Annotated in this window: 47 protein-coding genes and 1 pseudogene (1 of these 48 cut by a window edge); 31 read left to right on the top strand and 17 right to left on the bottom strand. The window is 73.7% G+C overall.

Annotated elements, in window-relative coordinates:
- The 9 genes from ACH4K4_RS27300 to ACH4K4_RS27260 form a co-directional block, all read left to right on the top strand.
- A protein-coding gene (locus ACH4K4_RS27300) for a phosphoadenylyl-sulfate reductase (protein ID WP_398170844.1) crosses the window boundary here: on the top strand, window positions 1–56 show its final stretch. It extends 652 nt beyond the left edge of the window; only the last 56 of its 708 coding nucleotides appear in the window; its start codon lies beyond the left edge, outside the window; the stop codon is at window positions 54–56.
- A 40-nt stretch (window positions 57–96) separates the two neighbouring features.
- Entirely contained in the window at window positions 97–630 is a 534-nt protein-coding gene (gene cysC / locus ACH4K4_RS27295; protein ID WP_398170842.1) for an adenylyl-sulfate kinase, read from the top strand.
- Entirely contained in the window at window positions 627–1,583 is a 957-nt protein-coding gene (gene cysD / locus ACH4K4_RS27290) for a sulfate adenylyltransferase subunit CysD (RefSeq protein WP_398170840.1), read from the top strand. Before cysC ends, cysD begins: the two co-directional genes overlap by 4 nt.
- A 2-nt stretch (window positions 1,584–1,585) precedes the next feature.
- Window positions 1,586–2,941, top strand: coding sequence for a sulfate adenylyltransferase subunit 1 (locus tag ACH4K4_RS27285; protein ID WP_398170838.1), 1,356 nt, complete (start codon window positions 1,586–1,588; stop codon window positions 2,939–2,941).
- 1 nt (window position 2,942) lies between these two features.
- The gene (locus ACH4K4_RS27280) at window positions 2,943–3,080 is read left to right on the top strand and encodes a hypothetical protein (protein WP_079108597.1); all 138 of its coding nucleotides are present in this window, start codon (window positions 2,943–2,945) and stop codon (window positions 3,078–3,080) included.
- A 93-nt stretch (window positions 3,081–3,173) separates the two neighbouring features.
- Window positions 3,174–4,277 carry an aliphatic sulfonate ABC transporter substrate-binding protein gene (locus ACH4K4_RS27275; RefSeq protein WP_398170836.1) on the top strand — a complete coding sequence of 368 codons (1,104 nt, stop codon included), beginning with the start codon at window positions 3,174–3,176 and terminating at the stop codon, window positions 4,275–4,277.
- Between the two features lie 32 nt (window positions 4,278–4,309).
- Window positions 4,310–5,152: an ABC transporter ATP-binding protein gene (locus tag ACH4K4_RS27270; RefSeq protein ID WP_398170834.1), complete on the top strand. Its 843-nt coding sequence runs from the start codon at window positions 4,310–4,312 to the stop codon at window positions 5,150–5,152.
- Window positions 5,139–6,080, top strand: coding sequence for an ABC transporter permease (locus ACH4K4_RS27265; RefSeq protein WP_398170832.1), 942 nt, complete (start codon window positions 5,139–5,141; stop codon window positions 6,078–6,080). The genes ACH4K4_RS27270 and ACH4K4_RS27265 overlap by 14 nt, the downstream gene beginning before the upstream one ends.
- Before the next feature lie 3 nt (window positions 6,081–6,083).
- Window positions 6,084–6,851 (top strand): sirohydrochlorin chelatase, encoded by a 768-nt coding sequence (locus ACH4K4_RS27260; RefSeq protein ID WP_398170830.1) that lies wholly within the window; start codon window positions 6,084–6,086, stop codon window positions 6,849–6,851.
- Between the two features lie 12 nt (window positions 6,852–6,863).
- On the opposite strand, the gene ACH4K4_RS27255 is transcribed toward ACH4K4_RS27260, so the two are convergent.
- The 3 genes from ACH4K4_RS27255 to ACH4K4_RS27245 form a co-directional block, all read right to left on the bottom strand.
- A complete protein-coding gene (locus ACH4K4_RS27255) occupies window positions 6,864–7,370 on the bottom strand; it encodes a metallophosphoesterase family protein (protein ID WP_398170828.1) in 507 nt (168 codons plus the stop codon).
- 19 nt (window positions 7,371–7,389) lie between these two features.
- A complete protein-coding gene (locus ACH4K4_RS27250; protein WP_398170826.1) occupies window positions 7,390–9,423 on the bottom strand; it encodes a CocE/NonD family hydrolase in 2,034 nt (677 codons plus the stop codon).
- A gap of 61 nt (window positions 9,424–9,484) precedes the next feature.
- A complete protein-coding gene (locus ACH4K4_RS27245; RefSeq protein WP_398170824.1) occupies window positions 9,485–10,786 on the bottom strand; it encodes an acetyl-CoA carboxylase biotin carboxylase subunit family protein in 1,302 nt (433 codons plus the stop codon).
- Between the two features lie 164 nt (window positions 10,787–10,950).
- On the opposite strand from ACH4K4_RS27245, the gene ACH4K4_RS27240 reads away from it, so the two are divergent.
- Entirely contained in the window at window positions 10,951–11,145 is a 195-nt protein-coding gene (locus ACH4K4_RS27240) for a DUF2795 domain-containing protein (RefSeq protein WP_398170822.1), read from the top strand.
- Between the two features lie 71 nt (window positions 11,146–11,216).
- Here the strand turns inward: ACH4K4_RS27240 and ACH4K4_RS27235 are convergent, their stop codons facing one another.
- Window positions 11,217–12,485 (bottom strand): MFS transporter, encoded by a 1,269-nt coding sequence (locus ACH4K4_RS27235; RefSeq protein WP_398171048.1) that lies wholly within the window; start codon window positions 12,483–12,485, stop codon window positions 11,217–11,219.
- Window positions 12,486–13,097: 612 nt separating this feature from the next.
- Here ACH4K4_RS27235 and ACH4K4_RS27230 point away from each other — a divergent pair.
- The 14 genes from ACH4K4_RS27230 (at window position 13,098) to ACH4K4_RS27165 (ending at window position 28,158) form a co-directional block, all read left to right on the top strand.
- Window positions 13,098–13,631, top strand: a complete 534-nt coding sequence (locus ACH4K4_RS27230; RefSeq protein WP_398171047.1) for a DUF3515 family protein — start codon at window positions 13,098–13,100, stop codon at window positions 13,629–13,631.
- A gap of 231 nt (window positions 13,632–13,862) precedes the next feature.
- Window positions 13,863–14,939, top strand: coding sequence for a glycosyltransferase family 9 protein (locus ACH4K4_RS27225; RefSeq protein WP_398170820.1), 1,077 nt, complete (start codon window positions 13,863–13,865; stop codon window positions 14,937–14,939).
- A 121-nt stretch (window positions 14,940–15,060) separates the two neighbouring features.
- Window positions 15,061–15,918: a polysaccharide pyruvyl transferase family protein gene (locus ACH4K4_RS27220; RefSeq protein WP_398171045.1), complete on the top strand. Its 858-nt coding sequence runs from the start codon at window positions 15,061–15,063 to the stop codon at window positions 15,916–15,918.
- A gap of 222 nt (window positions 15,919–16,140) precedes the next feature.
- Window positions 16,141–17,103, top strand: coding sequence for an NAD-dependent epimerase/dehydratase family protein (locus ACH4K4_RS27215; RefSeq protein WP_398170818.1), 963 nt, complete (start codon window positions 16,141–16,143; stop codon window positions 17,101–17,103).
- Window positions 17,104–17,214: 111 nt separating this feature from the next.
- On the top strand, window positions 17,215–19,002 hold the full coding sequence (locus ACH4K4_RS27210; RefSeq protein WP_398170816.1) for a carbamoyltransferase: 1,788 nt from the start codon (window positions 17,215–17,217) through the stop codon (window positions 19,000–19,002).
- Window positions 18,999–20,054, top strand: a complete 1,056-nt coding sequence (locus ACH4K4_RS27205) for a glycosyltransferase family 2 protein (protein WP_398170814.1) — start codon at window positions 18,999–19,001, stop codon at window positions 20,052–20,054. The genes ACH4K4_RS27210 and ACH4K4_RS27205 overlap by 4 nt, the downstream gene beginning before the upstream one ends.
- A gap of 2 nt (window positions 20,055–20,056) precedes the next feature.
- The gene (locus tag ACH4K4_RS27200; RefSeq protein WP_398170812.1) at window positions 20,057–20,752 is read left to right on the top strand and encodes a D-glycero-alpha-D-manno-heptose-1,7-bisphosphate 7-phosphatase; all 696 of its coding nucleotides are present in this window, start codon (window positions 20,057–20,059) and stop codon (window positions 20,750–20,752) included.
- A complete protein-coding gene (locus ACH4K4_RS27195) occupies window positions 20,749–21,909 on the top strand; it encodes a glycosyltransferase family 9 protein (RefSeq protein WP_398170810.1) in 1,161 nt (386 codons plus the stop codon). The genes ACH4K4_RS27200 and ACH4K4_RS27195 overlap by 4 nt, the downstream gene beginning before the upstream one ends.
- Complete coding sequence (locus tag ACH4K4_RS27190) at window positions 21,906–22,871, top strand: glycosyltransferase (RefSeq protein ID WP_398170808.1); 966 nt, start codon at window positions 21,906–21,908, stop codon at window positions 22,869–22,871. Before ACH4K4_RS27195 ends, ACH4K4_RS27190 begins: the two co-directional genes overlap by 4 nt.
- Complete coding sequence (locus tag ACH4K4_RS27185; protein ID WP_398170806.1) at window positions 22,868–24,106, top strand: glycosyltransferase; 1,239 nt, start codon at window positions 22,868–22,870, stop codon at window positions 24,104–24,106. Before ACH4K4_RS27190 ends, ACH4K4_RS27185 begins: the two co-directional genes overlap by 4 nt.
- 105 nt (window positions 24,107–24,211) lie before the next feature.
- Window positions 24,212–24,826, top strand: a complete 615-nt coding sequence (locus ACH4K4_RS27180; protein WP_398170804.1) for an SIS domain-containing protein — start codon at window positions 24,212–24,214, stop codon at window positions 24,824–24,826.
- Window positions 24,823–26,226, top strand: a complete 1,404-nt coding sequence (gene rfaE2, locus ACH4K4_RS27175; protein ID WP_398170802.1) for a D-glycero-beta-D-manno-heptose 1-phosphate adenylyltransferase — start codon at window positions 24,823–24,825, stop codon at window positions 26,224–26,226. The genes ACH4K4_RS27180 and rfaE2 overlap by 4 nt, the downstream gene beginning before the upstream one ends.
- The gene (locus tag ACH4K4_RS27170; protein WP_398170800.1) at window positions 26,223–27,179 is read left to right on the top strand and encodes a glycosyltransferase family 2 protein; all 957 of its coding nucleotides are present in this window, start codon (window positions 26,223–26,225) and stop codon (window positions 27,177–27,179) included. The genes rfaE2 and ACH4K4_RS27170 overlap by 4 nt, the downstream gene beginning before the upstream one ends.
- 46 nt (window positions 27,180–27,225) lie before the next feature.
- Entirely contained in the window at window positions 27,226–28,158 is a 933-nt protein-coding gene (locus tag ACH4K4_RS27165; protein WP_398170798.1) for a glycosyltransferase family 2 protein, read from the top strand.
- An 89-nt stretch (window positions 28,159–28,247) separates the two neighbouring features.
- Here the strand turns inward: ACH4K4_RS27165 and ACH4K4_RS27160 are convergent, their stop codons facing one another.
- From ACH4K4_RS27160 to ACH4K4_RS27140, 5 genes and pseudogenes are all read right to left on the bottom strand, one after another.
- Complete coding sequence (locus tag ACH4K4_RS27160) at window positions 28,248–29,474, bottom strand: S8 family peptidase (RefSeq protein WP_398170796.1); 1,227 nt, start codon at window positions 29,472–29,474, stop codon at window positions 28,248–28,250.
- Window positions 29,475–29,882: 408 nt separating this feature from the next.
- Window positions 29,883–31,173, bottom strand: a pseudogene (locus ACH4K4_RS27155) (macrolide family glycosyltransferase).
- 15 nt (window positions 31,174–31,188) lie between these two features.
- Entirely contained in the window at window positions 31,189–32,502 is a 1,314-nt protein-coding gene (locus ACH4K4_RS27150) for an ABC transporter substrate-binding protein (RefSeq protein ID WP_398170794.1), read from the bottom strand.
- A complete protein-coding gene (locus tag ACH4K4_RS27145) occupies window positions 32,502–33,353 on the bottom strand; it encodes a carbohydrate ABC transporter permease (RefSeq protein ID WP_398170792.1) in 852 nt (283 codons plus the stop codon). The genes ACH4K4_RS27150 and ACH4K4_RS27145 overlap by 1 nt, the downstream gene beginning before the upstream one ends.
- Window positions 33,350–34,279, bottom strand: a complete 930-nt coding sequence (locus ACH4K4_RS27140) for a carbohydrate ABC transporter permease (protein ID WP_398170790.1) — start codon at window positions 34,277–34,279, stop codon at window positions 33,350–33,352. Before ACH4K4_RS27140 ends, ACH4K4_RS27145 begins: the two co-directional genes overlap by 4 nt.
- 361 nt (window positions 34,280–34,640) lie before the next feature.
- On the opposite strand from ACH4K4_RS27140, the gene ACH4K4_RS27135 reads away from it, so the two are divergent.
- A complete protein-coding gene (locus tag ACH4K4_RS27135; protein ID WP_398170788.1) occupies window positions 34,641–35,531 on the top strand; it encodes an aminoglycoside phosphotransferase family protein in 891 nt (296 codons plus the stop codon).
- A 64-nt stretch (window positions 35,532–35,595) separates the two neighbouring features.
- On the opposite strand, the gene ACH4K4_RS27130 is transcribed toward ACH4K4_RS27135, so the two are convergent.
- The 5 genes from ACH4K4_RS27130 to ACH4K4_RS27110 all read right to left on the bottom strand — a co-directional run bounded on the left by ACH4K4_RS27130 (window position 35,596) and on the right by ACH4K4_RS27110 (window position 41,048).
- On the bottom strand, window positions 35,596–36,330 hold the full coding sequence (locus tag ACH4K4_RS27130) for a 3'-5' exonuclease (RefSeq protein ID WP_398170787.1): 735 nt from the start codon (window positions 36,328–36,330) through the stop codon (window positions 35,596–35,598).
- Between the two features lie 250 nt (window positions 36,331–36,580).
- Window positions 36,581–37,096, bottom strand: coding sequence for a sugar O-acetyltransferase (locus ACH4K4_RS27125; RefSeq protein WP_398170785.1), 516 nt, complete (start codon window positions 37,094–37,096; stop codon window positions 36,581–36,583).
- Between the two features lie 279 nt (window positions 37,097–37,375).
- Complete coding sequence (locus ACH4K4_RS27120) at window positions 37,376–38,641, bottom strand: SAV2148 family HEPN domain-containing protein (RefSeq protein ID WP_398170783.1); 1,266 nt, start codon at window positions 38,639–38,641, stop codon at window positions 37,376–37,378.
- A 102-nt stretch (window positions 38,642–38,743) separates the two neighbouring features.
- A complete protein-coding gene (locus ACH4K4_RS27115) occupies window positions 38,744–39,865 on the bottom strand; it encodes a copper amine oxidase (protein ID WP_398171044.1) in 1,122 nt (373 codons plus the stop codon).
- Window positions 39,866–40,217: 352 nt separating this feature from the next.
- Entirely contained in the window at window positions 40,218–41,048 is an 831-nt protein-coding gene (locus ACH4K4_RS27110) for a Tat pathway signal sequence domain protein (protein WP_398170781.1), read from the bottom strand.
- A gap of 214 nt (window positions 41,049–41,262) precedes the next feature.
- Between ACH4K4_RS27110 and glgX the strand changes: the two genes are divergently transcribed.
- Window positions 41,263–43,455 (top strand): glycogen debranching protein GlgX, encoded by a 2,193-nt coding sequence (gene glgX / locus ACH4K4_RS27105; protein ID WP_398170779.1) that lies wholly within the window; start codon window positions 41,263–41,265, stop codon window positions 43,453–43,455.
- Between the two features lie 342 nt (window positions 43,456–43,797).
- Window positions 43,798–46,230 (top strand): malto-oligosyltrehalose synthase, encoded by a 2,433-nt coding sequence (treY, locus tag ACH4K4_RS27100; protein ID WP_398170777.1) that lies wholly within the window; start codon window positions 43,798–43,800, stop codon window positions 46,228–46,230.
- Between the two features lie 45 nt (window positions 46,231–46,275).
- Here the strand turns inward: treY and ACH4K4_RS27095 are convergent, their stop codons facing one another.
- A complete protein-coding gene (locus ACH4K4_RS27095) occupies window positions 46,276–46,821 on the bottom strand; it encodes an FHA domain-containing protein (protein WP_398170775.1) in 546 nt (181 codons plus the stop codon).
- A 262-nt stretch (window positions 46,822–47,083) separates the two neighbouring features.
- On the opposite strand from ACH4K4_RS27095, the gene ACH4K4_RS27090 reads away from it, so the two are divergent.
- Window positions 47,084–48,013, top strand: coding sequence for a GNAT family N-acetyltransferase (locus tag ACH4K4_RS27090; RefSeq protein WP_398170773.1), 930 nt, complete (start codon window positions 47,084–47,086; stop codon window positions 48,011–48,013).
- Window positions 48,014–48,062: 49 nt separating this feature from the next.
- Window positions 48,063–49,925: a malto-oligosyltrehalose trehalohydrolase gene (treZ, locus tag ACH4K4_RS27085; RefSeq protein WP_398170771.1), complete on the top strand. Its 1,863-nt coding sequence runs from the start codon at window positions 48,063–48,065 to the stop codon at window positions 49,923–49,925.
- Between the two features lie 21 nt (window positions 49,926–49,946).
- Here the strand turns inward: treZ and ACH4K4_RS27080 are convergent, their stop codons facing one another.
- Window positions 49,947–50,480, bottom strand: coding sequence for a type 1 glutamine amidotransferase domain-containing protein (locus ACH4K4_RS27080; RefSeq protein ID WP_398170769.1), 534 nt, complete (start codon window positions 50,478–50,480; stop codon window positions 49,947–49,949).
- Between the two features lie 213 nt (window positions 50,481–50,693).
- Here ACH4K4_RS27080 and ACH4K4_RS27075 point away from each other — a divergent pair, with 213 nt between their 5' ends.
- On the top strand, window positions 50,694–52,232 hold the full coding sequence (locus tag ACH4K4_RS27075; protein ID WP_398170767.1) for a PucR family transcriptional regulator: 1,539 nt from the start codon (window positions 50,694–50,696) through the stop codon (window positions 52,230–52,232).
- 84 nt (window positions 52,233–52,316) lie between these two features.
- Window positions 52,317–53,222, top strand: a complete 906-nt coding sequence (locus ACH4K4_RS27070; protein WP_398170766.1) for a metallophosphoesterase family protein — start codon at window positions 52,317–52,319, stop codon at window positions 53,220–53,222.
- 63 nt (window positions 53,223–53,285) lie between these two features.
- Here ACH4K4_RS27070 and ACH4K4_RS27065 read toward each other — a convergent pair whose 3' ends face one another.
- Complete coding sequence (locus tag ACH4K4_RS27065) at window positions 53,286–56,708, bottom strand: DEAD/DEAH box helicase (protein WP_398170764.1); 3,423 nt, start codon at window positions 56,706–56,708, stop codon at window positions 53,286–53,288.
- Between the last annotated feature and the right edge of the window lie 251 nt (window positions 56,709–56,959).

The following is a 56,959-nucleotide window of genomic DNA, read 5'->3' as shown; positions in this document are numbered from 1 at the left end:
CCAGGGCCGGCCGCTGGGCCGGGAGCAACAAGACCGAGTGCGGACTGCACGGATAGGGCCGCTGACCGCACGATGACGGACACTCAGGAGATACGAATGACGGGCGCCACGGTGTGGCTGACCGGCCTGCCCAGCGCCGGCAAGACCACGATCGCGTACGCGCTGGCGGAGCGGCTGCGGGGCGAGGGCCACCGCGTCGAGGTGCTGGACGGCGACGAGATCCGGGAGTTCCTCTCGGCGGGGCTCGGGTTCAGCCGGGCGGACCGGCACACCAACGTGCAGCGCGTCGGCTTCGTCGCCGAACTCCTGGCGAGCAACGGCGTCAAGGCGCTGGTGCCGGTGATCGCGCCGTACGCGGACTCGCGGGAGGCGGTGCGCAAGCGTCACCAGCGCGAGGGCACGCCGTACCTGGAGGTGCACGTGGCCACGCCCGTCGAGGTGTGCTCCGAGCGGGATGTGAAGGGCCTGTACGCCAAGCAGGCGGCGGGCGAGATATCCGGGCTGACCGGCGTCGACGACCCGTACGAGCAGCCCGAGTCGCCCGATCTGCGCATCGCCTCGCACACCCAGACCGTGCGGGAGTCCGCCGCGGCGCTGCACGCGCTGCTCGCCGAGAGGGGACTGGCATGACGACCGCCGCCACCGTGAACGCCGAGGGGCCCGGCGGCGCCGGGGACGCCGGCAACCCGTACGCGCTGAGCCACCTGGACGCGCTGGAGTCCGAGGCGGTGCACATCTTCCGCGAGGTCGCGGGCGAGTTCGAACGGCCGGTGATCCTCTTCTCCGGCGGCAAGGACTCGATCGTCATGCTGCACCTGGCGCTGAAGGCGTTCGCGCCCGCGCCGGTGCCGTTCGCGCTGCTGCACGTGGACACCGGCCACAACTTCCCCGAGGTGCTGGAGTACCGCGACCGCACGGTGGCCCGGCACGGGCTGCGGCTGCACGTCGCCTCCGTACAGGACTTCATCGACCGCGGCGAACTGCGCGAGCGACCGGACGGCACCCGCAACCCGCTCCAGACCGTGCCGCTGCTGCACGCCATCGAGTCGAACCGCTTCGACGCGGTGTTCGGCGGCGGGCGCCGCGACGAGGAGAAGGCGCGCGCCAAGGAGCGGGTCTTCTCGCTGCGCGACGAGTTCGGCGGCTGGGACCCGCGCCGCCAGCGCCCCGAGCTGTGGCAGCTCTACAACGGCCGCCACTCCCCCGGCGAGCACGTGCGCGTCTTCCCGCTGTCGAACTGGACCGAGCTGGACGTGTGGCAGTACATCGCCCGCGAGAAGATCGAACTGCCCGCCATCTACTACGCGCACGAACGCGAGGTCTTCGCGCGCGCCGGCATGTGGCTGGCGCCCGGCGAGTGGGGCGGCCCCAAGGACGGCGAGCGGGTCGAGACGCGGCGGGTGCGCTACCGCACCGTCGGCGACATGTCCTGCACCGGCGCCGTCGACTCCGACGCGGCCACCATCGAGGCCGTCATCGCGGAGATCGCCGCCTCCCGGCTCACCGAGCGGGGCGCGACGCGGGCCGACGACAAGATGTCCGAGGCCGCCATGGAGGACCGCAAGCGCGAGGGGTATTTCTAACCATGAGCACGATTGTCGACCCGGTCGACGTGGCCGCTACGGCGGCCACCTCACTGCTGCGCTTCGCCACCGCCGGCTCGGTGGACGACGGCAAGTCCACCCTGGTCGGGCGGCTGCTGCACGACTCCAAGTCGGTACTGGCCGACCAGCTCGAAGCGGTCGAGCGGGCGTCGCTGGGCCGCGGCCAGGAGGCGCCGGACCTGGCGCTGCTGACCGACGGGCTGCGGGCCGAGCGGGAGCAGGGCATCACCATCGACGTCGCCTACCGCTACTTCGCCACGCCCCGGCGGCGGTTCGTCCTCGCCGACACCCCGGGGCACGTGCAGTACACCCGCAACATGGTCACCGGCGCCTCCACCGCCGAACTGGCCGTGGTGCTGGTCGACGCCCGCAACGGTGTCGTGGAGCAGACCCGCCGGCACGCCGCCGTCGCCGCGCTGCTGCGCGTCCCGCACGTCGTCCTGGCCGTCAACAAGATGGACCTGGTGGACTACGCGGAGCCGGTCTTCGCGGCGATCGCCGCGGAGTTCACCACCTACGCGGCCTCCCTCGGCGTACCGGAGATCACCGCCATCCCGATCTCGGCGCTGGCCGGCGACAACGTCGTGAGCCCGTCCACGCACATGGACTGGTACGGCGGCCCGACCGTGCTGGAGCACCTGGAGACCGTGCCGGTCGTGGCCGACCCCTCCGCGGACCCGGCCCGCTTCCCCGTGCAGTACGTCATCCGCCCGCAGACCCCCGAACTGCCCGACTACCGCGGCTACGCGGGCCAGGTGGCCTCCGGCGTGCTGCGCGTCGGCGAGGCGGTGACCGTGCTGCCCTCGGGCCGTACGAGCACGATCGAGGCGCTGGACGTGCTGGGCGAGGCGGTGGACGTGGCCTGGGCGCCGCAGTCGGTGACCGTACGCCTCGCCGACGACCTGGACATCTCGCGCGGCGACCTGATCGCCCCGGCCGCCACCCCGCCCGCCACCACGCAGGACGTCGAGGCGACCGTCTGCCACGTCGCGGACCGGCCGCTGAGGACCGGCCAGCGGGTGCTGCTCAAGCACACCACGCGCACGGTCAAGGCGATCGTCAAGGACATCCCTTCCCGGCTGACGCTGGACGACCTCTCCCAGCACCCGGCGCCCGGCGAGCTGGCCGCCAACGACATCGGCCGGGTCGTGCTGCGCACCGCCGAGCCGCTCGCGCTGGACGCCTACGCCGACTCCAGGCGCACCGGATCGTTCCTGCTCGTCGACCCGGCGGACGGCACCACGCTGACCGCGGGGATGGCCGGGTCCGCGTTCGCCGAGGCGGCCGGGGCCGCGGCGGCAGTCGCGGACTCCGACGACGCGGAATGGGACTTCTGACATGACCGGTTCCCTGGCCCCGGACGCCCTCGCGACCTTCGCGGACGCCTTCTCGACGTTCGCGAAGGAGGGCGGCCGGATCGGCAGCGGCGCCCTGGGCAGCGGCCAGGGCGGCGTCGGGCGATGTGCGGGCCGATGACGCGCCGCCGCATGCCCTCCTTCCGAAGTACCACCGCTCTGCCGGGCCCGCCATAGGCGTTCGCCGCCCGGCCCTCCGAGAGGACCCCCTCCCGTGCCAGCCGTACGCCACCGCCTCCTGGCGGCCCTCGCCGTCGTCCCCCTGCTGACCGGCGCGCTGGGTGCCTGCGGGTACGGCTCCCGCGCCAAGCAGGACGGCCAGGGCGCGGTCGCGGTCCGGGGCGCGAAGATCGACGGCCTCGACCGGGTCAAGGTCGGCTACTTCGCCAACACCACGCACGCCACCGCGCTGGTCGGGGACAAGAAGGGCTTCTTCCAGAAGGAGCTGGGCGGCACGAAGTTCGCGCCGTCGGTGTTCAACGCGGGTCCGGCGGAGATCGAGGCGCTGAACTCCGGCGCGATCGACATCGGCTGGATCGGCCCGTCCCCCTCGATCAACGGCTGGACCACCTCCAAGGGCAAGAGCCTGAAGATCATCTCCGGTTCGGCCTCCGGTGGCGTCTCGCTCGTGGCCAACCCGAAGAAGATCAAGAACCTGGACGACCTCAAGGGCAAGACCATCGCCACCCCCCAGCTGGGCAACACCCAGGACGTGGCGCTGCTGAACTACCTGGCCGAGAAGGGCTACCAGGTCGACGCCACCACCGGCAAGGGCGACGTGACCGTCCAGCGCACCGAGAACAAGGTCATGCCGGTCGCCTTCCGGCAGGGCGGCATCGACGCCGCGTGGGTGCCCGAGCCGACCGCCTCCAAGCTGGTCGCCGAGGGCGGCAAGGTGCTGCTGGACGAGAGGAAGCTGTGGAAGGACGGCAAGTTCGTCATCACGAACGTGATCGTCTCGCAGAAGTTCCTCAAGGAGCACCCGAAGGCCGTCGAAGCGGTGCTGCGCGGTTCGGTCAAGACCAACACGTACCTCAAGACCCACCCGGCCGAGGCCAAGCAGGCGCTCAACGACAAGCTGGGCGAGGAGTCCGGCAAGCCGCTGCCGCCGGCCGTGATCGACCCGGCGTTCCGGAACATCGACGTCACCGACGACCCGCTGGCCGCCACCCTCCGGCTGGAGGCCGACCACGCGGTCAAGGCCGGGCTGCTGAAGAAGCCCGACCTCAAGGGCATCTACGACCTCACGCTGCTCAACAAGGTGCTCAAGGCCGAGGGCAAACCGGCGGTCGACGACGCCGGCCTCGGCAGCGAGTAGACCCGCGCACCGCACCCCAGGAGGTGACACCGATGACGACCACCACGCTCGGCAAGCCCGGCAGCCGGACGTCCGCCACGGCGGACGCGGACGGCGCCGACACCGCCTACGCCGCTCGCATCGACCATGTCTCGAAGTCGTTCGGCCGCCCCGGCGCGCGGCAGCACGTGCTGGACGACATCAGCATCGATGTCGCGCCGGGCGAGTTCGTGTGCCTGCTGGGGGCCTCGGGCTGCGGCAAGTCGACGCTGCTCAACCTCGTCGCCGGGCTCGACGGCCCCTCGGCGGGCAGCATCGAGACGCCCGGCGGCCGGCCCGCCCTGATGTTCCAGGAGCACGCGCTGTTCCCGTGGCTCACCGCGGGCCGCAACATCGAACTGGCGCTGCGGCTGCGCGGGGTGCCGCGCGCGGAGCGCCGGGGCGAGGCCGAGCGGCTGCTGGAGCTCGTACGGCTCAAGGGCGCGTACGGCAAGCGGGTGCACGAGCTGTCGGGCGGTATGCGGCAGCGGGTCGCGATGGCCCGCGCACTCGCCCAGGACAGTCAGCTCCTCCTCATGGACGAGCCCTTCGCGGCGCTCGACGCCATCACGCGGGACGTGCTGCACGACGAACTGACCCGCATCTGGCGGGACGCCAACGACAGTGCCTCCGGCAGCGGCGGCCTGTCCGTCCTGTTCGTCACCCACAACGTCCGGGAGGCGGTACGGCTCGCCGAGCGGGTGGTGCTGCTGTCCTCCCGGCCCGGCCGGATCGCCCGCGAGTGGACCGTGGACATCCCGCATCCGCGGCGCATCGAGGACGCGGCGGTCGCCGACCTTTCCGTAGAGATCACCGAACAGCTCCGTGGGGAGATCCGCCGCCATGGCCAGCACTGAGACCGGCACCACCGAAACGGCCGGCGGGACCGGCACCGCCGAGGCGGACGCCGAGAAGCCGGATGGCGCCTCCGGCGACCTCGCCGGGCTGGAAGCCGGCCTGGACGCCCTGGACACCACGGTCTCCGACCGCCAGCCCTGGCTGCGCGCGCTGGTGTCCAAGGCCGTGCCGCCGGTCGTCGCCGTCGCGCTCGTCCTCGGCCTGTGGCAGCTCGCCTACCACTTCGAGCTCAAGGACCACTACCTGCTGCCCAGCCCGGTCGACGTGGCCCGGTCGCTCCAGGACAAGTGGCTCGAAGGCACCCTGCTCGACTACGTGTGGACGAGCGTGTCGCGCGGCGCGCTCGGCTTCCTGGCCTCGGTGGCGATCGGTACGCCGCTCGGCCTGATCGTCGCTCGGGTCAAGCCGGTACGGGCCGCGATCGGCCCGATCCTCAGCGGCCTCCAGTCGCTGCCCTCGGTGGCCTGGGTGCCCGCCGCCATCATCTGGTTCGGGCTGAGCGACGCCACGATCTACGCGGTGGTGCTGCTCGGCGCCGTCCCCTCGATCGCCAACGGCCTCGTCGCCGGCGTCGACCAGATCTCGCCGCTCTACCTGCGCGCGGGCCGTACGATCGGCGCGCGCGGGCTGACCGGCGTCCGGCACGTCCTGCTGCCGGCCGCGCTGCCCGGCTACCTCGCCGGACTCAAGCAGGGCTGGGCGTTCTCCTGGCGCTCCCTGATGGCCGCCGAACTCATCGTCAACGCCGCCGACCTGGGCACCGGCCTCGGCCAGCTCCTCGAACAGGGCCGCGAACTCCAGGACATGCCCTGGGTGCTCTCGGCCATCCTCCTCATCCTCGTCGTCGGCATCGGCATCGAACTGCTGATCTTCGCGCCGATCGAGCGGCGGGTACTGCGCAGCCGCGGCCTGCTGGTGAAGAGCTGACCCATGGACGCACGACCCGCCCGCCCCGCCCTCCTCGTCATCGCCCACGGCAGCCGCGACGCGCGGCACGCGGCGGCCGTCACCGCGCTTCGCGCGCGCGTACGGGCACTGCGGCCCGGCCTGCGCGTGGAGGTCGCCTTCCTCGACTTCAACGCGCCGGGCGTGCCCCGGGCGCTGGAGCGGCTGGCGGCGGACGGCGTACGGGACGTGGTGGCCCTGCCGCTGCTGCTCACCCGGGCCTTCCACGCCAAGGCCGACATCCCGGCGGTGCTGCGGGAGGCCGCCGCGCGGCTGCCCCGCCTCACCGTCCACCGGGCCGGGGTCCTCGGCCCGTCCCCGCTGCTGACCGCCGCGCTGGAACGGCGGCTGCACGAGGCCGGGCTGCGGCCCGGCGACCGGCGCTCGACCGGGGTCGTGCTGGCCTCGGCGGGCTCCTCGGACCCGGAGGCGATCGCAGTGATCGCTGAAATCGCGCGGGAGTGGCGGCGTACCACCGGTTGGTACGCCGTGCGGCCTGCGTTCGCCTCCGCTTCCCTCCCCCGCACGGCGGACGCCGTACGGGCCCTGCGGGCCGAGGGCGCCGAACGGGTGGCCGTGGCCCCCTACGTCATCGCCCCCGGCCGCCTCCCGGACCGCATCGCGCGCGGCGCGGAGGAAGCCGGCGCCGACGTCCTCGCCGACGTCCTGGGCCCGGCGCCGGAGCTGGCCCGGCTACTGGTGCGGCGGTACGAGGAGGCGCGGTGGCGGGGTGTACCGGCGATGGTGGCGTAACCGGGCGCCCCATCAGCCGCGCGGCGGCAGCCGGTGCAGTTGTACGTCGGTGAGGCGGCCCGACACGGCGGTCGCCGTCATGTACGTGCAGTACGGCTGCCGTCGGCGGTCGGTCGGTGAGCCGGGGTTGAGCAGGCGCAGGCGGCCGTCGTCCGTCGTGGTGTCCCAGGGGATGTGGCTGTGGCCGAAGACGAGCACGTCGAGGTCGGGGTACCGCGCGGCGCAGCGGCGTTCGCGGCCCTGCTTGGGGCCGGTCTCGTGGACCACGCCCCAGCGCAGGCCGCCGAGTTCGGCGTACGCCACCTCCGGCAGGCAGGCGCGCAGGTCCGGGCCGTCGTTGTTGCCGTACACGCCGAGGAGCCTGCGGGAGCGTTCCTCCAGGAGGTCCAGGGTGGCGGTGTCCACCCAGTCCCCGGCGTGTAGGACGACGTCGGCCCGCGCCACCTCGTCCAGCAGCTGCGGCGGCAGGGCCTTGGCGCGTTTGGGCAGGTGGGTGTCGGACGTCAGCAGCAGGCGCACGGGCCGACCGTAACCTCTCTCACAGGCAGTCGCGCGGCAGTTTCTCGTTCCAGGTGCGGGAGAAGACGCGGCGGTCGTTCTCGTAGCCGTCCAGGGTGGCGTCGATGAGGAACTCCTTCTCGGTGCAGCGGAGTTTCTGGTGGGTGACCACCTTCACGTCCCAGTCGCCGCGCCGGAAGCGCATGGTCCAGAGCGTCTCCCCGGCGGCGGAGGTGAAGTCGTCGGCGACGGTCGCGTACCGCTCGTAGGCGCGCCGGCCGACCTCCATGCCGGTGTCCTCCAGGCGCACCAGTCCGCGGTCCTTGACGATCTCCAGCTCGGAGTGGTAGCCGACCAGGTCGCGCTTGACCTCCCAGCGTTCCTCCGGCGGGGACAGCTGGGTGGTGGTGAGCGGCCGGGTGCCCTCCGGCTCGCCGAACGGGCGCGGGGGCAGCCGGTCCGGTTCGGTGGTGGGCCGTACCGGCAGGGTCAGGGTGCTGGTTCCCTCGTACACGCTCAGGGTGGCGGGCCGGGGCGGCGGCCAGGCGAGCGGCCAGTAGGAGGTGGACAGCGACAGCCGGATGCGGTGGCCCGGCGGGAACGCCTGGGCGACGCCGTTGAGTTGGACGGTGGCCCGGTAGCGGCGGCCGGGTTCCAGCGGCTGCGGTTCGCCGATCTCCTCGTGGTGGGCCAGGTTGAGCACGCCGTAGGTGACGCGGGTGGCCCGGCCGTCGGGGTCCACGTCGCTGAGGCGGGCGGCGACCATGGCGACCGGTTCGCTGACCGACAGGTCCAGTTCGACGGTGGGCGAGCCGAGGATCTCCACCCGTTCGGTGAGCCGGTCGCTGTCGAAGACCAGCGACCCGCCGTCCTCCTCGCGCTGGTCGTACGGGAGGTCGGGCGGCGCGTTGTAGGAGGCCCACTTGCCGGCGAACTGGCCGACGGACAGCGGTGACCGCACGGTCAGCACGCCGCACCCCCGGTCGCCGCAGTCCTCGCCGTCGGCGCCGATGCGGTGCCGGAAGAGCGGGCGGGCGGCGGAGCGGACGTGTGGCGAGGGCCAGTCCGGCTCGCCGACCCAGCGCCCGGGGCGGGTCTCGTAGGACGTGCACGGCGGCACGCTGTCCTGCATCCACGCGCTGAGCATCGGCCCGTCCATGACGCCGTTGTCGGCGCCCTTGAGCCAGTGGTCCCACCAGCGCACGACTTCCTGGAGGTAGCCGATGGCGGGGCCCGGTTCGCCCAGGTGGGGGAACTTGTGCGACCAGGGGCCGATCAGGCCCTTGCGCGGCACGTCGAGGCCGCCGAGCAGGCGCGTCACGGCGTTGGAGTAGCCGTCGGCCCAGCCGCTGGAGGCGAGGACCGGGCAGCGTACGGAGCTGTAGTCCTCGCAGACCGAGGCGTGCCGCCAGTAGGCGTCGCGACGCTGGTGGCTCAGCCAGTCCAGCGCCCACGGCCTGGTGTTCTCCAGCCGTTCCCGCCACATCTCGCGCCACCGGCCGCCGACCACGGCGGGGTCGGGCGGGCAGGTGGCGTAGGCGAACATGGTGCCCGCCTCGGCGAGGTTGTCGGAGAGCAGCTGGCCGCCCATGTAGTGCATGTCGTCGGCGTACCGGTCGTCGGTGAAGGACGCGATGACGATGGCGCGCAGGCTCTCGGGCTGCCGGGCGGCTACCTGGAGGGCCGCGAAGGCGCCCCAGGAGAGGCCCATCATGCCGGTGTTCCCGTCGCACCAGGGCTGTGCGGCCAGCCAGGCGAGCACGTCCTCGGCGTCGGCCTGCTCCTGTTCCAGGTACTCGTCCTTCAGCACGCCCTCCGACTCGCCGGTGCCGCGCAGGTCGACGCGGACGCAGGCGTAGCCGTGGCCGGCGATGTAGGGGTGGTGGACGGAGTCGCGTACGGCGGTCAGGTCCCCCTTGCGGTACGGGATGTACTCCAGCACCGCGGGCACCGGTTCCTGGTCCGAGGCGGTGGGGCGCCAGACGCGCGCCGACAGGCGGGTGCCGTCGGAGACGGGGATGGTGACGTGGTCCTCCTCCGTAGTCGCGCAGGGCAGGTTGCTGACGAAACGCATGGGGCGGCCTTCTCCTCGCTGTCGTGCGGTCGGCGCGGCCGGGCGGGCCGGGCGCGCCGGTTCAGCTGTTCCCTTCGGCGGGCCCGGCCTTGTCGCAGGCCAGGTTCAGGGCCGCCACGCAGTGGTCGTACTTCTCGCGCAGTTCCTCTTCACTGTCGCCCCCGGTGAAGACATGGGCCAGTTCGAAGCTGTAGCTGTCCTGCTCGTCCATGGCCGACAGGTGCTGGCCCGGCTCGGGTATCACGTGGATCCGCGTGCCCGGTATCTCCTTCTCGATGCGCGCGATGTCCTCCTGGGAGGGCACCGCGCGGGCGACGCCGTCGGTGAACCACCGGTAGTACCACTTGGCGGCCGTTCTGTAACGGCCGGCGCGGTGCGGCATGGCGGGGTCCTCGCCGAGGGCGAGGCGCAGCATGGCGTGGTGGTTGGGGGCGCCGTCGACGTACTGGAAGAGTTCGGCGTGCGACTGGGAGTGCCGGGGATTGACCTCCAGCACGTTGATCTCGTCGGCGTGCGGATCGTAGAAGAACTCGATGCTGAACGTCGCCTCCTGCATCCCGATCTGCCGCATGACGCGGGCGGAGGCGCCGCGCAGCCGGTGCAGCACGGGCTCGGGGAGCGTCGAAGGGTACTGGTGGCGCAGGAAGGACGAGCTGTCCGGGTAGTCGATGGAGTCCAGTACGCCGTAGACGGTGACCTCGCCGCCGTGGACGTAGCCCTCGACCGCGACCTGGATGCCGGACAGCGCCTCCTCCGCCAGGCAGACCTGCCCGCCGACGCCCGCCATCTCCGGGGGGAGGTCGAGGCGGTCGAGGATGTACTCGAAGGGCCCGCCGACGCGGCCGATGCCCTTGCGTATTCTGGCGGCCGCCGCGCGGAACTCGTCCTCGTCCTTGACGCCGAAGGCCAGCTCGGAGGAGTACGCGAGGGCGGGCTTGAGCCACATGGGGAAGCCGACGCCCTCGGGCGGGGCCGGGGTGCTCGCGTGAAGATCGACACGGCCGAAGCGCGGGTGGGTGCTGACGGCCTTCTCCTGCTCCAGGCGGCTCCAGTACTTGTGCTCGCACTTGACCACCGACTCCAGGCTGGTGCTGCGGGTGCCGTAGCGCTCGCTCAGGATCGGTACGAGGGTGCTCACCGGGAAGTCCCAGTAGCCGACGATCGCGTCGATGGTGCCGTCGAAGGAGTCCAGGACGTGCTGGGCCTTCTCCAGGACACAGGGGACGGACACCTCGCCGGACTGGAGTTCTCTGAGGGTGAGCAGCGGGTGGAAGCGGTACCGCTCCGCGTCGGGTACGTCGTGCAGGGCGGGCAGATTGGCCTCTTTCAGGCCGAGCACGAAGATGTTTTTCTCGTCGCTCACCGATCCTCCTGGTCTTGCCGTCCTGGAGGAAGGGGGTACCCGTGTGGCCGTCCGTGAACCGACGGAACGCACGTCCGATTAATCCGATTATGCCCGGGTACTGGAGGGGCGGCCGCCCGGCAGCCCGCCGGACGGCACCCCCACCCCCGTGAACCGGAGGACCCATGAGCGACACCAACCCGATCGAGCTGCAGAAGGCACTCAAGGGCGCGCACTACCCGGCGAGCAAGGACGACCTGGTCTCCTGCGCCCAGGACAACCACGCGGACCGGCGGATGATGGACAAGATCTCCGATATCCCGGGCAAGAACTACGAGAACCCCGCCGAGGTGGAGAAGGCCGTCTTCAAGAACCGCTGAGCGGTGTGCCGGAAGACCGGTGAACGCCTCCGGGGCCGGTGGGACGCGTGTCCCGCCGGCCCCGGAGCGCGTCAGGCCACTGACCGGTAGTCCGCCGCCATCGCGGGGGCGGGAGCCGGAGCGAGCCAGGCGACGCGCCTGCGGGAGCGCAGCAGGCTGCCCGCGCCGATCGCCACCGCGATGATCAGACCGCCGGCCACCAGGGCGCCCCGGGCACCGGCCACCTCCATCAGGAGGCCCAGCAGCGGCGGGGCGACCAGGCCCCACACCGTGCTCGCGCTGCGCCACACGCCCAGCACCCGGCCCCGCATGTTCGCCGGCGGGTCCGTCTGGAGCACCGTCGTACCGGCCGTGTCGGAGACCGACTCGACCACCGACATCGGCAGCACCAGCACGAGCAGGACGATCAGCGAGGGGGACAGCCCCGCGAAGACCTGGAGCAGCGCGCCGGCGGCGGCCAGCGCGCCGACCAGCCTGACCGAGGGGTTGCGCAGCCGGGCGGCGAGGATCGCGCCGACGATGCCGCCCGCGGCCAGTACGGAGGAGACGGTGCCGAACGCGCCGGCGCCCGCCGCCAGCGGCCCGGTGACCAGGACCGCCAGGGTCAGCTGGTAGTTCCGGCCGAAGATCGCGCTGAGCCCGGTGATGGCGGCCAGCGCCACCAGGCGCGGCCGGCGCATGAAGAACGCCAGGCCGTCACGGGCCCGGTCACCGATCTCCTCCTCCGCGGCGCCCACGCTCTCCACCGCCTTCTCGGTGGCCTGCGAGGACTTCGCCGGAGCCCGCAACGCCTCGCCGACCGGCCGCAGGAAGGGAATGACGGCCGCGACGAACAGGAAGGACAGGCCGTTGGCCGCGTAGGCGGCACCGGTGCCCAGGAACCCGACGGCGACACCGGCCAGCCCCGTACCGCCGAGGCGCCCGACGCTGTGCACCAGCGAGCCGACCGCGATGGCGGAGGGCACGTCCTCCCGGCGCACGAGGTCGTTGCCGAGCAGCGCGGTGGCGGGTCCGTCGATCGTGGCGATCAGGCCGGTGACGGCGGCCAGCGCCATCAGCAGCCCGTAGTTGAGCTGGTCGAACGCGACCAGGGCCGCGGTGGTGAAGGCGACCAGGCCCAGGACGGCCTGGCTCAGCGCCGCGGTGAGCTTGCGCGGCCAGCGGTCGACGGCGGCGCCGCCGAACAGGCCCATGATCAGGCCGGGCCCCGCCTGGACGGACAGCGACAGACCGGTGGCCGCCGCGGACCCGGTGAGCTGCAGCACCAGCAGGTTCTGCACGGTGAGCTGCATCCAGGTGCCGGCGTTGGAGACCAGGTTGGCCACCGACCACCAGCGCATGCTGCGGTAGCGCAGCGAGCGCCACGGAGCGTGGTCGCCGCCCTTGCCTGCCGCCTTGCGGCCCAGCAGGTACCGGAAGCCACCGACGCGCCGTCGGAGATTTTTTGTGGTTTCGACTGTTTCGGGGGTTTCCGGTGCGGGCACCGTTTCGGGAGAGTCCGCCTGCGCCGGGACACGGGCAGCGGAACGGGCAGCAGAAGACACAGCGGCAGAGAGACTTCGTGAAGAGCCCAGCAGGCTCGGGGAGCGGCTCGGCGGGCGCGAGGGGCACGACTGCGTGCGCGGCGTCGGCGCCGATTCGGTCGGATTGCCGGCCTCTCCCGGTCCGTGGCGACGGAACCTTTCAGGCCCAGCAGTCCCCACATCTTCACAGACGGCTCCCGGACGGGGGAACACCCACCCGCGAGCCGACCGCGCCACAGTCCCGCCTGAACCCCCTGGATCCCTTGCGGCACAAGGGGAGCAGGGGGCGGGTGGGGTTGCTCACAGAAGCCGCCATTGCAGTGTCGTCGAGGACGATGTGCATCGGTTCCCTCACGGGTGCGTGTACCCGTGCCCCCACCTCCCGCGCCGCTGGCGGTCGCCGCCCGGCGCGACTCGGCCGGGGCGGTAATGTCACCCGGAACGGCAGCAGGCATTGATGGACCCGAGAAGGCGCGACCCGGCATGTTTCCCTCGTCACGAAAAGCGCGTCTGTTCTCCGGAGTGGCTGTCGGTGCCCTTCTTGCTGCGGGTGGAGTAATCGCCCTGGCGGTTGATTCCTCTTCGCCGGCCGTGGAAAGCGCCCCGAACGCACACCACCCCGCGTGCGGTGACCTCGCGAAGCGATATCCGTCCCAGCTGCTCGGTGCGGACCGGTCCGGGGCCGGGGCTCCGGGAGTGGCCGTCTGGGGGGATTCCGCCGTCGTTGTGCGTTGCGGTCTGACGCCGCCCAGGCCGACCACCGACCCGTGCTTCGTCGTGAACGGTGTGGACTGGGTGCTGGAGCAAGGGAAATCCAGGAGCGGCAAGAAGGTGCTCATCACCTACGGCAGAAACCCAGCCGTGGAAGTGACGGTGGCGGACGCGTCGCCCTCTGCCGGAGACAGCCTGGTCGATCTCGGTGATGCGGTGAAAAGGATTCCGCAGAAGTCCAAGTGCGTCTGAGTTCTTTTCCGGGTGCCGGCGGCAGCCGTACGCCGGTGAGCGCCGCCGGGCCCCGTGGCGCCCCCGTGGCGCCCCCGCTGGCGGTCAGCGGTCGCGGGGCGCGGGAGGGGACCGCACATTGGTGGCAGTGGTCCGTGCCGTGCGAGCAGGCCGGGCCGCGCAGACCCGTGCCCGCCCCCGGAAGCGGTCCGGCGCACGAGGGGCGCGCAGGAACGCCAAGGAGGCATCCGTATGACCTCGGCCCGCCCGAGCCCGCGTGACCTGCTGTTTCCCGCCGACCGGCCGCGCATCCTGGTCCTCAGGGCGCTCGGCCTCGGTGATCTGCTGACGGCGGTGCCCGCCCTGCGGGCGCTGCGCACCGCCCATCCGCACCACGAACTGGTGCTGGCGGCGCCCCGCCGCCTCGCGGAGGCCGCCGCGGCGACGGGCGTCGTCGACCGGCTGCTGCCCGCCTCGGCACCGGCCCGTGAGGTGCCGCGGACGATCGGCTGGAGCGGTCCGCCGCCGGACGTCGCCGTGGACCTGCACGGCAACGGGCCCGCCAGCCACCTGCCGTTGCAGGCGCTGCGCCCGTCCAGGCTGTTCGCGTACGCGCATCCCGCCACGCCCGGCGTCCAGGGCCCCGTCTGGCGGGCGGACGAGCACGAGCGGGACCGCTGGTGCCGCCTGCTGACCTGGTACGGAATTCCGGCGGACCCGGCGGACCTGCGCATCGACGCGCCCGCCGGGCCCTCGCCCGCGCCCGGCGCCGTCGTGGTGCACCCGGGTGCGGACGCCGGGGCCCGCCGCTGGCCGCCGGAACGGTTCGCCGCCGTGGCCCACGCCCTGTACCGGGCGGGCCACCGGGTCGTCGTCACCGCGGGGGCCGGGGAGGGGCCGCTCGCGCGGCAGGTGGCCGGGCAGGCCGGGCTGCCCGGGTCGGCGGTTCTCGGCGGCACGGCGGACGTGCCGTTCCGGCAGCTGGCGGCGCTGGTCGCGCACGCCCGCGCGGTGATCGTGGGCGACACCGGCCTCGCGCACCTCGCCAGCGCCCTCGGTACGCCGTCCGTGGTGCTCTTCGGGCCCGTCGCCCCCCGGCTGTGGGGTCCGCCCCGGCTGCCGCGGCACCAGGTGCTGTGGCACCCGGGCCACACCGACCGTGCCCGGCCCGGGGACGCGCACGGCGAGCAGCCGGACAGCCGGCTGCTGCGTGTCACGGCGGCGGAGGTGCTCACCGCCGTCGCGCGGCTGCCCGAACCCGTACGGGCACCGGCCGCCGCGCCGGCCGTGGCACCGGCGGCGGCACCGGCCGTGGCACCGGTGTCGTGAGCGGGCCCGGGGGCCGTGGTCCCGCGTCCGGCGGGAGGAAGGAGCCGTGACCGGCGGTCCGCCGCGGGTCCTGCTCACGGGCTGGTTCAGCTTTCTGCACGGTGAGGTGACGGCCGGCGACATGCTCGCGGCCGAGGCCGTGCAGCACGCGCTGCGGACCGCCGGGATCGCGTACGACACCGCCTGGTCACCGGTGTTCCGGCCGGACGCGCTGCACCTGGACGACGCCGATCCGGCCCGCTACACCGACCTCGTCTTCGCCTGCGGCCCGGTGCACTCCCGTCCTCCGGCGGGCGGCGGGCCGAGCCCGCTGCTCGCGCTGCACGACCGGTTCGCCGGCTGCCGCCGGGTCGCCGTGGGCGTGTCCGTACCCGATCCGGACGATCCGGCCGTGACCCGGTTCGACGAAGTGCTGGCCCGTGACCTGGCCGGGCGGCGGACCGGGGCGCAGGATCTGAGCCTGCGGGCCCCGGAACCGGCCGGCGTCCCCCTCGTGGGCGTCGTGCTGACCGGCGGGCAGCACGAGTACGGCGCCCGCCGCCGGCACACCGAGGTCGGTGACCTCCTGACGGGCTGGCTCGGCACCGTGCGCGCGGCCCGCCTGCCGTTGGACACCCGGCTGGACAGCCGCGACTGGCGGCTGCCCGCGACGCCCGGCGAACTGCACACGGTGCTGGCCCGGCTGGACGTGGTGGTGACCACCCGGTTGCACGGCATGGTCCTGGCGCTGCGCGCGGGCACCCCCGCGCTCGCCGTGGACCCGGTCGAGGGCGGCGCGAAGGTCAGCGCCCAGGCGGCGGCGCTGGACTGGCCGGCCGTACTGGGCTGTGAGCGGGCGCAAGCGGCGGAGCTGGACCGGCTGTTCGCCTGGTGCCTGTCGGCGCGGGGGCGGGAGCGGGCCGCGCGGCACACGGCGCGGCCGGCCGGCGGCGGGCTGCTCGACGGGCTGCTGCGGTGCCTGGACCGGCCGTACGGGTGACTCTGGCGCGGCGGTCGAGCCATCGGCGACGCACCGCAAGGTCCTTGCGCGCAAGGGGGGTTGGCGGCCTGTGGGCGGGCTGCGTGGAGAGTGGACGCGTCGCTGAGCGACTTTTCAGGCTAAACGATGTCATCAGCGGACGCAGCGCCACTTAGAGTGACGTTTCTCCTGAGGCTGGCGAGGCACCCGAATTCCGGCAGATCCCCGAAGCGAGGGAGAGCAATGAACGCCGCCCTTTCCCGGAACTGGAAACACGCCGTGGTGACCGGCGGCGCGGGTTTCGTCGGTTCGCACCTGTGCACCGCCCTGCTGGACCAGGGCACCGCCGTCACCTGCGTCGACGACCTGAGCACCGGAACACACGAGAACGTCGCCCACCTGCGGGGCATGCCGGGCTTCCGGTTCGTCGAGGCCGACGTGACCGAGCCGTTCGAGACCGGGCGCGACGTGGACCTCGTGCTGCACTTCGCCTCCCCCGCCTCCCCCGCCGACTACCTGCGGCTGCCCCTGCACACGCTGGACACCGGGAGCCTGGGGACGCGCAACGCGCTCCTGGTGGCGCGGGCGACCGGGGCGCGCTTCGTCCTGGCGTCCACCTCCGAGGTCTACGGCGATCCGCTGGAGCATCCGCAGTCCGAGACCTACTGGGGCAACGTCAACCCCGTCGGGCCCCGGAGCGTGTACGACGAGGCGAAACGTTTCGGCGAGGCGATGACGACCGCCGAGGCGGGCACCCACGGCACCGACACCGGCATCGTGCGGCTGTTCAACACCTACGGGCCGCGCATGCGGGGCCACGACGGCCGCGCGGTGCCGACGTTCATCCGGCAGGCGCTGGCCGGCGAGCCGCTCACCGTCACCGGGGACGGCCGGCAGACCCGGTCCCTGTGCCACGTGGACGACACCGTCCGGGGCATCCTCGCCGCGGCCGCCTCCGACCTGCGCGGCCCGGTGAACATAGGCAACCCGGCCGAGATCACCATGCTCGGCCTCGCCCACCTGATCATCGAACTGACCGGTTCCCGCTCCGGGGTCCGGTACATCGAGCGGCCCACGGACGACCCCGCGGTCCGCTGCCCCGACATCACGATGGCCCGCGGCAAGCTGCAGTGGGAGCCCGAAGTGGCGCCACGGGACGGCCTGGCGCGCACCGTCGACTGGTTCCGCAAGCGGCGGGCGGCCTGACGCCGCCTCCGGTTCCGGCGGCCGCCGGTGCCTTCGGCGTACGGACCGCCCGCCCTCCGGGGCGGCAGGCCAAGAGCGCCATCCCTCCCGACGAAAGGCCAGCGAAACCCCATGCGCATTCTCGGCATCAACGCGCTCTTCCACGACCCCGCCGCCGCCCTCGTCGTCGACGGGCGGACCGTGGCCGCCGCCGAAGAGGAACGTTTCTCCCGACGTAAACACGGCAAACGCCCGGTGCCCTTCGCCGCCTGGGAGATGCCCGAACAGGCCGCCGCCTGGTGCCTGGCCACGGCCGGCCTGCGCCCCGAGGACCTGGACGCGGTGGCGTACTCCTTCGACCCCGGGCTCGCCCGGCCCGCCGAGCAGATGGGCCTGGACGACCCCTGGGACCACCTGCGCCTGACGTACGCGCGGGAGGCGCCCGGGTTCCTCAAGACGGCGCTGCCGGGCCTCGACCCGCAGCGGGTGCGCCACGTCCCGCACCACATGGCGCACGCGGCGTCCGCCGCGTTCGGCGCCCCGGACGCCGACAACTCCTCGGTCCTGGTGCTCGACGGCCGCGGCGAGGCCACCTCGCACCTGGCCGCGCAGCGCGTACAGGGCAAGCTGGAGCCGCTGTACGGGCAGGAGCTGCCGCACTCGCTCGGACTCGTCTACGAGGAGCTGACCGCGCACCTCGGGTTCCTGCGCTCCTCCGACGAGTTCAAGGTGATGGCGCTGGCCTCGTACGGCACCCCGCGGATGCTGCCCGAGCTGCGCCGCCACGTGTACCCGACGGGCGACGGCGGCTTCCACGCCGCGCACGTGCCGTGGAGCGACCTGTGCGTACCGCGCCACCCGGACGAGCCGTGGAGCCAGGCGCACGCGGACCTCGCGGCCAGCGCCCAGCTGGTGCTGGAGGAGACGCTGCTGGACCTGGCGCGCTGGCTGCACGGCCGGACGCACGACAGCGTGCTGACGCTGGCCGGCGGGGTGGCGCTGAACTGCGTGGCCAACGCGCGGATCGCGCGCGAGGGGCCGTTCGACCGGGTGTGGGTGCAGCCCGCCGCCGGTGACGCGGGCACCGCGCTCGGCGGCGCGCTGCTGCTGAGCGCCGACGGCGGCGAGGAGCCCGCCGCGATGCCCGGCGCCGACCTCGGCCGCGGCTGGTCCGACGCGGAGCTGGAGGCGTGGCTGCGGACCGCCGCCGTGCCCTTCGAGCGGCCCGCCGACATCGCGGCGACCGTCGCGGAGGCGCTGGCCGAGAACGCCATCGTGGCGTGGTTCCAGGGGCGTTCGGAGTACGGGCCGCGGGCGCTCGGCCACCGTTCCCTGATGGCGCACCCCGGTCACTCGGCGAACCTGGAGCGGCTCAACGACGTCAAGGGGCGCGAGCAGTTCCGGCCCGTGGCGCCGATGGTGCTCGCCGACCGGGCGGCCAGGATCTTCGACGGGCAGCTGCCCAGCCCGTACATGCTCTTCGTGCACGACGTGGCCAAGGAGTGGCGGGAGCGCATCCCGGCCGTGGTGCACGTGGACGGCACCGCCCGCATCCAGACCGTCGATCCGGCGGACGAGCCGCTGGTGGCGCGGATGCTGGCCGAGTTCGAGCGGCGCACCGGGCTGCCCGTGGTCGTCAACACCAGCCTGAACACGGCGGGCCGGCCGATGGTCGACGACCCGCGGGACGCGCTGGAGTGCTTCGGTTCCACGCCGGTGGACCTGCTGGCCATCGGCCCGTTCGCGGTGCGCAGGGACGCGTTCTTCGCCGCCGGGTCCCGGTCGGAGCGGCGCCCCGCGGAGGTGCTGTCCTTCCCCACCGGTACCGAGGAGGAGCCCGTGGCGCCGGCCTCCTACGGCCGGCTGGCGGAACGCGCCGGGGCACCGGTGGCGGGCAGCGGCGAGGAGGCGGTCCGATGACCTCGCCGACCGCCGCCGACTACACGGTGGTGATCCCGACCCTCGGGCGCCCGAGCCTGACGGCGTGCCTGCGGGCGCTGGCCGCGGCAGGGGAACCGCAACCGCTGCAGGTCGTGCTGGTGGACGACCGGCCGCTGGACGACTGCACGCCGCTGCCCGCCGAGATCCCCGCGGAGCTGCGCGACCGGACGAAGGTCGTGCCCGGCTGCGCCCGGGGCCCGGCCGCGGCCCGCAACACGGGCTGGCGCGCCGCCGACGCCACGCCGTGGGTGGTCTTCCTCGACGACGACGTGGTGCCGGGACCCGCGTGGGGCCCGGACCTGGCCGCCGATCTCGCCGCCGCCTCGCCGCGTACGGCCGGCATCACCGCGGACATCGCCGTCCCGGTGCCGGCGGAGCGCCGGTCGACGGACTGGGAGCGCAACACCGCCGGGCTGGCGACCGCGAAGTGGATCACCGCGGACATGGCGTACCGGCGGGACGCGCTGGAGTCCGTGGACGGCTTCGACGAACGGTTCACACGCGCCTTCCGGGAGGACGCCGACCTCGCGCTGCGGACCCTGGCGGCGGGCTGGACGCTGGCCGCCGGCACCCGCCGCACCACGCACCCGGTGCGCCCGGCCGGCCGCTGGGTGTCCGTACGGCTCCAGGCGGGCAACGCCGACGACGTGCTGATGACCCGCCGGCACGGCCGGGACTGGTGGCACCGCGCGGACGCGCCGCGCGGCCGGCTGCCGCGGCACCTGGCGGTGACGGCGGCCGCGGGGGCCTCGCTGGCCTGTGCCGCGGCCGGCCGGCGGCGGGCGGCGCTGGTGTTCGCCGGGCTGTGGCTGGGCGGCACGGCGGAGTTCGCGTGGGCGCGGATCGCGCCGGGCCCCCGTACCCGCGACGAGGTGGTCACGATGGCGTTGACCAGCGCGGCCATTCCGCCGGCCGCCGCCGGGCACTGGCTGCGCGGCCTGGTGCGGCACCGCCGGGTGGCGCCGCTGAGCGTCCGGCCGGCGCCCGCGGTGCCGCAGGCCCTGCCGCAGCCGGTGCCGGAGCGGGTGTAGCCGTGGACAGGCGTCAGGACGCCGCCGCCCGGGGGGCCACGGCGGTCGCGGACCCGGCGGCGGACCGCGAGGAGGCCGGGAACCTGTGGCTGTACGTGCCGGGGTGGCGGGCTCCGGTGCGGATGCCGGTGCCCACCGGCCGGCTGTCCGGCGCCGCGGGCCCGCTGGAGGCGGTGCTTTTCGACCGGGACGGGACGCTGGTGGCCGACGTGCCCTACAACGGCGACCCGGCGCGGGTCGAGCCGATGCCGGGAGCGCGCGCCGCCCTGTCCGCGGTACGGGCCCGCGGCCTCGCGGTGGGCGTGGTGAGCAACCAGTCCGGCGTCGCCCGCGGCCTGCTGGACGGCGCGCGGGTCGCGGCCGTACAGCGGGAGATCGAGGCACGTCTCGGGCCGTTCGGCGTCTGGGCGGTGTGCCCGCACGGGCCCGGTGACGGCTGCGCCTGCCGCAAGCCCGCTCCGGGGCTGGTCCTCGCCGCCTGCGCCCACCTCGGCGTCTGTCCCGCGCGTACGGCCGTCGTCGGCGACATCGGCGCGGACCTGGCGGCGGCCCGGGCCGCCGGTGCGCGCGGCGTGCTCGTGCCGACCCCGGTGACGCGCGCCGAGGAGGTCGCGGCGGCACCGGAGTACGCCCGCGATCTGCCGGGCGCCGTACGCCTGTTGCTGGCGGGCCGAGGCACCGGGGAGGACGCCGGATGACCAGGGCACCCCGGACGCTCGTCGTCCGGCTGGACAGCGCGGGCGACGTGCTGCTGGCCGGCCCCGCGGTACGTGCCGTGGCGGCGGGCTCGTCGTACACGGCGCTGCTGTGCGGGCCGCTGGGCGAGCGGGCGGCCCGGTTGCTGCCCGGCGTGGACGAGGTGATCGTGCACGACGCGCCGTGGGTGGGCCTGCGGCCCGCTCCGGTGGACCGGCGCGTCACCGAGGAACTGGTGGACACGCTGTCCGCGGGCCGGTTCGACCGGGCGCTGGTGCTCGTGTCGTACCACCAGAGTCCGCTGCCCGCGGCGCTGCTGCTCAAGCTGGCCGGGATCGGCTGGGTCGCGGCGGACGGCGTGGACTACCCCGGCGCCCTGCTGGACCTGCGGCACCACCGCAAGCCGGAGCGGCACGAGGCCGAGGCGGCGCTCGACCTCGCGCGGGACGCGGGGTTCGCCCTGCCGCCGGGCGACGACGGCGCGCTGGGCGTCCTCCCGCCTCCCGACACCCGGCCGCTGACCGGCGGCGACCCGTACGTGGTGCTGCATCCGGGCGCCGCGGTACCCGCCCGCGCCTGGAGCGCCGCGCGGGCGGCGCGGGCGGCGGCGGCGCTGAGCGCGTCGGGCTACCGCGTCGTCGTCACCGGCGGGCCCGGCGAACGGGAGCTGACCGCCGCCGTCGCGGACGGCCACGCGCTGGACCTCGGCGGGCGCACCGACGCGCACCAGCTCGCCGGGGTGCTGGCCGGCGCGCGGGCGGTGGTCGTCGGCAACACCGGCCCGGCGCATCTCGCCGCCGCCGTGGGAACGCCGGTGGTCTGCCTGTTCGCGCCGGTGGTGCCCGCGCGGCTGTGGGCGCCGTACGGGGTGCCGCACGTGCTGCTCGGCGACCAGGAGGCGCCGTGCGCGGGCAGCCGCGCCCGGCGGTGCCCGGTGCCGGGACACCCCTGTCTCGACGCGGTCGCCGACACCGCGGTCCTCGCGGCCGTGACGCGGCTGACCGGCCCGGCGCGCGCCCCGGTGCCGCCGGCCCCCGGGCGCGCGGACGACCGCCCGGCACCCGTACGCGGCGCGGACCCGGCCGCCCGCGAGACCTCCCGCCCGGCGGCCGGAGCCGCCCGGACGGCCACCGACACCGAACGAGGTGCGACCGTATGAACATCCTGCTCTGGCATGTCCACGGATCGTGGGCGACCGCGTTCGTCCAGGGTCCGCACACCTATCTGGTGCCGGTCACCCCGGACCGCGGCCCCGACGGACTGGGCCGGGCGCGGACCTTCCCCTGGCCCGAATCGGTCGTGGAGAGGACTCCGGCACAGCTGCGCGACGCCGAGGTCGATCTCGTCCTGCTGCAACGGCCGCACGAGCTCGAACTCGCGGAACGCTGGCTGGGCGGGCGCCGCCCCGGCCGGGACATCCCCGCCGTCTACCTGGAGCACAACGCGCCGGACGGCGACGTGCCCCGCACCCGGCACCCGTACGCCGACCGCGACGACCTGGTCCTGGTGCACGTCACCCACTTCAACCGGCTGTTCTGGGACAACGGCGGCACCCGTACGGAAGTGATCGAACACGGCATCGTCGACCCCGGCCACCAGTACACCGGCCGGCTCGCGCGCGCCGCCGTCGTCGTCAACGAACCGATCCGCCGCGGCCGTACGGTCGGCACCGACCTGCTCCCCGAGCTGTCCGCGGCGGCACCGCTGGACGTCTTCGGCATGCGCACCGACGGGCTCGCCGAACACCTCGGCCTGCCCGCCGACCGCTGCCGCACGGCCGACCTCCCGCAGGGCGAACTGCACGGGGCGATGGCGCAGCGCCGGGTCTACCTGCACCCGGTGCGCTGGACCTCGCTCGGCCTGTCGCTCCTGGAGGCGATGCACCTCGGCATGCCGGTGGTGGCCCTGGCCACCACCGAGGCCGCCGAGGCGGTGCCGCCCGGCGCGGGCACGCTGTCCAACCGGCCCGAGATCCTGGCCCGAGCAGCCCGGACGTACCTGGAGGACCCCGACGCGGCGGCTGAGGACGGCGCGCGGGCCCGCCAGGCGGCCCTGGAGCGCTACGGGCTCAAGCGCTTCCTGCACGACTGGGAACGCCTGATAACGGAGGTGCAAGCATGACCTTTCCCGGCAACATCCCGCGCCTGTCCATCGCGCTCGTGTCCGAACACGCCAGTCCGCTGGCGGTCCTCGGCGGCGTCGACGCCGGCGGCCAGAACGTCCATGTCGCGCGGCTGGCCGGTGCGCTGGCCGACCGGGGGCACCGGGTGACCGTCTACACCCGGCGGGACTCCGCCGACCTGCCGGAGGAGGTCGTGCTGCGGCCCGGGGTGCTGGTGCGGCACGTCCCCGCAGGACCGCCGCGGCACGTGCCCAAGGACGCCCTGCTGCCGTACATGCCGGCCTTCGGCAACTGCCTCGCCGCGCAGTGGCGGGTACGGGCGCCGGACCTGGTCCACTCCCACTTCTGGATGTCCGGCCTCGCCGCGCTCCAGGCGTGCCGCGAGCTGGGGCTGCCGCTGGCCCACACGTACCACGCGCTGGGCACCGTCAAGCGGCGCCACCAAGGGGACGCCGACACCAGCCCGCGCTCCCGCGTCGGCAGCGAGATCGAGGTGGGCGAGGGCTGCGACCGGGTGGTCGCCACCTGCCGGGACGAGGTCGCCGAACTGACCCGGATGGGCATCGGCGACAGCAAGGTCAGCGTGGTGCCGTGCGGCGTCGACACCGACCGCTTCACCCCCGAAGGGCCCGCCGCCGACCACGGTACGCACCATCCGCTGCTCCTCCAGCTCGGCCGGCTCGTGCCCCGCAAGGGCGCGGAGGTCTCCGTCGCCGCGCTGGCCCGGCTGCCCGAGGCCCGGCTCGTCATCGCCGGCGGGCCGCCCGCCGGCGAACTCGACCGGGACCCCGAGGTGCGGCGGCTGCGCGAGGTGGCCCGCAACGCCGGGGTCGCGGACCGGGTGACCTTCACCGGCGGCGTGCCCTGCGAGGACGTGCCGGCGCTGCTGCGCGCCGCCGACGTGGTGCTGTGCCCCGCGGACTACGAGCCGTTCGGCATCGTGCCGCTGGAGGCCATGGCCTGCGGTACGCCGGTGGTGGCCACCGCCGTCGGCGGGCAGCTGGACACCGTGGCCGAACCGGACTGCGGGCGGCTGGTGCCGCCCCGCGACCCGGCCGCGCTCGCCCACGCCGTCGGCGAACTGCTCCTGGACCACGAGCGGCGGGCCGCCTGCGGCGCCGCGGGACGCCGGCGCGTGCTGGCCCGCTACGGCTGGGACCAGGTCGCGGCCGGCACCGAAGCCGTCTACCGGGGCGTCCTGAGCCCCCGGCCCGCCGTCACGGAAGTGGCCTGAGCCCCGGACCGCGCCGACGCCGGTCCCCCTGCCGTCTTGAGCCCTGCCCGCCGCAGACGTCCGAAGGAGGTGCGGGCCCCGGCAAGCCCCGGGAGCCCGACGCCCATGACTCATCCCCTTGACGCCGCACACCGCCACTGCCAGTCGCTCCAGGACGCGGTCGACCACCTGCGCCGCCACCACCTGCGCCGGATAGCCGGGTGGGGCGCCCACCTCGGCGCCGTGCTGCCCGTCGGTGGCCGGCTGCTCGCCGCCGGCAACGGCGGCAGCGCCGCGCAGGCCCAGCACCTGACGGCCGAGCTCGTCGGCCGCTACCAGCACGACCGCCCCGCCTACTCCGCCATCTCGCTGCACGCCGAGACCTCCAGCGTGACCGCCATCGGCAACGACTACGGCTTCGAGCAGATCTACGCCCGGCAGGTCGCCGCCCACGGCCGCCCGGGCGACGTGCTGCTGCTGATGTCCACCTCGGGCCGCAGCGGCAACCTGCTGGCCGCCGCCGAGACCGGGCAGGCCGCCGGGCTGCGTGTGTGGGCGCTGACCGGGCCCCGGCCCAATCCGCTGGCCGACGCCGCCGAGGAGGCGGTCTGCGTGGAATCCCCCAGCAACGCGACGGTCCAGGAGGCGCACCTGATCGCGGTGCACATCCTGTGCGAGCACTTCGACGCGGTCGGCTCCCCGGCACCCGCCGCGCCGGCCGCCGTCGGGAGGCCCGTATGAGCACCCGTCAGCCCCTCGTGGTCGTGGGCGACGTCCTGCTGGACCGCGACATCGACGGCGAGGCCTCGCGGCTGGCCCCGGACGCGCCCGCACCGGTCGTGGACGTGGCCGAGGACCGCAGCCGGCCGGGCGGCGCCGGGCTGGCCGCCGCGCTGGCCGCGCGGTGCGGGCGCGAGGTCGTCCTGGTGACCGCGCTCGGTCAGGACCCGGCGAGCGAGGCGGTACGGCGCGCGCTGCGCGGCGTGGTGCGCCTCGTGGAGATCCCGCTGGACGGCCGGCTCCCGGAGAAGACACGGGTGATGGCGTCCGGCCGGCCGCTGGTACGGATCGACCGCGGTGGCGGCCGGCCGGGCGAGCCAGGGCCCGGGGTACACGAGGCGCTCGCCGGGGCCCGCTCCGTACTCGTGGCCGATTACGGGCGCGGCACCGCCACGGCGGTCCGCGGCCTGCTCGCCGGCGTGGCGCGCCGCGTCCCGCTGCTGTGGGACCCGCATCCGAAGGGCGACGCCCCCGTGCCGGGCGCGCGGCTGGTCACCCCCAACGCCGCCGAAGCCCGCGCCCTGGCCGCGGGCGAGGACCGGTCCTTGCACGCCTGTGCCGTGCGGGGCGCCCAACTGGCCGCGGAGTGGCGGGCCGCGGCCGTCGCGGTGACGCTCGGCGCGCGCGGCGCGCTGCTGGCCAGGGCGGGCAGTGACTCGCCGATGCTGGTGCCGGCGCCGTACCGGGCCGAAGGCGACCCCTGCGGTGCGGGCGACTGCTTCGCCGCCACGGCGGCGGCGGCGCTGGCCGACGGCGGGCTGCCCGAGGAGGCCGTGCAGCGGGCCGTCGCGGAGGCGGCCGCCTTCGTCGCGGCCGGCGGCGCGGGCAACCACGCCCTGTGGCGTAGCGCGGCGCCCGCCGGCGAACCGGCGGCGGAACGGCCCGCCGACCCGTTCGAACTGGCCCGTTCCGTGCGGGCCAGGGGCGGCACGGTCGTCGCCACCGGCGGCTGCTTCGACCTGCTGCACGCCGGTCACGTCGGCCTGTTGGAAAGCGCCCGGCGGATCGGCGACTGCCTCATCGTCTGCGTCAACTCCGACGCGTCCGTCACCCGCCTCAAGGGCCCCGGCCGGCCGCTGACCCGGGCGGCGGACCGCACCCGCGTACTGGCCGGCCTGGGCAGCGTGGACGCCGTCGCGGTGTTCGACGAGGACTCCCCCGTCGAACTGCTGCGCAGGCTGCGCCCCGACGTGTGGGTCAAGGGCGGCGACTACTCGGTGGACGCGCTGCCGGAGGCCGCCACGCTGCTGGAGTGGGGCGGCCAGGCGCTCGTCCTGCCGTACCTCGACGGCCGGTCGACGACCGCGCTGGCCCGGCGGGCGGCCCGCGCCGCCGCGGCACGGACGGAGCCGCGCCCGTGACGGCGTGGGCGGGCGGGCCGCCCGGTACCGCCACCGCGCCCGCGCCCGCGAGCGGTGCCGCGGCGGACGACGGCCGGGCACCGGACCTCCCGCGCGTGGGCGTCGTCATGATCACCCGCAACCGGCGCGAACGGCTGCTGGGGACGCTGGACCGGGTGACCCGGCTCGCCGAGAAGCCGCCCGTCGTGGTCGTCGACAACGGCTCGACGGACGGCACCGCGGACGCCGTGCGCGCACGCTACCCCTCGGTACGGGTGCTCACCCCCGGCCACAACCTCGGCGCGGTGGGCCGCACCTACGGCGCCGCAGCCCTCGGCACGCCGCTCGTCGCGTTCAGCGACGACGACTCCTGGTGGGAGCCCGGCGCCCTGACGCGGGCCGCCGGCCTGTTCGCCGCGCACCCGCGGCTGGGGCTGGCCGCCGCCGCGACCCTGGTCGGACCGGCCGCCGACCCCGACCCGCTCAACGACGTCCTGGCCGCCTCCCCGCTGGGCCGCGACCCCGACCTGCCGGGCCCTTCGGTGCTCGGCTTCCTGGGCTGCGCCGCCGTGGCCCGCCGCGACGCCTTCCTGGAGGTCGGCGGCTACCACCCCGTCCTGCACTTCGGAGCCGAGGAAACACTGCTGGCCATGGACCTGGAAGCCGGGGGCTGGGGGGTCGCCTACTGCCCCGCGCTCGTCGCCCGGCACCAGCCCGACGGCGAGGACGGCGCGCCGCGGCCGGGCCGCGCGGCGCGCGTACGGCGCAACGTCCTGCTCACCGCGTGGCTGCGGCGGCCGCTGCGGCACGCGCTCACGCACACCGCACGGCTGGCGCTCGACAGCCGTACGGACCCGGAAGCCCGGCTGGCGCTGGCCGAGGCGGTGCGCCGGCTGCCGGCCGCGCTCGCCCGCCGCCGCCCGCTGCCCGAACGGGTGGAACGCCGCGTACGGCAACTGGAGTCGGCGACGTGACCGGGGGCCCGCGCCGACCGTACCCACCGACCCGAGGAAGCCTCCCGTGACCGATCCGCGCACCACCGTCATCGTCATCACCCACAACCGCAGCGACGACCTGCTGCACACCCTGGACCGGCTCGCCGAACTGCCCGAGAAGCCGCCCGTCATCGTGGTGGACAACGGCTCCCGCGACGGCAGCGCGCCCGCCGTCCGCCGCCACCCCCTCGCGCCCCGGCTCATCCCGCTGGCGCACAACCTCGGCGCGGTCGGCCGCAACCTGGCCGCTCGGGTGGCGACGACGCCGTACCTGGCGTTCTGCGACGACGATTCCTGGTGGGAGCCCGGCGCCCTGTCCGGGGCCGCCGACCTGCTGGACACGCACGCCCGGCTCGGCGCGGTGACGGCGCGCATCATGGTCCACCCGCACCCGGACGCCCCCGGAGCGGGCGCCGCCTCCGGCGAACCGACCGAGGACCCGATCGTCCAGGAACTGCGGCACTCCCCGCTGCCCGCGCCCTCCTGGCTGCCGGGGCCCGCGCTGGGTTCCTTCCTGGCGGCCGCGACCGTGCTGCGCGCCGACGCCTTCCGGGCGGCGGGCGGCTTCTCGCCCCGGCTGGTCCTGGGCGGCGAGGAGGAACTGCTCGCCGCCGACCTCGCGGCCGCCGGCTGGTGGCTGGCGTACGCCGACCGGCTCACCGTCCACCACCGGGCGTCCCCGCACCGCGACGCGACGCTGCGCCGGCGCCAGGGCATCCGCAACACCCTGTGGTTCACCTGGCTGCGCAGGCCGCTGGCCGCCGCCGTGCGCCGGACGGGCACGCTCGCCTCGACGGTGCCCCGCGACGCGGTGTCCGTACGGGCGTTCGCGGAGGCCGTCGGCGGTCTGCCGTGGGTGGTACGCGAACGGCGCCCGCTGCCGCGCGAGATCGAGAGCCGGCTGCGCCTGCTGGAGGCACCGCAGCGGGAGTCGACGGCGCGGCGGTACTGCGGCTGAGGCGGGTGCGGAAACGGCACGACGCCGGCCGTCGCGCCCCGTGGGGGCGAGCGCGACGGCCGGCGGCCTGAGCCGAACGGGCGGTGAGGTTACTTCTCGCCGACCTTCAGCAGCTTGTTGGGCGTGCCCTCGCTCGGGTTCTTGATCTTGTCGGGCGTGGCACCGTCGGTCAGCGCCTTGGCGACCGCGTCCGGCTTGGCGTCCTTATGGGCACCCAGGTAGACCGCGGCGGCGCCCGCGACGTGCGGGGTGGCCATGGACGTACCGGAGATGGTCTTGGTGCCCTGGTCGCTGTCGTTCCAGGCCGAGGTGATGTCGGAGCCGGGCGCGTAGAGGTCCACCGCGCTGCCGAAGTTGGAGAAGTCGGACTGCTCGTCGGTGTTGGTGCTGGAGGCGACCGTGATGGCCTCCTTCACCCGCGCCGGGGAGCCCTGGCCCGCGTCGGTGGACTCGTTGCCCGCCGCCACGGCGAAGGTGACGCCGGAGGCGACCGCCTTCTGGACCGCCGCGTCCAGCGCCTCGTCGGCGCCGCCGCCGAGCGACATGTTCGCCACCGACGGGCCCTTGTGGTTCTTGGTGACCCAGTCGATGCCGGCGACGACCTGCTCGGTGGAGCCCGAACCCTGGTCGTCCAGCACGCGGACGGCCACGACCTTGGCCTTCTTGGCGACGCCGTGCGCCTTGCCGGCGATGGTGCCCGCGACGTGGGTGCCGTGGCCGTTGCCGTCGGTGGCGTCGTTGTCGCCGTCGATCGCGTCGAAGCCGGAGGTGGCGCGGCCCTCGAAGTCCTGGTGCGAGGTGCGTACGCCGGTGTCGATGACGTAGGCGGTGACGCCCTCGCCCGCGCCGTCGGGGTAAGCGTACTTCTTGTCGCCCTGGGTGTCGGCCTGGTCGATGCGGTCCAGGCCCCACGACGGCGGGTTGTCCTGGGTGGCGTCGATGTGGAACTTCTTGTTCTGCACGACCTTGTCGACGGCCGGGTCGGCGGCCAGGCGGCGGGCCTCCTCGGCGCTGAGCCCGGTGGCGGAGAAGCCGTTGAGCGCGGCGGAGTAGGTCCGCTTGACCTCGCCGCCGTACTTGCCGGCCAGGTCCTTGTTCTGCTCGGCCTGTACGGCGGCGCCGCGGACCGAGTTCTTCAGCATGACGATGTAGCTGCCGTTCACGGCGCCCTTGGCCTCGGCACCGTAGATCTTGCCCTCGGCGGGCGAGGCGCCCGCCGTGACCGCGGTGACCGTGGCGATACCCGTGGCGGCGACCACGGCGGCTATGCCCGTGACGAGCCGCTTCTTGCTGGAACGCTTGTGAGCGTGAGCCATTGCGAGGGTTCTCCTCGTTCGGGGTGTGGGGGGAAAGCGTTGCGCAACAGCCCGGCCGAACAGGAAGATCTCCACCGGGCTGGCTCGAAACCTTGTCGGATTGACGGGGTCAATTCAAGGCCAGCCGGGCGGTGTGAGATAGACAACAACCTTGCGTAATTGCAAAGGGCCGCAGAAGGGGTCAAACACCCACCGGAGTTGCCGGAGGGCACCCCAACTCCGTTCACACGCAGGCAACATGCCGCAGGTGAGGGCCGGTGGACGGCTCGGAGTTACCCACGGTACGAAGAAGGGCGGCGCGAATGCGGGCCGCCAATCCCCGCGTACGCATCGCAATTTGACCGACACGCCGAGCAACAAGTGCGCCGTGCCGCCCTTATTCGGAATGCGGAATGCGCCGATATTCCCCTACGAATCGGCCGGCGCGTTTCCCGGCAGTTCCGCCTCGACGAGGTCGGCCGCGCGCTTGGCGCCGCCCTCCCCCGTCACCTCCAGCCGGAGCCGCTCCGAAGCCTCCTTGACCCGGGGATCGCCGACGAGACCGAGCACGGCCTCCCGCAGGACGTCCGCCGTGGCCTCCTCCTTCGGAACGTGCCGGGCAACGCCGAGCCCCTGGAGCATGCCGGCGTTCGCGAACTGGTCGGTGGCCTGCGGTACGCACACCATCGGCACCCCGCTCGCCAGCCCCTCCTGGCTGCCGCCCATCCCCGCGTGGGTGACGAAGGCGTCCGCCTGCCGCAGCACGGCGAGCTGCGGCACCCAGCGGTGCACCTCGAAGTTCTCCGGGACGGCGCCGAGTTCGGACAGCTCGACGTACTTGCCGATCTGCAGCACCACGTGCCAGCCCGCCAGGCCGCCGAACGCCTCGATGCACGCGCGGTAGAAGCCTGGCTCCTTGGTGAAGGCGGAGCCGAGCGAGACCAGCAGCACCTTCGCGTCCGCGGCGAGCCCGTCCGGGCGCCGCCAGTCGCCCTGGTGGCCGCGGTCGCCCTGGCACGAGCCGACGAAGGTGACCCGGGCGGAATCCACGCGGTCGGCGTGCGGCTGCATGACGCGCGGGATCAGGGCGAGGGCGCGCGCGGGCTCGGCCGCCAGCCGGTCGGGGTCCGTCACGTCGGACATGCCGTGCTCGTCGAGCCAGGCGCGGAACCGCTCGTAGTACGCCCGGCCGCGCTCGGAGCCGCGCAGCTCGGCGCGCAGCGGCTCGGCCACCTCCGCCTCGTAGCCCTGCCAGGCGACCAGGTGCGGGGTGAGCTGGATCGCGGGCACGCCCCAGCGGTGGGCGAGGACCGGCGCCGGGTAGGAGGCGCTGTCGTGGAGGACGAGGTCCGGCTCGTCGCCCTCGTAGGCCGCGCGGAGCTGCGGCAGCGCCTGTATGGCGTCGTCGAGGAACGGTTCGAGGTGGTCGATCAGTTCGGTGCCCCAGGCCTCCGGGTCCTCGTCCGTCGGCAGCGTCGAGTTCCAGAGCCGGGGCTCGGCGCCGGTGACGGCGACGAGGCCGGCGAAGGCCGGCGGGATGGCGTAGGTGACGCGGTGGCCCCGGGCGACGAGTTCGCGGATGACCTCCAGGCTCGGGTTGACGTGCCCGTGGGCCGCGATGCCGAACATCGCGATGTGGGCGGGCCGCTGGGCGCGGGCAGGCGTGGAAGGGCTCATGTCCGGAACCATAAACGAGACGATACGTCTCGTGCAATATAATAAGGCGGGCGGAACCTCAGCGCTGGTACCTGGCCAGCACCAGGTTCCCGTCGCGGACCAGGCGGCGGCGCAACTCGTCCACGTCGATCGCCCCGCTGTAGTACTCCTGGAAACCGGGCGTCGCGATCTTGTCCTTCCACTCCGGATACCCGCGCACGGACTGCGCGGGCGCGGCCCGCAGCGTGCCCGCGAGCGCCGTGCCCGTCGCCCAGCCGTGGCGGTCCTCGTGCAGCTCCGGCGCCTTCAACGCCTCCTGTCCCGTCGGCAGCATCCAGTCCCCCAGGGCGAGCCGCACCATGTTGGGCGGCCGCAGCAGGAAGTCGACGAACGCCATCGCATCCTCCTTGCGGGCGCAGTCCTCGGCGATCGACAGGGTCTGCGGGCTGACGCCCTGATCCGCCCCGCCGGGGCCCCTCGGCGCGGGCAGCACCGTCCACTCGAAGTCCTTCGGGGCCTGCTGCGCGATCTGCTGCCGGTAGGAGAACCCGAGCGGCAGGATCGCGTACCGGCCCGCGAAGAAGCCGGGGAGGGTGTCGGCGCCGCCCATGCCCAGGGTCGTACGGGCCGCGCTGCGGGCGACGTTGACCTGGTCGTGAATGGCGCGCGGCACCACCTGGTCGGCGGCGTCGAAGCGTACCTCCGTCTTGCCGTCCGGGCGGCGCCGGAAGATCCGGCCGCCGGTGGACAGGGCGAGGTTGAGCGTGGCGGAGACCGGCTCCTTCAACGGCCAGGCGACGCCGTACCCGCCGCCGCCCGTCAGCTCCTTCGCCACCTCCCCGAACTCCTCCCACGTCCACGGCTCCCGGGGCGTCGGCACCCGCACCCCGGAGCGCCGCAGCTTCACCCCGTCCGCGATCAGCACGCGCGGCTCCTGGAGGAACGGGACGCCGTACACCCGGCCGCCGAAGGTCCCCGACTCCCAGCTGCGCCGCGGGATGTCGTCCTTCAAGCGGCGCGGGAGCAGGCCGGTCAGGTCGGCTAGATAGCCGCCGTACGCGAAGTCCGCGAGGTCGTCGGAGGCGTCGTGGATGACGTCCGGCGCCTCGCCGCCCTCGAAGGAGGTGAGCAGCTGGTCGTGGACGGTGGGCCAGGCGCCCTGGACGTACTGGACGGGGATGTCCGGACGCGTGCGGTTCCACTCGGCGACGAGTTGCTTGTTGGCGTCCACCGACTCCTTCTGCCAGGCCAGCGACTGGAACCGGAGCACGGAACGACCGCCGCCCCGCCGCCCGCCGCCACCGGAACAGCCGGGGAGCAGAGCCGCCGCCGGCAGGGCCGCGGCGGCGGCGAGCAGGGCACGGCGACCGGGGCCGCTCCCGGCGCCACGCATCAGTTCTTCACCGCCCCGGCCAGCATGCCGCTGGTGATACGGCGCTGGATGACGGCGAAGACCACCAGGCTGGGCAGCGTGGCGAGCAGGGCCGCCGCGGCGAGCGGGCCGAGGTCGGCGACGCCCTCGGCCCCGAGGAAGTGGGTCAGTACGACGGGCATCGTCTGCTTCTCCGGCGACTTGAGCAGGACGAGCGCGAAGAAGAACTCGTTCCATGCGGTGATGAAGGCGAACAGGCCCGTGGCGACGATGCCGGGCGCGAGGAGGGGGCCGGTGACCGAGACCAGGATGCGCAGCCGGCCCGCGCCGTCGACGGCGGCGGCCTCCTCCAGCTCCGGCGGTACGGCCCGTACGTAACCGGTCAGCATCCACAGCGCGAACGGCAGCGACCACACCACGTACACCAGGACCAGGCCGGTCCTGGAGTCGACGAGGTGGAGGTTCTTCAGGACCAGGAAGAGCGGGATGATCACCAGGACCAGCGGGAACGCCTGGCTGACCACGACCCAGCCGGTCGCCGCCCGCGCGAAGCGGGTGCGCTGCCGCGCCAGGACGTACGCCATGGGGGTCGCCAGGACGATCGCGACCAGCGCCGCGGCCGCGGCGGCCAGCAGGCTGTTGGCCGCGGCCTGGAGCAGCGGCTGCTCGTCGAAGGCCGTGCGGAAGTTGTCCAGCGTCGGCGCCCTGGGGATCCACGTGGGGTGCACGCTGCCCAGTTCGCGCGGCGGCTTGAACGCGGTGGAGACCAGCCAGAGGAAGGGGAAGGCGAGGAAGACGAGGTAGCAGAGCAGGGCCAGGTACTGCCCGGCACGGCCGGCGGCACGGCGGGTCCGGTACGGGTCGCTCTTCACCGCTCCTCCTCCCCGCGCAGCCGCCGGGAGAGGTAGACGGCCAGCAGGATCGAGACGACCGCGACCATCGCCAGCCCCATCGCGGCGGCGTACCCGAACTGCCCGTACCGGAACGCCTCCTCGTACGCGAACAGCATGGGCAGCCGGGTGCGGCCGCCAGGACCGCCGTCGGTCAGCACGTAGACCAGTGCGAAGGAGTTGAAGTTCCAGATGAAGTTGAGCGCGGAGACGGCCAGCGCGATCGGCTTGACGGCGGGCCAGGTGACCGTGCGAAACCGGCGCCAGGCCCCCGCGCCGTCCATCGCGGCGGCCTCGTGCAGTTCGCGCGGCACGTTCTGGAGCCCGGCGAGGAGCGCCACCGTGGTCTGCGGCATGCCCGCCCAGACGCCGACGACGATCACGGCGAGCAGGGCGGTGGCCGTGCCGCTCAGCCAGTCCACGCCACCGGCCGGCCCGGCCAGGCCGAGGCTGCGCAGCGTCTCGTTCAGTACGCCCGCGTCCGGGTGGTAGACCAGCCGCCACATGATGCCCACGACGACTTCCGGCATCGCCCACGGGATGATCGCCAGCGCGCGGGCCAGCCAGCGCATCCGCAGGTTCTGGCCGAGCAGCAGCGCCAGCCCGAGGGCGAGGAAGAACTGCGGGACCGTGACGCCCACCGCCCACACCAGCCCGATCCGGAACGACTCCCAGAAGAGGGTGTCCCGGAGCAGGTCGGAAAAGTTCAGCAGCCCGACCCACTGGGTGGCCTGCGTACGCCCCGACTGCGCGTCGGTGAAGGCCAGCGCGATGCCGTAGAGCAGCGGCCCGACGCTCAGCACCAGGATCGGGATCAGCGCCGGCAGGACGAGGAACCAGGTACCGCCGCCGGGCCCGGGCGCCGGGCGGCGCGGTGCCGCGCGCCCGGCCGCGGTCGGTGGCGTCACCGCCGTGGCCCCCCGGCGAACCGGACACGGCCCGGCTCCGGCCCGCACCGGTCCCCCGTGCGTCCTCTCGTACGTCCCGTTCCGCGACCGCCTCGCCCCAACACGTCTCCCCCGCATCCGTTCACCCGGACGGCACCGGCCGACCGCGACCATTTCCACCCACAACGGCTCCGACCACGACGAACGGGCCGCGCGCCCGGGTGGAGCGGGTCGGGCGGCCGCCGTCATCGTCGTGACGGCGGTCGGCGCAGTCAAGCACCGGAACCGTTTCCTCCCGGGCGCCCCGGCCGGGATCCGTCCGCCGGGCGGCGCCGGGGACCTGCGAGACTGGTCCCGATCACGCACCGCAGGAGGCGCCCCCATGACCGCACCGAGCACCATTCCGTTCACGGAGGCGCGCGCCCGCGAGGTCCTGGCAGCGGCCGGCCGGCCCGACGCCGCCGCGGACGCCCGGCTGCTGTCGCTCGGCGAGAACGCGGTGTTCGCGACGGGCGACGGCGGACCGGTCGTACGGGTCGGGCGCAGCGCCGAACTGCTGGAGCGCGCCGAGCGGGAACTGGGCGTCGCCGTCTGGCTGGCGGAGCAGGGCGTGCCGGCGGTACGCGCGGCGGAGCCGGCGGCCCGCCTGGTGAACGGTCACCCCGTCACCTTCTGGGAGCGGCTGCCCGACCCCGTACGGCCCGCCGAACCGTCCGACCTGGCCGCCCTGCTGCGCCTGGTGCACGCACTGCCCGAACCGCCGTTCCCCCTCCCCCGGCGGGAGCTGCTGGGCGGTGTGGAGCGCTGGCTGCGGCTGGCCGGCGACGCGGTCTCGGCGCGGGACGCCGAGTATCTGCGGGGCCGCCGCGACGCCTTCGCCGCGGCCGCCTCCGCCCTGGAACCGCACCTGCCGCGCGGCCCCGTCCACGGTGACGCGCTGACCCGTAACGTCCATGTGGGCCCCGGGGGCCCGGTGCTCGTCGACCTCGAAACCTTCTCCTCCGATCTGCGGGAACACGACCTCGTCGTGATGGCCCTGAGCCGCGACCGCTACGGCCTGTCCGCCGCGGCCTACGACACGTTCGTGCGGGTCTACGGCTGGGACGTACGCGACTGGGAGGGCTGCGCCGTGCTGCGCGGCTCCCGGGAAACGGCGAGCTGCGCCTGGGTCTCCCAGCACGCCCCCGGCAACCCCGCCGCCCTCAAGGAGTTCCGCCGCCGCATCGCCTCCCTGCGCGAGGGCGACACGACCGTACGGTGGTACCCCTTCTGACGCTCCGGCGGCCCGGCGCCCGCGCCCCCGCACCCGGCGCCGCGCGACGGCGGCACCCGGCCCGTCAGCCCTCGGCGAACTCGCGCGACTGCTGATGGGGGATGAGCGGCCAGGCCGCCTCGACTATCGCCGCGGGGTCACCGGAGCGGCGCAAATACTGCTGGAAAGAAGCGGCCTGGTCGGCCGCCGCCTTCTCCTGGAGGGCGTGCAGCGCCGCCGGCGCCGTCCCGGCCACCGAGGGATACCGCTCGCCGATCCGCCGCGCGACGCCGGCCGCTGCGACCGCGTCCGCCCCCGCTTCGTGTGCGGCCTCCAGCACGACCCCGTAGTGCCGGCAGAGCGCCTGGAGGGTCCGCTTGCCCTTGCGGTAGCGGTCCACGTGCTTGTCCAGCACCAGCGGGTCGACGACCGGCGCCGGCTGCCGGCCGAGCCGGTCGGCGAGCGGCCGCAGGCCGTGGCGGCGGCATTCGCGGTCCAGCAGGGAGAGGTCGTACCGCGCGTTCATCACCACGAGCGGGATGCCCTCGCGCAGCGCCGTGGCGAGCGCTTCGGTGATGGCGTCGATCCCGGCCGCCGCGGGCTCGCCGTGCGCCCGGACGTGATCCGTCGTCACCCCGTGTATGGCCGCCGCCTCCGCGGGAACCGGCACGCCGGGATCGAGCAGCCAGGTCTCCCGCGCGGTCTCCCGGCCGTCCGCCGCAAGCCTTATCAGCGCGGCCGTGACGACGCGGTCGTGCTCGACGTCCGTGCCGGTGGTCTCCAAGTCGAAGCTGACCAGCAGCTCTTGATGCCAGCCCATGGTGGCCTCCTTCGGTGGTGCTTCCCCCGTGTTCCCCTACTCTCCCACGCGACACTGACAACGCCCCGGGACCGGTACGTTCCCAGCGCCCGGCCCGGCCCGCCGACCGCCGCCCGGCCCCGTGGCCACGACACGGCGGATTCGCCCCGGGCCCGCCTTCCTTGACGCCCATCCGCCGCTCGGCGAGCGTGGCGGAGCGGACGACAGGGGTGAGGCCCGTACGCCCCGCCCGAACGGCGGCCACCGCGGTTCAGCGCAGTTTGCGCACCACCCGGGCCGGGTTGCCGACGGCCAGGACGCCGGGGGGCAGGTCCTTGGTGACCACGGAGCCCGCGCCGACGACCGTGTCCGCGCCGACGCTCGCCCCCGGGCAGACGACGACTCCGCCGCCGAGCCACACGTTGTCGCCGATCGTGACGGGTTCGGCCTTCTCCCAGCCGGCCCGGCGCCGTTCCGGGTCGAGTTCGTGGGTCGGGGTCAGGAGCTGCACGTTCGGGCCGATCTGTACGTCCGTGCCGATGGTGATGGGCCCGGCGTCCAGGAAGACCGCGTTGAAGTTGACGAACGTACGGGCGCCGATGCGGATGTGGTAGCCGAAGTCGCAGTTGAGGGGCGGGCGGATGCGGACGTCCTCGCCACGCGTGCCCCGCCGTCCCGTTCCGCGCCGGCCGCTGCCCGCACCAGTGCCGCGTCCGATTCGGCGGCGAAGCCCAGTTCGGCGAGGAGCAGGGCCGTGCCGGGGTCGCCGTCCCGGCTGCGGCACCATTCCAGCCAGCGCGAGTGGTGCCGCTCGGCGTCGTCCAGCCGGCCCGCCCGGCGGGCGCCGATGCCCAGCCCGGTATCGGCGAACATCTCGCCGCGCCGGTGCGACTGCTCGGCGGCCAGCCGCAGCCCCCGCTCGTGGTGGGCCCGCGCCGCCTCCAGGTCGCCGGTGAGCAGCGCGATGCGGCCGAGTCCCGAGTGTTTGTACGAGGCCTGGATCCACAGGCCCAGTTCCTCGGCGCCGCGCAGCCCGTCCCGGTGCGGCCGGCCGGGCCTCCGCTCCCTACGACACCGGCCGCGAGTCCGCCCACACGCTCTCGAACTCCTCCCGGTACGTCGAGAAGAGGCCGTTGTCGTCGTCCCCGCCCGGCTCCTGGCGCAGGATCTCGCGGCCGCCGCCGCGCAGGACCAGGACCGGCGACTCCATGCCGCGGCTGCGCCGCAGGTAGGACTGGACGACGGCGAGGCCGTCCGGGCCGTCGCCGTCCACCAGGTAGGCCGTGAAGCGGGGGGTCTCGTCGAAGACCTGGATCTCGAAGGCACCGGGGTCGCGCAGCCGCGCCCGCACCCGCCGCATGTGCAGGATGTTCATCTCGATGGAGCGGCTCATCTCGCCCTTCTTGAGGCCGAGTTCCCGTTCGCGGCGGCGGACCGCGCTGCTGGCGGGGTTGAGGAAGAGCAGCCGGATGCGGCAGCCGGACTCCGCGAGCCTGACCATGCGGCGGCCCGAGTAGTTCTGCACGAGGAGGTTGAGGCCGATGCCGACGGCGTCCAGGCGGCGGGCACCGCCGAAGAGGTCCTCGGCGGGCAGCTGCCGCTGGAGGCGCACCCGGTCGGCGTGGACGCCCACGACGTCCGCGTACCGGTCGCCGACCAGGTCCTCGACGGCGTCGATGGGCAGCCGTCCCGCCGTACGGGTGCCGATGCCGGAGCCGAGTATCTCCAGCAGCCGGGCGGAGGCCCGCTCGGCCTGGGCCAGGACGGTCCCGGACAGGGCGCGGTTGCGGGAGACGATGTTGCGGGCCACCTCCAGTTCGTCGAGGGCCAGCTCCACCTCCCTCCGGTCGTCGAAGTACGGCTCGAAGCAGGGCCAGTGCTGCACCATCAGCTCGCGCAGCTGCGGCAGGGTCAGGAAGCTGAGGATGTTGTCGTCCGCGGGGTCGAGCAGGTAGCCCTTGCGGCGGCTGACCTCGCGGACCGCGACCGCCCGCTGCACCCACTCCTGCCCGGTGGGCCCGGCGGCCGCGATGACCCACTCGTCGCCGTGCACCGGCTCGTAGATGGGGCTCAGCACCGCCGCCACGACGGCCCGCAGCCGCTGTTCGACGAGATTCAGCCAGATGTACGCGCGCCCGGCCCGCCGGGCGCGCGTACGCACCTCGCTCCAGGCTTCGCTGCCCCAGTCCAGCTCCGCGCCGATCTCCATCGGCCGGGCCAGGGACACCGCCCCGGGCGGGGCGTCGACGGAGCCGCCCTCGTGTCCCTCGTGACCGTCCTGGCCGTCATGGCCGTCGTCACCAGGGGGCAACTCCAGCCCGCCCGAGCTCACCCGCACACCGCCTTCCGAACCCCCGTGCCAACGATCAAGGCAGACTACTGCGGGTCCGGGAGGCGGTGCAGCAGGATGGATCGAGTCCTCTACCAACTCCCCTTATTCGACGTGACCGTTGTGCCCGGAAAGCGCGGGCGGAGTGAGCGGATTCATAGCGGTGACGTCGCGCGGGGAGAGCTGGAAGCCCTGCCAGTGGACCGGCATGGGCTCCTGGTCCTCGTCCCTGGCGATGTGGTGGAAGCCGATGTTGACCCAGGCGACGGGGTGACGGAGCGGCTGCCCGTTGACCCACTTCTCCACGCTCCGCCCGGCCCCGGCCCCGCAGTCCGCCAGGTTGTGGCTGGCGAACTGCTCGCACTTGTTGTACTCGGTGAAGTACACGTCGTGCTTGGTGTAGGCGCGTCCGGTGTACTTGCTGGTATGACCGGGAACGATCTCGTACGACCGGGGATGACCGTCCTTGTTCTTGCCGACGTTGCTGACCACCCGCCACCACCGCATCGGCCCGGCGTCGCCCGCCAGCTCCTTGGTCACCGGCGTACGGACCGTCTTGGTCTTGGGCGTCTGCCCGCCGCTCTGCGGAGTGATCGTCGAGTCGAACTGCTCGACCCGGTTGGCCGACGACCCGTCCAGGCCGAAGTTCAGGCGCCAGAAGACGTTGTGGCTGTGGCTGGTGGCGTAGTCCTTGGCGCCCTTGCCGATCGGCCAGCCGCGGCCGTCACCCGCGTCGTAGTCGCTGGGCGAGAGGGTGCCGGTGGCGCCGACCTGCATGTTCATCGTGCCGTCGCCGGAGAAGCGCCACTCGACGACGTACTCGTACCAGCCGGTCTTGTTGACCGTGTAGACCAGCAGGTCCTTGCCCTGGGCCTGGTAGGTCGTGCCGGCCTCCCCCGGGTAGTACCCCAGGCGGTAGGCGTGGCCGCGGGCGCGCGTGGTGACGCACAGCCCGTTGACGTTCGGGTGGCCCGGGTCCCAGGCGCCCGGCACCTTGACCGATTTGATGGTGCCACCGGGACACTCGCCCGGGTCGAGCGTCTGGAGGCCCTGGGCGAAGCCCTGCCCCGTCAGGTCGTCGTACTCCATGCCGCCGTCGTCGTACGGGACGTGGATCTGCGCGAGACTGGCACTGGTCAGCACCCGGATCGGCCGGGGCTCGCCCTTCGGCTGGTAGGAGACGTTGTCCAGGACCAGCCCGGCGTTCGCCTCGTAGTGCCAGCACATGCGCCAAGTGGTGCCGCCTTCGAGGGTCTGCGTGATGCTGTACGGGGTACTGCATCCTGCGGCGGTGGGAGCGGGCGCCGCGGGGGCCGCCGGCGCGGCCTGTGCGGCGGAGGGCCCGGTCGTCAGTGCCGCCGTACCGAGCAGCAGCGGCGCGGCGACCAGTGCGGCGCGCCGGAGGCGGGCACGGTGGGTAGGGACAGGGACACGGGTACGGGCACGGTCGTGATCGACGCGGGCACGGCGGAAGGGTCTTGCGTGCATGGGAACGCTCCTGTACGGCAGTGATACGGAAGCTGCGGAGTACGTGACGGTGGCGTGCTCGCACGCCACCGCGGGTCCGGCCTCGGCCGGCTCAGTCCAGCCGGCCGACCGTGCGGGCGCTCAGGTCGACCACATAGCGCCGGGTGTCGATCCACTGGCCGTTCCTCACCTTGGTGAAGAGCCGGACGCAGCGGTGCTGCCCGCAGTCGCGCAGCCCCTCCGGTGCCGGCCCTTCCGCGGCTCCCCGGTAGACGAAGCCGGACACGGCCAGCTGTTCCGGACCGGTCAGCTTCTTGCCGGTGGCGTGTTCGTAGTCCTTCCTGAGGCCCTCGCCCTCGGGCGCGGCGATCAGCAGGCCGGCCGCCGTCTCGCTCTCGGTGCGGTTGGGCGGCGGCTGCACGCCGTGCTGGGTGTTCGTCTTCTCCACCTTTCCGGTGGTCAGGTTGACGGTCTTGGTCACGTACGCGTCGGCCCGGTAGTCGTAGAAGGACACGTCGGCCCGGCGCGGCGGATCGGCGCTGCCGGTCTCGTCGGGGCCCAGCTCGGCCAGGTCGGTGGTCAGCCGCTCCGGGCCGGCCCCGCCCTTGACGTTCTCGGTCGCGCCGCGGAAGGTACGGGGCGCCGCCAGCTCCTGAGCCCGCCGGAACTCGTCGTCCGTAAGCGGGTCGCGGCCGACTCCCTCGCTTCCCTCGGCGGGCACCCGTTCGACGGACCCGGGCCGCGCCTGCTGCCCCTGGCCCGCCGGTGGCTGCTGCCCCTCGGACGCGGCGGCCCGGCTCCCCCCGCCGGCCGCTCCCGCGTCCCCCGGCAGGGCCACCGCGGCCAGGACGGCGGTACCCGCCAGCGCCACGGCCGCGCCCGCCACCACCTTGCCCAGGTGGCGGTGCATCATCTCGCGCACTGTTCCCCCCTGCTGCCTCATGGTGCTCAGCACATATCGGTCGTCCTGTACGACGATCCGACTTCGCCGCGGGTTGCCCGCCTTTCAGCCCAGATCACGCGAAAAACCAGCCGAACAGGGCAGGTTGAGACACAGGAACGACACACCGCACGCAGCCAACGAACACAGCGACGCACGACCGACGTGAGGCATCCAGGCGCCGCGGCGCCCATCGAGGAAGTGGAAGAGTCGACGCATGCAGGTCTGGCCGGGACAGATGTATCCCCTGGGTGCCACGTACGACGGTGCGGGCACCAACTTCGCGGTGTACTCCGAGACGGCGGAACGCACAGAGCTGTCACTGCTGCACGACGACGGCTCGGAAACCGCCGTCGAACTGCGGGAGACCGACGCGTTCGTACGGCACGCCTACCTCCCCGGGATCATGCCGGGGCAACGGTACGGCTTCCGGGTGCACGGCCCCTACAAACCGGAGCGCGGTGACCGCCACAACTCCGCCAAGCTGCTGCTGGACCCCTACGCGAAGGCGGTCAGCGGCAGCATCGACTGGGACGAGGCGGTGTACGGCTACCACTTCGGCAGGCCGGACAGCCGCAACGACCTCGACTCGGCGCCGCACACGATGGCGTCGGTCGTCGTCAACCCGTACTTCGACTGGGGCGACGACCGCCCGCCGCGCACCGACTACCACGAGACGGTGCTCTACGAGGCGCACGTCAAGGGCCTCACGATGCTCCACCCCGACCTGCCGGACGACCTCCGCGGCAGCTACGCGGCGCTCGCGCACCCCGCGGTCATCGAGCACCTGACCGAGCTGGGGGTCACGGCACTGGAGCTGATGCCGGTCCACCAGTTCGTGAACGACCACCGGCTGGTGGACGCGGGACTGGCGAACTACTGGGGCTATAACACGATCGGCTTCTTCGCCCCGCACAACGCGTACGCCTCCTGGGGAGACCGCGGGCAGCAGGTGCTGGAGTTCAAGTCGGCGGTGCGGGCTCTGCACGAGGCGGGCATCGAGGTCATCCTCGACGTCGTCTACAACCACACCGCGGAGGGCAACCACCTCGGCCCCACGCTCTCCTTCCGCGGCCTGGACAACGCCTCCTACTACCGGCTGGCCGACGACCCGCGCTACTACATGGACACCACGGGCACCGGGAACTCCCTGCTGATGCGCAGCCCGCACGTCCTCCAGCTCATCATGGACTCGCTGCGTTACTGGGTGACGGAGATGCGGGTGGACGGGTTCCGCTTCGACCTGGCGGCGACGCTGGCCCGGCAGTTCCACGAGGTGGACCGGCTGTCCTCGTTCTTCGACCTCGTACAGCAGGACCCGGTGGTCAGCCAGGTGAAGCTGATCGCCGAGCCGTGGGACGTGGGCGAGGGCGGCTACCAGGTGGGGAACTTCCCGCCGCTGTGGACCGAGTGGAACGGAAAGTTCCGGGACACCGTACGGGACCTGTGGCGCGGCGAACCGCGCACACTGGCCGAATTCGGCTCCCGGCTGACCGGCTCCTCCGACCTCTACCAGGGCGACGGCCGGCGCCCGCTCGCCTCGGTCAACTTCGTCACCTGCCACGACGGTTTCACCCTGCGCGACCTGGTCAGCTACAACAACAAGCACAACGACGCCAACGGCGAGAACAACCAGGACGGCGAGAGTTTCAACCGGTCCTGGAACTGCGGCGCCGAAGGCCCCACGGACGACCCCGCCGTACGGGAGCTGCGCGCCCGCCAGATGCGCAACTTCATCGCCACGCTGATGCTGTCGCAGGGCGTGCCGATGCTCAGCCACGGTGACGAGTTCGGGCGCACCCAGCGCGGCAACAACAACGCTTACTGCCAGGACAACGAGCTGGCCTGGGTGCGCTGGCCGGGCACGGCCGAACCGGACGAGAGAGAGGGATCCGACCCGGCCCGGACCGCCGAGGAGGAGGCCACGGCCACGGCGGCCGTCCGAGAGGAGGACCGGGAGCTGCTCGCCTTCGTCCGGCAGATGGTGTGGCTGCGGCGCGACCACCCGGTCTTCCGGCGGCGGCGCTTCTTCCACGGCCGGCCCATGGAGGGCACCCACGACGAGCTGTCCGACATCGCCTGGTTCACCGCGGAGGGCGAGGAGATGCGGCAGCGGGACTGGCAGGCGGCACACGCAAAGTCGCTGACCGTCTTCCTCAACGGCAGCGCGATCTCCGAACCGGGCCCGCGCGGCGAACGGATCACCGACGACTCGTTCCTGCTGATGTTCAACGCGCACGCGGACGAGCGGGAGTTCACCGTGCCCGTCGACCACGGCCGCCAGTGGCAGGCGGTCGTGGACACCGCCGCCCCGGAGGCCGTCGCCGACGGCGGCGGCACCAAGGCCCAGGCCGGCGACGTCCTGACCCTGCCGGGGCGGAGCATGCTGGTGCTCCAGCGGCCGGCTTAGGGCGCTTCTGATGGATCTCCGTGGAGGACGGAGCGGCGTTCGGTGCGTGCGCTCGGCGTGCGGTGTGGAGGGTCATGTGGCGGAGCCACCTGTCCCTTCGCGCCGTGCGGCGAGGGTGCGTGCCGGGCGTCGCGATGCCGCGGAGATCCGTCAGAAGCGCCCTAGCGGCGGCTTGGGCGGTGGCGAGCCGCGGGGGCCGTGCGCGTACGGCCTCCGCGGCTCGCACGGCCGGGCCGGGTACGCCACGGGCGGGACGGCGGGGTCCGCCATTGCGGTGACCCGGGCCGAAGGCGTTCCGGGTCGGGTGAAACAACGGGCCGTCCGGCGGGTACGTGTGTTCCCATGACGGCCGATTCCAGTGCGCCCCCCACCGCCACGTACCGGCTCCAGCTCCAGCCGGACCTGCCCTTCGCGGCGGCCGAGAAGGCCGTGCCGTACCTTGCCGCGCTGGGCGTCTCGCACCTCCACCTCTCCCCCGTCCTCGAAGCGGCCCCCGGTTCCACGCACGGCTACGACGTGGTGGACCACTCGGCGGTACGGGCCGAACTGGGCGGCGAGGAGGGCCTGCGGGCGCTGGCCGCCACGGCGGCGGCGCACGGGCTGCGGCTGGTGGCGGACCTCGTGCCCAACCACATGGCCGTGCCCGCGCCCGAGTCGCTGAACGCGCCGCTGTGGGCGGTGCTGCGGGACGGCCCGGCGTCGCCGTACGCCCGCTGGTTCGACATCGACTGGGACGGCGGGCACGGCGGCCGGGTGCTGCTGCCGGTGCTGGGCGGGCGTCTCGGCGACGAGCTGCGCGACATCCGGGCCGACGGTGACGTCCTGCGCTACCACGACCACGTCTTCCCCATCAGGCCGGGCACCGAGCGGCTGCCGCTGCCCCGCCTGCTGGACGCGCAGTGGTACCGCCTCGCCTGGTGGCGGCTGGCCCGCAGCGAGATCAACTACCGGCGGTTCTTCACCATCTCGGAGCTGATCGGCGTGCGCGTGGAGGACCCGGAGGTGTTCGACGCGACGCACCGGACCGTCCTGCGGCTGCTGCGCGAAGGCGTCGTCGACGGGCTGCGGATCGACCACCCGGACGGCCTGGCCGCCCCCGGCGACTACCTCGCCCGGCTGCACGCCGCCACCGGCGGGCGCTGGACCGTGGTGGAGAAGATCCTGACCGGCCGCGAGCGCCTGCCGCGCGGCTGGAAGTGCGCGGGCACCACCGGCTACGACGCGCTGCGCCACCTCGACGGCCTGTTCGTCTGCCCGCTCGGCTCCGGCCGCCTCTTCACCGTCTACCGCGACTTCGTCGCCCCGCTGGCGGACACCGGCGGCGACTGGGAGGAAACGGTACGCCGCGCCGCCTACGAGGTCGTCACCCACGACCTCGCCGCCGAGGTCGAGCGGCTGGCGCGCACCGCGGGACGGATCAGCGACCAGGCGTCGCACCAGGGCGACCACGCCCCCTGGGCGCTGCGCACCGCCGTCCGCGAACTGCTGGTCAGGCTGCCCGTCTACCGGCCGTACGCCACCGACGGCGCCGGAGCCCGGGACCCGCAGCGCGGCGAGCTGGACGCGGCGATGCTGGCCGAGGCCGCCGCACGGGCGCGTACGGTCTTCCGCGCGCCGGAGGAGGCGCTGGCGGTCGACCTGGTGCGCGACCTGGCGCTCGGCCTGCTCGGGGACGGCCCGGACTGCGTGGACTTCTGCGCGCGCTTCGCCCAGACCTCCTCCGCGCTGCGCGCCAAGTCCGTGGAGGACACCGCCTTCTACCGCTACGTGCCCCTGCTGTCGGCCTGCGAGGTGGGCTCCGACCCGGGCGCGCCCACCGTGGGCGTGGACACCTTCCACGCGTACTGCGCCCGTATCCAGCGGGACTGGCCGCTGACCTCGACGGTGCTCTCCACCCACGACACCAAGCGCAGCGCCGACGTCCGGGCGCGGATCGCCGTACTGACCGAGTGCCCGGACCGGTGGCGGGAGCTGCTGCGCCGGGTCTCCGCCGGCCCGGCCGGCGGCGAGGGGCCGCAGCCGCCGGACCAGCAGCTCGCCTGGGTGGCCTGGCAGACCGCCTTCGGCCTCGGCAAGCCGTCGGCGGAACGGCTGATCCCGTCGGTGCTCAAGGCCGTACGGGAGGCGGGGCTGCACACCTCCTGGACGGAGCAGGACGCCGGGTACGAGGAGGCGGTCGGCGACTTCCTGCGCGCCGGGCCGTGCGGGCCCGCCGCTTCGTCGCTCACCGAACTGGCCGCCGGACTGGCGCCGTACATCCGCGCCAACGTGCTGAGCGCGTCGCTGCTCCACCTGACGATGCCCGGCGTGCCCGACCTGTACCAGGGCACCGAGACGGAGTACACCGCCCTGGTCGACCCCGACAACCGCCGTCCGCCCCGGCTGCGCGCCGCGCTGCTGACCGAACTGGACGACGGGACGGGGCCGCAGGACCTGTCGGGGGAGAAGATGTTCCTGACGGCCACGGCCCTGCGGCTGCGGCGGGCCCACCCGCGGTGGTTCGGCGCCCAGGGGACCTACACCCCGCTGCACGCCGACGGCGCGGGCGCCGGGCACTGCCTGGCCTTCGCGCGCGCCGGCCGGGCGGTGACGGTGGCCACCCGGCTCTCGCTGCGCCTGTCCGAGGACGGCGGCTGGCGCGACACGGAACTGTCCCTCCCGGGCCCCGGCCGGTGGCGTGACCTGCTCACCGGCCGTGAAGTGCCGGGGCCTGTGGTGTGTCTGCGCGAGCTGCTGAAGCGGTATCCGGTGGCGCTGCTGGTCGCGGAGGACTGAGGGCGCAGGGGCGCGGGGGCCCGTACGGGATCGGCAGCCCGGCGGTCAGCGCTCGGTGAGCACGTAGTCGACGCGGCCGAAAGCGACGTGATCGCCGGGGCGCACCAGCACTTCGCCCACGACCCGGCGCCCGTTCACGCACGTGCCGTTCGTGGATCCGAGGTCGCGCAGCAGCCAGCCGCCGTCGGCGCTGCGCAGTTCGGCGTGGGAGCGCGAGACGGTGTCGTGGTTCAGGCGCAGGCCGGCGCCGGGCGCGCGCCCTATGAGGAGAGGGAACGGTCCCGGCGCGGGGAGCAGGAGCTTCGGCAGCCGCTCCCTGCGCCACGCCCTGCGGACCATGATGTTGAACTGCGACACCTTGCCCACCGCGCTCAGTACGGCGCCCTCGACGCGGCCCCTGGAGGCCAGGTCGGCGGTGGCGGCGGCCAGTTCGGCGTGCTGACGGGCCGTGAGCACCAGCTCCAGCCGCCGCAGGAAGGTGTCCTGGGACAGCCGGCCTTGCGCCGCGCCTTCGCGCAGCAGTTCCAAGGCGCGTTCCCGGTCGGCTTCCGACGGACGCGCCGGTCGGGCCGGGAACTCCAGCGATGTCATGCCGGTGATTGTCCGGTGCCCGCGAGCCGGTGTCCAGCGGAGGCGGCCACGGCGCGGCCCCTGCGGAGACCGGCGGGCGCGCCGGAAAACCGTGGCGCGGAGCACGCCGTCCGGCTACTGTTCCGGCAGTCCCTGGAAGAGGAGAGGAGGCGACGAGCCGTGTCGACGTACCCGTTCCCGCGCTCCCGCCCCGTCCGCCGGGCTGTCCTGGGCTGACATTCCAGCCGCCGGGAGCGCAGCCACTGCCTTCCGAGAGGACCCCATGACCGACCTGGTCATCCGCGCGCTCAGTGAGAGCGTCGCGCATCTCTTCCACACACTGGACGACCCCACCGCGGGACTCGTCGGCCACCTCCCCTTCGGCCGCCGCTACGCGACCGTCGCGCAGGGCGGCCAGTACCGGCCCGAATGGACGTGGGTGGCGCTGCGCGACGGTGTCGTGGTGGCCCGCGCAGCCTGGTGGGCCGGGCCCGGCGACGCCCGGCCGATCGCCCTGGACTGGTTCGACTTCGCCCCGGGCGAGTCGGACGCCGCGGCCGGGCTGCTGCGCGCCGCTCCCCTGCACGCCGAGTACGTCCTGCAACTGCCGCCCGGCTGGCGCGGCCAGAAGGCGGTACGGGACGCCGCGCACGCCCGGATGGACGCGGCCGTCGCCGCCGGACTGGCGCCGCTCGTCGAGCGGTACCGCTACACATGGACGCCCGAGTCCGGCCTCCCGGAGCAGCCGGGACGGCTGGTGTTCGGGCCGGAGCCCGACGACGGTGTGATCCTGGACATTCTGCGGCGCGTCGAGTCCGGCTCGCTGGACGCCCACGCCCGGCAGGCGATCGCCGAGGGCGGCGTCGAACAGGCCGCGACGCGGGAAGAGCTGGACTTCTTCAACTGGTGCCCGTCGCCGCGCGACTGGTGGCGAATCGCCCGCACCGCGGAACCGGAGCGGGGAGGCGAGATCGTCGGGCTGCACGTCCCGGCGCGCAACCTGCAGTCGCCCGTCATCGGCTTCGTCGGCATCGTGCCCGAACACCGCGGGCGGGGGTACGGCTACGACCTGCTCGCCGACTGCACCCGGCAGCTGGCCGCCGAAGGGGCCGACCGGATCGTCGCCGAAACGGACCAGCCGAACGCCCCCATGGCGGCGGCTTTCGCCAAGGCGGGCTACCCGATGACGCAGGAGCGTGCATTCTTCGTCTGAGAGCGGGCGGGGCCTTCCCCGTCCGCCTGGCGGACTAGGGAGGACAGCCGTGCTGTTCGAGGTGTGGGCACCGAACGCCGGACGGGTCGCGCTGCATTTCGTGACGCCCCGCGACCGGGACGCCGCAGGGACGGGAGGCGAGGATCTCGCCCTCACGACGGGGCACGCCGCGGCCACGGGGTACGTCCGCACGGGGCGGGTCCCCGCCGAGCACGTCCCCATGGAACGCGATCCCGCCCGTAAGGGCTGGTGGCGGGCCGAGGCGCCGGCCCGCGACGGTGACCGCTACGGCTTCCGTCTCGACGACGGCCCGCTCCTGCCCGATCCGCGCTCGGCGCGTCAGCCCGAAGGGCCGGACGGGCCGAGCGCGGTCGTCGAGCACGCCCGGTTCGCCTGGCGGCACGACTGGCCCGGCCGCCCCCTGCCGGGCGCGGTCCTGTACGAGCTGCACACGGGTACGTTCACCGGCGCCGGTACCTTCGACGCCGCCGTCGAGCGGCTGCCGCACCTCGCCGGCCTGGGCGTCACCCACCTCGCCCTGATGCCCGTGTGCCCGTTCCCCGGGACGCACGGCTGGGGGTACGAGGGCGTGGCGCCCTGGGCCGTACACGAGCCGTACGGCGGTCCCGAGGGGCTCAAGCGCCTCGTCGACGCCGCTCACGGGCACGGCTTGGGCGTCGTCCTCGACGTCGTGCACAACCACCTGGGGCCGTCCGGCAACCACCTGCCCGCCTTCGGGCCGTACTTCACCGAAACCCATCACACGCCGTGGGGAGCGGCGGTCAACCTTGACGCGCCCGGGTCGGACGAGGTCCGTGCGTACTTCATCGAGAGCGCGCTCGCCTGGCTGCGCGACTACCGGATCGACGGGCTGCGCCTCGACGCCGTGCACGCTCTGATCGACACCCGGGCGCGCCATTTCCTGGCCGACTTGTCCGGTGCCGTCGACGCACTCGCCACACACCTGCGCCGCCCGCTGTTCCTCATCGCCGAATCCGACCGCAACGACCCGCGCACCCTCGCCCCGCGCGCGGGCGGCGGCCATGGCTTGCACGCCCAGTGGAACGACGACTTCCACCACAGTCTGCACACCGCGCTGACCGGCGAGTCACAGGGCTACTACGCCGACTTCGCCCGCGCGCCGCTCGCCGCCCTCGCCAAGACGCTGACCGGCGGCTTCTTCCACGACGGTACGTATTCCAGCTTCCGCGGCCGCAGGCACGGCAGCCCCCTGGACCGGCGTGCCACCGCCGCCCACCGTCTGCTGGCCTACGCCCAGACGCACGACCAGATCGGCAACCGGGCGCTCGGCGACCGGGCGGCCGCCGGCCTCTCCCCCGGCCTGGTCGCCTGCGGCGCGGCGCTGTCGCTGTGCTCGCCGTATACGCCGATGCTGTTCATGGGCGAGGAGTGGGGAGCCCGTACGCCCTGGCAGTTCTTCACCGACCACACGGATCCGGAGCTGGCCGAGGCGGTACGCACCGGTCGCCGCCGCGAGTTCGCCGAGCACGGCTGGCGGGCGGCGGACATCCCCGACCCGCAGGACCCGGCGACCCGCGAGCGCTCCTGCCTGGACTGGTCCGAGCCCGCGCGTGCGCCGCACGCCGGGCTGCTGGCCTGGTACCGGAAGCTGCTCGCGGTGCGCGCCGCCCACCCGCCGCTCACCGACCCGGACCTCACGCTCACCCAGGTCGCGTACGACGAGGAGGCCCGCTGGCTGTGCCTGCGGCGCGGGCCGGTGCGGGTGGTGGTGCACCTGGCCGGGGAGGGCACGGCCGAGGTGCCCGGCGCCGGCGGGCGGGTACGGGTGCTCGCGGCGTGGCCGGACGCCCCGGACACCGTCACGGCCGGCCCGGGCGGCGTCCTGAGACTGCCGCCCGAGTCGGCCGTGGTGCTGTCGGAAGAGGTGTGACCCGCGTCCCCGTACGGGGGATCAGCGCTTGAACTCCGCGACGAAGGTCTCGCAGAACGCCTTCAGGTCGTCCGGCTTGCGGCTGGTGATCAGCTTGTTGGGGCCGCCGGTGCAGACCTTGACCTGCTCGTCCACCCAGGTACCGCCGGCGTTCTCGACGTCCGTGCGCAGGCTCGGCCAGGACGTGAGCGTGCGGTCGCGTACGACGTCGGCCTCGATCAGCGTCCACGGCGCGTGGCAGATCGCCGCCACCGGCTTGCCGGCGTCGAAGAAGCCGCGGGCGAACGCCACGGCCTTCTCGTTCAGCCGCAGCGCGTCCGGGTTGGCGACGCCGCCGGGCAGCACCAGCCCGTCGAAGTCGCCGACCTGCGCCTGGTCCACGGTCTGGTCGACGGGGAAGGTGTCCGCCTTGTCCAGGTGGTTGAACGCCTGGACGCGGCCGGACTCGGTGGAGACCAGCTTCGGGGTGCCGCCCGCGTCGATCACCGCCTGCCACGGTTCGGTCAGCTCGACCTGCTCGATGCCTTCGGGTGCTACGAGAAACGCCACCTGCATGCCGTTCATCCTTTGCGTTCGTCTTGCGTACGAAGGGATGTTCCCCTTGTGGTCTTCTTTTCGACTCCCCGATCGGAAGCGGGCAAAAACACGCCAAAAGGGATGTGATGTGTCCTCTCTCAGCGGGTACCGGAGTCCGCCCTCGCCCAAACGGAGGAGCCGCCCCCTTAGCCCGATCGTCCACTCGGCCCTCACCTGATGGACACTGTGTCCATGCCCCTCCGTATCGCCGACCTCCTCGCCCGACCCGAGCTGAACCTGTCGGTGACCTACGACGTCCCCGCCGGGCTGCTGGACCGCCCCGTCGAGGCCGCGACCGTCTCCGACCTGCTGCACCCGGGAAAGTGGCTGCAGGGCGGCGAACTGCTGATGACGATCGGCCTGGTGCTGCCGATGGAACCCGCGGCCTGCCGGGCGTACGTCCGCGACGTCACCGAAGGCGGGGCGGCCTGCCTCGCACTCGGGCTGGGCACCGGCCTCCCGTACCAGCAGGCCCCCGCGCCGCTGGTCGACGCCGCGCGCGAAGCGGACCTGCCGCTGCTCACCGTCCCCGACGAAGTGCCGTTCATCGCCGTCACCAAGGCCGTGTTCGACGCGCGCGCCGACGAGCAGCGCGCGGTGCTGCACCGGGCTTTCGCGACACAGCGGCGGCTGACCGCGGCGGCGACGGACAGCGGGCTGCAGCCGATGCTGGAGGAGTGGACCGCCGCCACCGGCGTCGGCGCCGCGGTGCTGGACCCGCTCGGGCGGCTGCTCGCCACGGGCGGCGGCCCCCGCACATCACCGCTGGCCGAAGCGAGCGACCTCGTCGACCGGGTCGCCGCGCGCGGGCTGCGCGGCAGCGCGTCCAGCACGGCCGCCGGCCACCAGGTGGAGGTGCAGCCGCTCGGCGCCCGGCGGCTGCGCGGCCTGCTGCTGCTCACCGGCGCCCCGGACGCGGCAGCGCGCGCCGTGGTCCCCGGCCTCGTCTCGCTGCTCTCTCTGGAACTGGAACGCCGCCACCTGATGGACGAACCGGAACGGCGCCGCAGATCCGCGCTGCTCGCGGAGCTGCTGGCCGACGAGGAAGGCCCGGCGGGGCGGGCCCAGGACATCCTGGCCTCCGCGGGCCTGCACGACGACCGGGTACGCGGCGTCGCGGTCGAACCCCCCGCCGGACACGCCCACACCGGCCCCCACGACATCGCCGCCGACCTGGCCCTGGCCGTGCCCGGCGGCCTGGTGCGCGTAGCGGAGAGCGGCCGCGTCGAGGCCGTGGTCGGCGCCGGCCTGGACGTCCGGGACGTGCTCGGCCGCTTCGCGCCGCACTGCCCCGCGGGCATCGGCCCGCTCACCCCGCCGGAGACGGTACGCGTCTCCCTGCGGCAGGCGACGGGGCTGCTCGGCGTCAGCCGGGCGAGCGGAGTGCCGGAGGAAGCCCGGCAGAGCGCGGCCAGCCGGCTGCTGCTGGGCCTCGGCGACCGCCACGCGCTGCACGGCTACGCCGATTCCGTACTCGGCCCGCTCGATCTCGACGCCCACGGCGAGGAGTTGCTGACCACGCTCGCGGCCTGGCTGGAAACCGGCGGCGCGTGGGACGCCACCAGCCGCCGGCTCGGCGTCCACCGGCACACCGTACGCAACCGGCTCGACAAGGCGATGGACCTGACGGGCCGCCGGCTCGACGACCCCGACGACCGGTTCGACCTCTGGCTGGCCACCCGCATCCGGCTCGGCGGCGACACTCCGCCGGGCGGCACCGGCCGGGCCTGAGAGCACGTGCCCCGACCTCCCGAGGTGTCCAACGCCTCACCCCCTGCGTGTCCTTGCGCGCGCCTCCTGTCCTACCGTCGGTGCATGCAGACCCCATGCTCCGAAGGAGACCGCGCCGCCGGGTCCGGCCGGGCCGCGACCGCGCCCGGACGGCTGATGGCCATCAGCGACCTGCACATCCGCTATCAGGAGAACCGCGGCATCGTCGAGCGGCTGCGTCCCGGGGCGGACGCGGACTGGCTGCTGGTGGCCGGGGACGTCGGCGAGTACGTCGCGGACATCCGCTGGGCGCTGACCGAACTCAGCCGCCGGTTCGCCAAGGTGATCTGGGTGCCCGGCAACCACGAACTGTGGACACCGGCCAACGACCCCGTCCAGCTGCGCGGTGTCCGGCGCTACGAGCACCTGGTGGAGATCTGCCGCGAACTGGGCGTCCTGACACCCGAGGACCCCTACCCGGTCTGGGACGGCGAGGGCGGACCGGCCGTGATCGCCCCGGTCTTCGCCCTGTACGACTACACCTTCCGCCCGCCCGGCACCCACACCAAGGAGGCTGCGCTGGCGGTCGCCGAGGAGGCCGGGGTGGTCTGCACGGACGAGTTCTTCCTCCACCCGGACCCGTACCCGACCAGGGAAGCCTGGTGCCGGGCCCGCGTCGAGGCCACCGAGGCCAGGCTCGCCGAGATCCCCGAGGACCTGCCCACGGTGCTGGTCAACCACTGGCCGATCGTCCGCGAGCCCACCGAGCCGCTCTGGCACCCGGAGTTCGCCCTGTGGTGCGGCACCGAGGCCACCGCCGACTGGCCCCGCCGCTTCCGCGCCGCCTCCGTCGTCTACGGCCACCTCCACATCCCGCGCACCATCGAGGTCGACGGCATCCCCCACCAGGAAGTCTCCCTGGGCTACCCCCGCGAATGGCGCCGCCGCAAGACGCCCCCGGGACAGCTGGTACAGATCCTGCCGGCGGTGGCGCGGGAGCCGGCGTTCTGAGAAGGGCGCGCCGCGCGGCCGCCGGCCCGGCTCCGGACCGGCGGCCCGGGCCTGGCATGGCGCTCACCGGGCGTAGCGCCGCAGTTGGCGCGCGAGAACCGAGAAGTGGCGCTGCCCGTGCCATGATTCGTGGTTGCCGATCACGATCAGACGCCGCTTGGCCCGGCTGACGGCGACGTTGAGGAGGTTGGGCTTGGCCGCGGCCCAGCGTCGGGATCCGGCCGCGTCGGGCCGGGTGCCCAGGATGATGATCACCACATCCGCCTCCTTGCCCTGGGCCGTGTGCACCGTCCCGACGCGGTGGTACGGCACCAAGCCACGGAGTGTTTCCGCAGCGCGTGCCGCGACATCCCGGAACGGGCTGATGACGTAGAGCTCGTCCTTCGACAGCCCTTCGCCGAACAAGCGGTTCACCGCGTCGACGAGCGCACGCCCTTCTGCGGGGACCCATTTCCCGATCGACTCCTGGGCACACACGTCCCACCAGAAGCTGTGGGGCAGGGGGCCGAATCCGCCCCTGTCACCCACGCCATGCACCATCAGTCCGTCGTAGGCGATCTCGTTGCTGATGGTGAACATCGGGTCGTCGCACCGGCGGTGAACGCGCAAGGGCGACCCGACCCACACCTGGTCGGAGCCGTCCGGCAGGTTCGCGGGCAGCGTCGTGCCCCAGCGAGCCGACCGATCCGCCACCTGCTGGGCCGACGTCCACGAAGGCACCCACTCCTGCGCCACCCGGTGGTGTTCACGCAGACGCTGCTGCGCCGTCCACGGCAGTACGACCACGGGCTCCAGTTGCAGCGGATCACCGACGAGCACCGCACGGCGGCTGCGCCAGAGCGCGCCCACCGGCATCTGCGGAGCGGCTTGGCCCGCCTCGTCCACGAAGAGCCAGCCGAGTTGCTCTCTGCCGAGGCCGGTGAACAGCCGGTCGTACGAGGCGAAGGTGGTAGAGACGACGGGCACGGTGAGGAACAGATTCTGCCAGGCGGCGCGTACGGCTGCCGGCTCCAGGTCCTTCGGCGCGTCGCCGCCGACGACTTCCATGGCTGCTTGAAGGTTCTTGAGCATGACGTCCCCCGCCGCGCTCAAAAACGCCCCGTGCAGACGCAAAGCTTCCAGGAAGAGCCGGGTCCGTGCGGCCGCGAACTCGTCGTCGGCCCAGGGCGCGGACCGCTCCCGGCGCTCGACGGCCTCCCGGTCGGCATCCGGCTCGTAATCTGCGAGGTCGGGAACGTGCGCTCCCCATCGCTCACGCGCCACCCGCACGGTCTGCTCAAGCGTGTCCACCACGGCCTGCCGGGCGTGGGACGCATCGATCAGGCGCTGTGCCGCGTCCGCATCGCGGTGTGCCGCCGCGAGCCGGGCGCGCGCCGCACCGACGTCTTCGACGGCCTGTTCCACGAGATCGGTGAGGCGTTCGTACTCGTCCTGCCACATGCGGTTGGTGCGACCGCCGGTGAACAGGCTTTGGAGCAGTCCGGGCTGGGCCGCCTGGTGGTCGTAGCGGCATTCGCGGCGTTCACGCTCGACTTCGACCAGTCTCTCGACATCGTCCGCTGCGGCGGCGACCCGATGGCGCACGGCGGGCAGCGACCCGGCAGCCGGTGCAGCGCGCCGGGCCGCATCGTCTCGCCCCCTTCGGGCCTCGCCCAGGCTCCACAGCGCCTGCGCCGCACGCTGGCGCTCGTCGCGTATCCGCTCCACGTCCCTCCGCGCAGCCTTGAAGCGGCGTACGGCCTCCGCCCAGTCGACCGGCGCGGCGAGCTGCTCGCTCCTGCCGCTGAGTACGTGCCACAACCCCCGGTCGGTGCGGGTGCGTCTGGTTCCTCCTCGCGCGGTCTTTTCCCGCACGTTTCCCCACCAGAAGCTCTCGGTGAACTCACTCCGGTTCTTGCGGTTGCCCAGCCGGGCCGCCACGGCTCCCCACGCGTCGGCCCCGCCCAGCATCAGAGATGCCTGCTCTGACAAGTAGTCGGCCTCGTCCCGCCATTGCGAAGCGATGGCGCCAAGGGAGGGGATCTCGTCGGTGATGTTCTGCACCGCTCCGTTGTTCGCCGACGCCACCACCATTTCGTAGCCCGCCAGCTGCGGCTTGAGCTCCCGGACGGTCCGGGAATACTGCGCGCTGCGCCAGCTGTGGCTCTTGCCGAACGCTTCCCGCGGGCTCCGCAGTTCGGCCAGGGCACAGGCTCTCTGGGTGATCAGGGCAGCGATGACGTCCCGCAGCATGGTCGTCTTGCCCGTTCCCGGCGGGCCGTTCACGGAGAAGACACCAGGGGCGTCACCGAGTTGGGCCAGCAGCGTGTTCACCGCGAACTGCTGGCTGAGCACCAATGACCGGTCAGTGGCCGAAGGCCACCTGCCCAGCGGAGTGCGTTCCGGAGAGACGTTCTTGAGGATCTCCGCCGGATGTTCGCGCACGTCCTGGCGGAGCCGGGTATCGATGCGGTCGGCCTCGCTCAGGTACACCTCAAGGGCGCGCCCCGCACCCCCCTTCGCCAGCTCGCCCGCCACGCGTTCCAGGTCGTCCGCGATGAAACTGTTGAGGAAGTCCTGCCTTGCGGTCTCGTCGTCCCGGTTTTCCGGTACCTGGACGCTCTTCACCCGGGCGGCGTCAGGTACCAGGTCAACCGTCACCCCGAACCGCTGGGCAAGCCACGCGGTGAGAGCGGCGATGTCACCGAAGGACAGGGGCCGGGATCCGAGGTTCTCCGGTGGCCGTTCTGCGGGGCTCGGCTCCTCCTCGGTGTGCGTGCCGCCCGTACCGCCGTTGCGGGCAGCGTCGATCGCGCCTTGGGCCAGCGTCTCGGTGGCTTTGCCGGCAGCGGACTGCGCCGCCTTGCCGACGGCGCCCTGAACGGCCTCCCCCACCGCACCGCGCACGAGCTCGCCCAACCCGGAGGCCACCCCGCCGGTCACCGCGTCGGCGACCAGTTCCCCGGCGACCGAGAGGAGCCCCCCTGGCCCTGGCCGGCCGCCCTGCACGCGGAGGTTTCCGTCACCCAGGTCCAGGACCCGCTGCTCGCAGGCCGCGGCCTCGTCGGAGAAGCCTTCCAGCCAGCGGGCGTCGGACGGCCCCGGCACCCGGGTGCGTCCGACGGCCCAGGCACAGGCCGAGAAGAGAACCGAGTCCTTCAGGAGCAGACCGTCCTGGTTGACCGTGAAGGACATGAGCGCGCTGTCGCCGCCGGCCCTCCCGTCGAAGTCCGCTTCCGCCGTATCGGGAAATACCTCGCCGAGCACATCCCGTACCCGTTCGACGGCGAACACTCCGCAGTAGACGGTGTGCTGCCAGGTGTGCTTCGGCCGCAGCCGCGGCAGGCCGGTGCCGTTCTCCCACGGCAGCGATCTGTCCCGGTGCACGGAGAACACCTGCTCTGCCGGATTCACGGCCGGGACCTTCTGCGGGCTGAACAGTTCCACCGCTCGCCAGAACCGCACCACGTCCGCCCTGCGCCGCCGCTCATCGGCCACCGCCCCCATCAGGACCACCTTCCGCCGCCCGCACCACGCCGAGTCGATCAGCCTAATCACGGTCGATCGGTTCCGGCCACCAGAACGTTTGGTTTCCGCACACGGCCGTCAGCAGTTGGTAGAGGGCTTGAGACGACCGTGGGGGGGGGGCCCCCCCCGCGGGGGCCCCCCCCCCCCGGGCCCCCCGGGGGGGGGGGGCCCCCACCCCCCCCCAGGCGCCCGCCCACGAAACAATAAAAACCGCACACCCCCCCCCACAC

The sequence above is a fragment of the Streptomyces sp. NPDC017529 genome, from assembly GCF_044329785.1.
Taxonomy (GTDB): domain Bacteria; phylum Actinomycetota; class Actinomycetes; order Streptomycetales; family Streptomycetaceae; genus Streptomyces.
Note: the sequence above shows the minus strand (reverse complement) of the source record. Positions and strands in the feature narration are given on the sequence as shown.

What these genes read in the sequence shown, in the direction of transcription:
- cysC (WP_398170842.1), top strand. Translation starts at nt 97, where the DNA reads ATGACGGGCGCCACGGTGTGGCTGACCGGCCTGCCCAGCGCCGGCAAG.
- cysD (WP_398170840.1), top strand. Translation starts at nt 627, where the DNA reads ATGACGACCGCCGCCACCGTGAACGCCGAGGGGCCCGGCGGCGCCGGG.
- ACH4K4_RS27285 (WP_398170838.1), top strand. Translation starts at nt 1,586, where the DNA reads ATGAGCACGATTGTCGACCCGGTCGACGTGGCCGCTACGGCGGCCACC.
- ACH4K4_RS27280 (WP_079108597.1), top strand. Translation starts at nt 2,943, where the DNA reads ATGACCGGTTCCCTGGCCCCGGACGCCCTCGCGACCTTCGCGGACGCC.
- ACH4K4_RS27270 (WP_398170834.1), top strand. Translation starts at nt 4,310, where the DNA reads ATGACGACCACCACGCTCGGCAAGCCCGGCAGCCGGACGTCCGCCACG.
- ACH4K4_RS27265 (WP_398170832.1), top strand. Translation starts at nt 5,139, where the DNA reads ATGGCCAGCACTGAGACCGGCACCACCGAAACGGCCGGCGGGACCGGC.
- ACH4K4_RS27260 (WP_398170830.1), top strand. Translation starts at nt 6,084, where the DNA reads ATGGACGCACGACCCGCCCGCCCCGCCCTCCTCGTCATCGCCCACGGC.
- ACH4K4_RS27250 (WP_398170826.1), bottom strand. Translation starts at nt 9,423, where the DNA reads ATGCGTTTCGTCAGCAACCTGCCCTGCGCGACTACGGAGGAGGACCAC.
- ACH4K4_RS27240 (WP_398170822.1), top strand. Translation starts at nt 10,951, where the DNA reads ATGAGCGACACCAACCCGATCGAGCTGCAGAAGGCACTCAAGGGCGCG.
- ACH4K4_RS27235 (WP_398171048.1), bottom strand. Translation starts at nt 12,485, where the DNA reads ATGCGCTGGTGGTCGGTGGCCAACCTGGTCTCCAACGCCGGCACCTGG.
- ACH4K4_RS27230 (WP_398171047.1), top strand. Translation starts at nt 13,098, where the DNA reads ATGTCACCCGGAACGGCAGCAGGCATTGATGGACCCGAGAAGGCGCGA.
- ACH4K4_RS27225 (WP_398170820.1), top strand. Translation starts at nt 13,863, where the DNA reads ATGACCTCGGCCCGCCCGAGCCCGCGTGACCTGCTGTTTCCCGCCGAC.
- ACH4K4_RS27220 (WP_398171045.1), top strand. Translation starts at nt 15,061, where the DNA reads ATGCTCGCGGCCGAGGCCGTGCAGCACGCGCTGCGGACCGCCGGGATC.
- ACH4K4_RS27215 (WP_398170818.1), top strand. Translation starts at nt 16,141, where the DNA reads ATGAACGCCGCCCTTTCCCGGAACTGGAAACACGCCGTGGTGACCGGC.
- ACH4K4_RS27210 (WP_398170816.1), top strand. Translation starts at nt 17,215, where the DNA reads ATGCGCATTCTCGGCATCAACGCGCTCTTCCACGACCCCGCCGCCGCC.
- ACH4K4_RS27205 (WP_398170814.1), top strand. Translation starts at nt 18,999, where the DNA reads ATGACCTCGCCGACCGCCGCCGACTACACGGTGGTGATCCCGACCCTC.
- ACH4K4_RS27195 (WP_398170810.1), top strand. Translation starts at nt 20,749, where the DNA reads ATGACCAGGGCACCCCGGACGCTCGTCGTCCGGCTGGACAGCGCGGGC.
- ACH4K4_RS27190 (WP_398170808.1), top strand. Translation starts at nt 21,906, where the DNA reads ATGAACATCCTGCTCTGGCATGTCCACGGATCGTGGGCGACCGCGTTC.
- ACH4K4_RS27185 (WP_398170806.1), top strand. Translation starts at nt 22,868, where the DNA reads ATGACCTTTCCCGGCAACATCCCGCGCCTGTCCATCGCGCTCGTGTCC.
- ACH4K4_RS27180 (WP_398170804.1), top strand. Translation starts at nt 24,212, where the DNA reads ATGACTCATCCCCTTGACGCCGCACACCGCCACTGCCAGTCGCTCCAG.
- rfaE2 (WP_398170802.1), top strand. Translation starts at nt 24,823, where the DNA reads ATGAGCACCCGTCAGCCCCTCGTGGTCGTGGGCGACGTCCTGCTGGAC.
- ACH4K4_RS27160 (WP_398170796.1), bottom strand. Translation starts at nt 29,474, where the DNA reads ATGGCTCACGCTCACAAGCGTTCCAGCAAGAAGCGGCTCGTCACGGGC.
- ACH4K4_RS27150 (WP_398170794.1), bottom strand. Translation starts at nt 32,502, where the DNA reads ATGCGTGGCGCCGGGAGCGGCCCCGGTCGCCGTGCCCTGCTCGCCGCC.
- ACH4K4_RS27135 (WP_398170788.1), top strand. Translation starts at nt 34,641, where the DNA reads ATGACCGCACCGAGCACCATTCCGTTCACGGAGGCGCGCGCCCGCGAG.
- ACH4K4_RS27130 (WP_398170787.1), bottom strand. Translation starts at nt 36,330, where the DNA reads ATGGGCTGGCATCAAGAGCTGCTGGTCAGCTTCGACTTGGAGACCACC.
- ACH4K4_RS27125 (WP_398170785.1), bottom strand. Translation starts at nt 37,096, where the DNA reads ATGGTGCCGCAGCCGGGACGGCGACCCCGGCACGGCCCTGCTCCTCGC.
- ACH4K4_RS27115 (WP_398171044.1), bottom strand. Translation starts at nt 39,865, where the DNA reads ATGTGCTGGCACTACGAGGCGAACGCCGGGCTGGTCCTGGACAACGTC.
- ACH4K4_RS27110 (WP_398170781.1), bottom strand. Translation starts at nt 41,048, where the DNA reads ATGAGGCAGCAGGGGGGAACAGTGCGCGAGATGATGCACCGCCACCTG.
- glgX (WP_398170779.1), top strand. Translation starts at nt 41,263, where the DNA reads ATGCAGGTCTGGCCGGGACAGATGTATCCCCTGGGTGCCACGTACGAC.
- treY (WP_398170777.1), top strand. Translation starts at nt 43,798, where the DNA reads ATGACGGCCGATTCCAGTGCGCCCCCCACCGCCACGTACCGGCTCCAG.
- ACH4K4_RS27095 (WP_398170775.1), bottom strand. Translation starts at nt 46,821, where the DNA reads ATGACATCGCTGGAGTTCCCGGCCCGACCGGCGCGTCCGTCGGAAGCC.
- ACH4K4_RS27090 (WP_398170773.1), top strand. Translation starts at nt 47,084, where the DNA reads ATGACCGACCTGGTCATCCGCGCGCTCAGTGAGAGCGTCGCGCATCTC.
- ACH4K4_RS27080 (WP_398170769.1), bottom strand. Translation starts at nt 50,480, where the DNA reads ATGCAGGTGGCGTTTCTCGTAGCACCCGAAGGCATCGAGCAGGTCGAG.
- ACH4K4_RS27075 (WP_398170767.1), top strand. Translation starts at nt 50,694, where the DNA reads ATGCCCCTCCGTATCGCCGACCTCCTCGCCCGACCCGAGCTGAACCTG.
- ACH4K4_RS27070 (WP_398170766.1), top strand. Translation starts at nt 52,317, where the DNA reads ATGCAGACCCCATGCTCCGAAGGAGACCGCGCCGCCGGGTCCGGCCGG.
- ACH4K4_RS27065 (WP_398170764.1), bottom strand. Translation starts at nt 56,708, where the DNA reads ATGGGGGCGGTGGCCGATGAGCGGCGGCGCAGGGCGGACGTGGTGCGG.